The 43,801-nt window shown below is 44.0% G+C and carries 62 protein-coding genes; 45 read left to right on the top strand and 17 right to left on the bottom strand.

Annotation, left to right across the window (positions count from 1 at the left end; translation table 11 throughout):
- Window positions 1-28: 28 nt before the first annotated feature.
- Both Q0C19_RS00685 and Q0C19_RS00680 read right to left on the bottom strand, forming a co-directional pair.
- Window positions 29-1,474 carry a hypothetical protein gene (locus tag Q0C19_RS00685; RefSeq protein ID WP_295051721.1) on the bottom strand — a complete coding sequence of 482 codons (1,446 nt, stop codon included), beginning with the start codon at window positions 1,472-1,474 and terminating at the stop codon, window positions 29-31.
- Window positions 1,474-1,866 (bottom strand): hypothetical protein, encoded by a 393-nt coding sequence (locus Q0C19_RS00680; RefSeq protein ID WP_295051719.1) that lies wholly within the window; start codon window positions 1,864-1,866, stop codon window positions 1,474-1,476. Before Q0C19_RS00680 ends, Q0C19_RS00685 begins: the two co-directional genes overlap by 1 nt.
- 163 nt (window positions 1,867-2,029) lie before the next feature.
- On the opposite strand from Q0C19_RS00680, the gene Q0C19_RS00675 reads away from it, so the two are divergent.
- From Q0C19_RS00675 to Q0C19_RS00655, 5 genes are all read left to right on the top strand, one after another.
- A complete protein-coding gene (locus tag Q0C19_RS00675; protein WP_295051717.1) occupies window positions 2,030-2,575 on the top strand; it encodes a DUF882 domain-containing protein in 546 nt (181 codons plus the stop codon).
- A 171-nt stretch (window positions 2,576-2,746) separates the two neighbouring features.
- Window positions 2,747-4,969, top strand: a complete 2,223-nt coding sequence (gene topA, locus Q0C19_RS00670; RefSeq protein WP_295051714.1) for a type I DNA topoisomerase — start codon at window positions 2,747-2,749, stop codon at window positions 4,967-4,969.
- The gene (locus tag Q0C19_RS00665; RefSeq protein ID WP_295051712.1) at window positions 4,966-5,481 is read left to right on the top strand and encodes a metallophosphoesterase; all 516 of its coding nucleotides are present in this window, start codon (window positions 4,966-4,968) and stop codon (window positions 5,479-5,481) included. The genes topA and Q0C19_RS00665 overlap by 4 nt, the downstream gene beginning before the upstream one ends.
- A 3-nt stretch (window positions 5,482-5,484) precedes the next feature.
- Complete coding sequence (locus Q0C19_RS00660; RefSeq protein WP_295051710.1) at window positions 5,485-6,333, top strand: biotin synthase; 849 nt, start codon at window positions 5,485-5,487, stop codon at window positions 6,331-6,333.
- 41 nt (window positions 6,334-6,374) lie between these two features.
- Complete coding sequence (locus tag Q0C19_RS00655) at window positions 6,375-6,728, top strand: AMMECR1 domain-containing protein (protein WP_295051708.1); 354 nt, start codon at window positions 6,375-6,377, stop codon at window positions 6,726-6,728.
- Between the two features lies 1 nt (window position 6,729).
- Here Q0C19_RS00655 and Q0C19_RS00650 read toward each other — a convergent pair whose 3' ends face one another.
- A complete protein-coding gene (locus tag Q0C19_RS00650) occupies window positions 6,730-7,677 on the bottom strand; it encodes an NAD(P)-binding domain-containing protein (RefSeq protein ID WP_295051705.1) in 948 nt (315 codons plus the stop codon).
- Window positions 7,678-7,749: 72 nt separating this feature from the next.
- Between Q0C19_RS00650 and Q0C19_RS00645 the strand changes: the two genes are divergently transcribed.
- Both Q0C19_RS00645 and Q0C19_RS00640 read left to right on the top strand, forming a co-directional pair.
- Window positions 7,750-8,082 (top strand): hypothetical protein, encoded by a 333-nt coding sequence (locus tag Q0C19_RS00645; protein WP_295051703.1) that lies wholly within the window; start codon window positions 7,750-7,752, stop codon window positions 8,080-8,082.
- A 75-nt stretch (window positions 8,083-8,157) separates the two neighbouring features.
- Window positions 8,158-9,258: an OmpA family protein gene (locus Q0C19_RS00640; RefSeq protein WP_295051700.1), complete on the top strand. Its 1,101-nt coding sequence runs from the start codon at window positions 8,158-8,160 to the stop codon at window positions 9,256-9,258.
- A 27-nt stretch (window positions 9,259-9,285) separates the two neighbouring features.
- Here the strand turns inward: Q0C19_RS00640 and Q0C19_RS00635 are convergent, their stop codons facing one another.
- From Q0C19_RS00635 to Q0C19_RS00625, 3 genes are read right to left on the bottom strand one after another with little or no spacing between them, the layout of a single operon-like run.
- Complete coding sequence (locus Q0C19_RS00635) at window positions 9,286-9,516, bottom strand: hypothetical protein (RefSeq protein WP_295051697.1); 231 nt, start codon at window positions 9,514-9,516, stop codon at window positions 9,286-9,288.
- A 37-nt stretch (window positions 9,517-9,553) separates the two neighbouring features.
- On the bottom strand, window positions 9,554-10,102 hold the full coding sequence (locus Q0C19_RS00630; RefSeq protein WP_295051694.1) for a ribonuclease HII: 549 nt from the start codon (window positions 10,100-10,102) through the stop codon (window positions 9,554-9,556).
- Window positions 10,103-10,110: 8 nt separating this feature from the next.
- On the bottom strand, window positions 10,111-11,175 hold the full coding sequence (locus tag Q0C19_RS00625) for an ATP-binding protein (RefSeq protein WP_295051691.1): 1,065 nt from the start codon (window positions 11,173-11,175) through the stop codon (window positions 10,111-10,113).
- 174 nt (window positions 11,176-11,349) lie between these two features.
- Here Q0C19_RS00625 and rpsJ point away from each other — a divergent pair, with 174 nt between their 5' ends.
- Genes rpsJ through Q0C19_RS00505 form a run of 24 tightly spaced genes read left to right on the top strand, consistent with a single transcriptional unit; the run spans window position 11,350 to window position 22,642 of the window.
- On the top strand, window positions 11,350-11,661 hold the full coding sequence (gene rpsJ, locus Q0C19_RS00620; protein WP_013459053.1) for a 30S ribosomal protein S10: 312 nt from the start codon (window positions 11,350-11,352) through the stop codon (window positions 11,659-11,661).
- Window positions 11,662-11,671: 10 nt separating this feature from the next.
- Window positions 11,672-12,250, top strand: a complete 579-nt coding sequence (rplC, locus tag Q0C19_RS00615) for a 50S ribosomal protein L3 (RefSeq protein ID WP_295051688.1) — start codon at window positions 11,672-11,674, stop codon at window positions 12,248-12,250.
- On the top strand, window positions 12,247-12,858 hold the full coding sequence (rplD, locus tag Q0C19_RS00610) for a 50S ribosomal protein L4 (protein WP_295051685.1): 612 nt from the start codon (window positions 12,247-12,249) through the stop codon (window positions 12,856-12,858). The genes rplC and rplD overlap by 4 nt, the downstream gene beginning before the upstream one ends.
- A gap of 1 nt (window position 12,859) precedes the next feature.
- Entirely contained in the window at window positions 12,860-13,141 is a 282-nt protein-coding gene (locus Q0C19_RS00605; protein WP_015652595.1) for a 50S ribosomal protein L23, read from the top strand.
- Window position 13,142: 1 nt separating this feature from the next.
- Entirely contained in the window at window positions 13,143-13,982 is an 840-nt protein-coding gene (gene rplB / locus Q0C19_RS00600) for a 50S ribosomal protein L2 (RefSeq protein ID WP_294896898.1), read from the top strand.
- A gap of 3 nt (window positions 13,983-13,985) precedes the next feature.
- A complete protein-coding gene (gene rpsS, locus Q0C19_RS00595) occupies window positions 13,986-14,267 on the top strand; it encodes a 30S ribosomal protein S19 (RefSeq protein ID WP_015652597.1) in 282 nt (93 codons plus the stop codon).
- Between the two features lie 9 nt (window positions 14,268-14,276).
- Window positions 14,277-14,594 (top strand): 50S ribosomal protein L22, encoded by a 318-nt coding sequence (gene rplV, locus Q0C19_RS00590; RefSeq protein WP_013459059.1) that lies wholly within the window; start codon window positions 14,277-14,279, stop codon window positions 14,592-14,594.
- Window positions 14,595-14,596: 2 nt separating this feature from the next.
- Entirely contained in the window at window positions 14,597-15,307 is a 711-nt protein-coding gene (gene rpsC / locus Q0C19_RS00585; RefSeq protein WP_294896900.1) for a 30S ribosomal protein S3, read from the top strand.
- A 2-nt stretch (window positions 15,308-15,309) separates the two neighbouring features.
- The gene (gene rplP, locus Q0C19_RS00580; RefSeq protein ID WP_015652600.1) at window positions 15,310-15,735 is read left to right on the top strand and encodes a 50S ribosomal protein L16; all 426 of its coding nucleotides are present in this window, start codon (window positions 15,310-15,312) and stop codon (window positions 15,733-15,735) included.
- Complete coding sequence (rpmC, locus tag Q0C19_RS00575; RefSeq protein WP_015652601.1) at window positions 15,722-15,907, top strand: 50S ribosomal protein L29; 186 nt, start codon at window positions 15,722-15,724, stop codon at window positions 15,905-15,907. The genes rplP and rpmC overlap by 14 nt, the downstream gene beginning before the upstream one ends.
- Before the next feature lie 10 nt (window positions 15,908-15,917).
- A complete protein-coding gene (rpsQ, locus tag Q0C19_RS00570; protein WP_013459063.1) occupies window positions 15,918-16,169 on the top strand; it encodes a 30S ribosomal protein S17 in 252 nt (83 codons plus the stop codon).
- Window positions 16,166-16,534, top strand: a complete 369-nt coding sequence (gene rplN, locus Q0C19_RS00565) for a 50S ribosomal protein L14 (protein WP_015652602.1) — start codon at window positions 16,166-16,168, stop codon at window positions 16,532-16,534. The genes rpsQ and rplN overlap by 4 nt, the downstream gene beginning before the upstream one ends.
- The gene (rplX, locus tag Q0C19_RS00560) at window positions 16,534-16,764 is read left to right on the top strand and encodes a 50S ribosomal protein L24 (protein WP_294870753.1); all 231 of its coding nucleotides are present in this window, start codon (window positions 16,534-16,536) and stop codon (window positions 16,762-16,764) included. The genes rplN and rplX overlap by 1 nt, the downstream gene beginning before the upstream one ends.
- Before the next feature lie 2 nt (window positions 16,765-16,766).
- Window positions 16,767-17,312: a 50S ribosomal protein L5 gene (gene rplE, locus Q0C19_RS00555; protein ID WP_294897314.1), complete on the top strand. Its 546-nt coding sequence runs from the start codon at window positions 16,767-16,769 to the stop codon at window positions 17,310-17,312.
- Window positions 17,312-17,497 carry a type Z 30S ribosomal protein S14 gene (locus tag Q0C19_RS00550; RefSeq protein ID WP_294897312.1) on the top strand — a complete coding sequence of 62 codons (186 nt, stop codon included), beginning with the start codon at window positions 17,312-17,314 and terminating at the stop codon, window positions 17,495-17,497. Before rplE ends, Q0C19_RS00550 begins: the two co-directional genes overlap by 1 nt.
- Window positions 17,498-17,539: 42 nt before the next feature.
- Window positions 17,540-17,935, top strand: a complete 396-nt coding sequence (gene rpsH / locus Q0C19_RS00545; protein WP_295051682.1) for a 30S ribosomal protein S8 — start codon at window positions 17,540-17,542, stop codon at window positions 17,933-17,935.
- Between the two features lie 9 nt (window positions 17,936-17,944).
- Complete coding sequence (rplF, locus tag Q0C19_RS00540; protein ID WP_295051679.1) at window positions 17,945-18,481, top strand: 50S ribosomal protein L6; 537 nt, start codon at window positions 17,945-17,947, stop codon at window positions 18,479-18,481.
- Window positions 18,482-18,492: 11 nt separating this feature from the next.
- Complete coding sequence (gene rplR / locus Q0C19_RS00535; protein ID WP_295051676.1) at window positions 18,493-18,849, top strand: 50S ribosomal protein L18; 357 nt, start codon at window positions 18,493-18,495, stop codon at window positions 18,847-18,849.
- Between the two features lie 9 nt (window positions 18,850-18,858).
- The gene (gene rpsE, locus Q0C19_RS00530) at window positions 18,859-19,302 is read left to right on the top strand and encodes a 30S ribosomal protein S5 (RefSeq protein WP_295051673.1); all 444 of its coding nucleotides are present in this window, start codon (window positions 18,859-18,861) and stop codon (window positions 19,300-19,302) included.
- 3 nt (window positions 19,303-19,305) lie between these two features.
- On the top strand, window positions 19,306-19,704 hold the full coding sequence (gene rplO / locus Q0C19_RS00525; RefSeq protein WP_295051670.1) for a 50S ribosomal protein L15: 399 nt from the start codon (window positions 19,306-19,308) through the stop codon (window positions 19,702-19,704).
- Window positions 19,704-20,966, top strand: coding sequence for a preprotein translocase subunit SecY (gene secY / locus Q0C19_RS00520; protein ID WP_295051667.1), 1,263 nt, complete (start codon window positions 19,704-19,706; stop codon window positions 20,964-20,966). Before rplO ends, secY begins: the two co-directional genes overlap by 1 nt.
- A 2-nt stretch (window positions 20,967-20,968) precedes the next feature.
- Complete coding sequence (map, locus tag Q0C19_RS00515; protein ID WP_295051664.1) at window positions 20,969-21,727, top strand: type I methionyl aminopeptidase; 759 nt, start codon at window positions 20,969-20,971, stop codon at window positions 21,725-21,727.
- A 9-nt stretch (window positions 21,728-21,736) separates the two neighbouring features.
- Window positions 21,737-21,955, top strand: coding sequence for a translation initiation factor IF-1 (gene infA / locus Q0C19_RS00510; RefSeq protein ID WP_294894879.1), 219 nt, complete (start codon window positions 21,737-21,739; stop codon window positions 21,953-21,955).
- 54 nt (window positions 21,956-22,009) lie between these two features.
- Complete coding sequence (locus tag Q0C19_RS00505) at window positions 22,010-22,642, top strand: tetratricopeptide repeat protein (protein ID WP_295051662.1); 633 nt, start codon at window positions 22,010-22,012, stop codon at window positions 22,640-22,642.
- A 7-nt stretch (window positions 22,643-22,649) separates the two neighbouring features.
- On the opposite strand, the gene Q0C19_RS00500 is transcribed toward Q0C19_RS00505, so the two are convergent.
- The 3 genes from Q0C19_RS00500 to Q0C19_RS00490 are packed head-to-tail and all read right to left on the bottom strand — an operon-like array spanning window position 22,650 to window position 24,037.
- On the bottom strand, window positions 22,650-22,964 hold the full coding sequence (locus Q0C19_RS00500) for a pyrimidine/purine nucleoside phosphorylase (RefSeq protein WP_295051659.1): 315 nt from the start codon (window positions 22,962-22,964) through the stop codon (window positions 22,650-22,652).
- Window positions 22,965-22,992: 28 nt separating this feature from the next.
- Window positions 22,993-23,208 carry a hypothetical protein gene (locus Q0C19_RS00495; RefSeq protein ID WP_295051656.1) on the bottom strand — a complete coding sequence of 72 codons (216 nt, stop codon included), beginning with the start codon at window positions 23,206-23,208 and terminating at the stop codon, window positions 22,993-22,995.
- Entirely contained in the window at window positions 23,198-24,037 is an 840-nt protein-coding gene (locus tag Q0C19_RS00490) for a S1-like domain-containing RNA-binding protein (protein WP_295051653.1), read from the bottom strand. The genes Q0C19_RS00495 and Q0C19_RS00490 overlap by 11 nt, the downstream gene beginning before the upstream one ends.
- Window positions 24,038-24,078: 41 nt before the next feature.
- Here Q0C19_RS00490 and Q0C19_RS00485 point away from each other — a divergent pair, with 41 nt between their 5' ends.
- The 8 genes from Q0C19_RS00485 to Q0C19_RS00450 all read left to right on the top strand — a co-directional run bounded on the left by Q0C19_RS00485 (window position 24,079) and on the right by Q0C19_RS00450 (window position 31,999).
- Window positions 24,079-24,831: an SDR family NAD(P)-dependent oxidoreductase gene (locus tag Q0C19_RS00485; protein WP_295051650.1), complete on the top strand. Its 753-nt coding sequence runs from the start codon at window positions 24,079-24,081 to the stop codon at window positions 24,829-24,831.
- Between the two features lie 25 nt (window positions 24,832-24,856).
- The gene (locus tag Q0C19_RS00480; protein ID WP_295051647.1) at window positions 24,857-26,932 is read left to right on the top strand and encodes a molybdopterin-dependent oxidoreductase; all 2,076 of its coding nucleotides are present in this window, start codon (window positions 24,857-24,859) and stop codon (window positions 26,930-26,932) included.
- Between the two features lie 5 nt (window positions 26,933-26,937).
- On the top strand, window positions 26,938-27,270 hold the full coding sequence (locus tag Q0C19_RS00475; RefSeq protein ID WP_295051644.1) for a YraN family protein: 333 nt from the start codon (window positions 26,938-26,940) through the stop codon (window positions 27,268-27,270).
- 103 nt (window positions 27,271-27,373) lie between these two features.
- Window positions 27,374-27,691: a thioredoxin gene (gene trxA / locus Q0C19_RS00470; protein WP_295051641.1), complete on the top strand. Its 318-nt coding sequence runs from the start codon at window positions 27,374-27,376 to the stop codon at window positions 27,689-27,691.
- A gap of 177 nt (window positions 27,692-27,868) precedes the next feature.
- A complete protein-coding gene (locus tag Q0C19_RS00465; RefSeq protein ID WP_295051638.1) occupies window positions 27,869-28,810 on the top strand; it encodes an FAD-dependent oxidoreductase in 942 nt (313 codons plus the stop codon).
- 86 nt (window positions 28,811-28,896) lie between these two features.
- Window positions 28,897-29,667, top strand: coding sequence for a 4-hydroxy-tetrahydrodipicolinate reductase (gene dapB / locus Q0C19_RS00460; RefSeq protein WP_295051635.1), 771 nt, complete (start codon window positions 28,897-28,899; stop codon window positions 29,665-29,667).
- 10 nt (window positions 29,668-29,677) lie between these two features.
- A complete protein-coding gene (gene purF, locus Q0C19_RS00455; RefSeq protein WP_295051632.1) occupies window positions 29,678-31,027 on the top strand; it encodes an amidophosphoribosyltransferase in 1,350 nt (449 codons plus the stop codon).
- Window positions 31,028-31,036: 9 nt separating this feature from the next.
- Window positions 31,037-31,999, top strand: coding sequence for a TIGR01212 family radical SAM protein (locus Q0C19_RS00450; protein ID WP_295051629.1), 963 nt, complete (start codon window positions 31,037-31,039; stop codon window positions 31,997-31,999).
- A gap of 5 nt (window positions 32,000-32,004) precedes the next feature.
- Here the strand turns inward: Q0C19_RS00450 and Q0C19_RS00445 are convergent, their stop codons facing one another.
- From Q0C19_RS00445 to Q0C19_RS00420, 6 genes are all read right to left on the bottom strand, one after another.
- Window positions 32,005-32,535 (bottom strand): DUF2393 family protein, encoded by a 531-nt coding sequence (locus tag Q0C19_RS00445; protein ID WP_295051626.1) that lies wholly within the window; start codon window positions 32,533-32,535, stop codon window positions 32,005-32,007.
- Window positions 32,532-33,047 carry a DUF2393 family protein gene (locus tag Q0C19_RS00440; protein WP_295051623.1) on the bottom strand — a complete coding sequence of 172 codons (516 nt, stop codon included), beginning with the start codon at window positions 33,045-33,047 and terminating at the stop codon, window positions 32,532-32,534. The genes Q0C19_RS00445 and Q0C19_RS00440 overlap by 4 nt, the downstream gene beginning before the upstream one ends.
- Window positions 33,044-33,718, bottom strand: a complete 675-nt coding sequence (hisIE, locus tag Q0C19_RS00435; RefSeq protein ID WP_295051620.1) for a bifunctional phosphoribosyl-AMP cyclohydrolase/phosphoribosyl-ATP diphosphatase HisIE — start codon at window positions 33,716-33,718, stop codon at window positions 33,044-33,046. Before hisIE ends, Q0C19_RS00440 begins: the two co-directional genes overlap by 4 nt.
- Before the next feature lie 3 nt (window positions 33,719-33,721).
- Window positions 33,722-34,765 carry a prohibitin family protein gene (locus Q0C19_RS00430; RefSeq protein ID WP_295051617.1) on the bottom strand — a complete coding sequence of 348 codons (1,044 nt, stop codon included), beginning with the start codon at window positions 34,763-34,765 and terminating at the stop codon, window positions 33,722-33,724.
- 9 nt (window positions 34,766-34,774) lie between these two features.
- Window positions 34,775-35,695 (bottom strand): branched-chain amino acid transaminase, encoded by a 921-nt coding sequence (locus Q0C19_RS00425; RefSeq protein ID WP_295051615.1) that lies wholly within the window; start codon window positions 35,693-35,695, stop codon window positions 34,775-34,777.
- A 92-nt stretch (window positions 35,696-35,787) separates the two neighbouring features.
- Window positions 35,788-36,237, bottom strand: coding sequence for a globin (locus Q0C19_RS00420; RefSeq protein ID WP_295051612.1), 450 nt, complete (start codon window positions 36,235-36,237; stop codon window positions 35,788-35,790).
- A gap of 133 nt (window positions 36,238-36,370) precedes the next feature.
- On the opposite strand from Q0C19_RS00420, the gene Q0C19_RS00415 reads away from it, so the two are divergent.
- Both Q0C19_RS00415 and bcp read left to right on the top strand, forming a co-directional pair.
- The gene (locus Q0C19_RS00415) at window positions 36,371-37,786 is read left to right on the top strand and encodes an aldehyde dehydrogenase family protein (protein WP_295051609.1); all 1,416 of its coding nucleotides are present in this window, start codon (window positions 36,371-36,373) and stop codon (window positions 37,784-37,786) included.
- Between the two features lie 91 nt (window positions 37,787-37,877).
- Window positions 37,878-38,345 carry a thioredoxin-dependent thiol peroxidase gene (gene bcp / locus Q0C19_RS00410; protein ID WP_295051607.1) on the top strand — a complete coding sequence of 156 codons (468 nt, stop codon included), beginning with the start codon at window positions 37,878-37,880 and terminating at the stop codon, window positions 38,343-38,345.
- 27 nt (window positions 38,346-38,372) lie between these two features.
- Here bcp and Q0C19_RS00405 read toward each other — a convergent pair whose 3' ends face one another.
- Complete coding sequence (locus Q0C19_RS00405) at window positions 38,373-39,902, bottom strand: DUF3373 family protein (RefSeq protein WP_295051604.1); 1,530 nt, start codon at window positions 39,900-39,902, stop codon at window positions 38,373-38,375.
- A gap of 302 nt (window positions 39,903-40,204) precedes the next feature.
- Here Q0C19_RS00405 and rpsB point away from each other — a divergent pair, with 302 nt between their 5' ends.
- From rpsB to fliR, 4 genes are all read left to right on the top strand, one after another.
- A complete protein-coding gene (gene rpsB, locus Q0C19_RS00400) occupies window positions 40,205-40,984 on the top strand; it encodes a 30S ribosomal protein S2 (RefSeq protein ID WP_295051601.1) in 780 nt (259 codons plus the stop codon).
- A gap of 2 nt (window positions 40,985-40,986) precedes the next feature.
- Window positions 40,987-42,054: a translation elongation factor Ts gene (gene tsf / locus Q0C19_RS00395; protein WP_295051598.1), complete on the top strand. Its 1,068-nt coding sequence runs from the start codon at window positions 40,987-40,989 to the stop codon at window positions 42,052-42,054.
- A 93-nt stretch (window positions 42,055-42,147) separates the two neighbouring features.
- The gene (locus Q0C19_RS00390) at window positions 42,148-42,789 is read left to right on the top strand and encodes an ABC transporter ATP-binding protein (protein ID WP_295051595.1); all 642 of its coding nucleotides are present in this window, start codon (window positions 42,148-42,150) and stop codon (window positions 42,787-42,789) included.
- A gap of 3 nt (window positions 42,790-42,792) precedes the next feature.
- Window positions 42,793-43,557, top strand: coding sequence for a flagellar biosynthetic protein FliR (gene fliR / locus Q0C19_RS00385; protein WP_295051592.1), 765 nt, complete (start codon window positions 42,793-42,795; stop codon window positions 43,555-43,557).
- Here the strand turns inward: fliR and Q0C19_RS00380 are convergent.
- Window positions 43,549-43,801: hypothetical protein (locus tag Q0C19_RS00380; protein WP_295051590.1), on the bottom strand; the 253-nt coding region annotated here is incomplete at its 5' end. The two genes, fliR and Q0C19_RS00380, sit on opposite strands and share 9 nt — an antisense overlap.

Below are 43,801 nucleotides of genomic sequence, written 5' to 3'. Positions count from 1 at the left end.
AGAGATCCTGCCGTAAAAATTGCCATGGTTATTTCATCACATACTTGATTACGCGAGGGGTAACGACAATTACCATCTCGCTTTTTGTGCCGGACGCGTGACGCGCTCCTCCTACAACACCTGCTGCGCTGTCTCCAAGACCCGGAAGCCCGCTCCATCCTTTATCGCTTTTATTGCGGAAAAGTCCTGAGATAACGATCGGAACACCCGGTTGAACGCGCATGGTATTGGTGATCGCTTTGGTGACCGTTTGCGGTTGAGAGAATTTATTGCCGTTGACTTCAAATGAGGTATAACCTACGATATCGTTGATTTTGAGGCCGATGTCTGTGATAACGGTACCATCAAGCATATTTGACTTAAGATTGATCTCTAAGCCGCTGAGTGCCGTTGCACTGGTGGTGGAGACTTGAGATGTTCCGTTGCCGACCGAAGTATTTTGTATCCCGCTGATGTAAGGGGCTTCAATACCGTCGGTAAGTTTGACGTTGGTACCAGCCAATCCCAAAAGTTTCGGTCGCTGAACACTTTCTACTTTTCCGAAATTCTCTAAGGCATTGACAAGAGCTTTTCCGTTATATGTATCATTTTTCATGATCATTCCGAACGTAAGCGGGACGGCTGATGCACCGGCTGAACCTAATCCTCCTGCTGCGGAAGCGACAAAACTGAGCCCATCTTTGGCAAGGGTCGGGACAAGACTCCAGTCAATTCCGAGAGCATAATTATCTTTGAGCTCAACATCGTAGATGGAGATTTCATACTCGATGACATAGAGGTTGTTTCGGAGTATCTCAAGATATCTCATAATATCGCCGTACTCTTTTTCCCGTGCCGAGAAACTAACCGAAGAGGTAATGGCATCTGTAGAGACATTACTGGCACCCATAGACGCAATACTTGATTTGAGTATTTCGGGAAGACCGTTAACCGACGGAATTTTCAGCGTTACGGTTCGCATATTTCCTAAATAAAAGGTGTCATCACTATAGAGAATACTGAGCTTATCCCCAACAGTTTTTTGAAGCATTTTTCCAAAAGGGATATTGGATGCGGAAAGATTAATATTGGTTTCTGAAAGCAGATAATCGTTCTTGCCGGTGTATTCATTATTATTGCTTCCGGTAGATGTTAGCGCGGTATTATATTTATTGGAGTTGACCGATTCAGCCTGAAGCTGGAATACAACGTTTTCATTGGTAGCTTCGGTCAGCAAAGCAATAACATCACTTAACTCCGCCCCCATAATTTTAGCCCGTTTAATTATCTCTTTATCGGGAATGATTTGAGGCTCAATATGGAAATTATCAGCATTGACTTCAACAATTTGCATCGCTGGATTAGAGCGTTGAATCTGCGTGACGTTGTTGTCCAACTCTTTGAGATGCATTTCAGGAGTCAGAGTCTCTTGTTTAGTGGCGACACTGCAACCGGTTAACCCCAAAAGTACGGCAGCAAGTATAATCGAACGCATTATTTTGCTCCTGTCGTGAAATAGATGGTTTGTATTCGTCCTGCATCATCTACGGTAATGTAGTTGCTGGTGATATTTCGTACAAAATATTTGGCGTTATTCGCATAAAAGGGATCACCCTCTTTCAGAACAACGGTGTTTGTCCCTATTTTAAGGAGGATGAATTTCCCTTTATCTGTTTCTAAAAAACAGTTATAGGTTAATTGCGAAAGATCAAAAACCGGCTTTATGGCGGGTAATGAAGGTGGAGCTAATAATGGCGGCAGAGGCATGGGACGTACATCTGACGTTGCTGCCGGAGCTTTCTTCGGCTTTACAGGCTCACGAAAAAACGGGTTATAGGCCGCATTTAGCGATAGTGCAAGAAAAAGAAATGACCAAAAATAGTTCATATCGCCACTTTCTTAGGGATTATTTGACGATAAAAAGCAAGAAGTGTGCCAATTTTGTAAAGTTTGTTTTTGGTATATGTTTACAAATTCGTGAGAAGATGGACTGTAAATTGCTTATCTTATCAGTGTATATAATAATAAAAGTTGAGAAAATATTTTGTTTATGCAAACTAAAATCATAGAATCTTCTCTGTTGAATCCTGCGCGGAGAACATTTATAAAAAGTGCCATTGCATTAGCAGCATCAACATCCCTTTATGCCGGTTATAAAGGAGAAGATAAAATTCTTAATGTCATTCGCAACGGTACATCCTATAAAATTCCGTTTCTCCGCGATGGCAAAGTAGAAGAAAACGGCTATAACGATTTATGCCGCGTTTTTGCAGATGTCCGTGCCGGAGTAGCCGTACAAATGGATCCAAATTTGTTTGTGGTTTTAGCCAAAGCTCAGCAATGGTTATCCAGTAATCAAATTAACCGCCCCATTATCCTTACGTCAGGCTATCGTACTCAACATACCAATAACAATATCGAAGGGGCTGCTTTTAATTCGATGCATTTGTACGGCAAAGCGGCTGACATAAAAATAGAGGGTATCCCTGCCGATTATTTAGCAAGGTTACTTCGTATGTGCGGCGGAGCCGGAATCGGTATATATCCAAGTTTTGTCCATGTGGATACATGGAAAGAGCGGGCATGGAGAGGTTAGTCGCATTACTTGAAAAATATAGCTTTATTTTGACCTTTTTTTGTTACACTTTCGCCAATATATTAATTATAGTATGCCAAAGCGGGCAAAGGACTATTGGTTCCGCTTGCTGCTCGGGCTGCTAAAGCTTGCCTCTTGCGAGGCAGAAAATAAACGTTTAGGATTTCCTTTTTGAAACTCATCATTGTCGAGTCTCCGGCCAAAGCCAAGACCATCAAAAACTTTCTCTCTAAAGACTATGAGGTCATTGCCTCTAAAGGGCATATCCGCGATCTCCCTAAAAACCGCTTCGGTATCAAAATTGATGATGAGAAAATCATTGCCGAGTATCGTATCAGTGAAGACAGTACTGCTACCGTCAAACAGATTCAAGAGTTGGCAAAAAAAAGCGATACCATCTATATAGCGACCGACGAAGACCGTGAGGGAGAAGCGATCGGTTGGCACATCGCTCATGCGATTGATAAAGATCCTGAATCACTGCCGCGTATCGTGTTTCATGAGATTACCAAAAATGCGATTATTCATGCTCTCGAAACACCTCGAACTATCGATATGGATCGGGTCAATGCACAGCAGGCTCGCCGTTTGCTGGACCGTATCGTAGGGTATAAACTCTCTCCTCTTTTGGCCTCTAAAATCCAAAAAGGGTTATCTGCCGGACGGGTTCAATCCTCAACCCTTAAAATCGTTATCGACCGGGAACGTGAGATCCGTGCGTTTATTCCTGAAGAATACTGGACAATCGATACTCTTTTCAAAAAAGATATCGAAGCCACCCTTGTCAGTTTTGAGAATGAGAAAATCGACAAACTCACCATTAAAACCGGAGATGAAGCTAAACGGATTGTGGATACTTTAAAAGGTGAACATTTTAAAGTCGGTGAGATTGAAACCAAAGAGCGAAAATCTTCTACGCCGCCGCCGTTTATGACTTCGACCTTACAGCAAACTGCCAGCTCGCAGCTCGGGTTTTCTCCGAAAAAGACGATGATGGTTGCCCAGGCGCTGTATGAGGGGGTTAAAACTCCAGAGGGAACCAGCGGGGTTATTACCTATATGCGTACCGATTCCCTGAACCTTGCAACAGAAGCGGTTGAAGCAGCACGTGAAGCGATCTTGAGTCGTTACGGAAAAGCGTATCTTCCTGAAAATGCTAAAGTCTATACAAAAAAATCCAAAGGGGCGCAAGAGGCGCATGAAGCGATTCGTCCGACAATGCTTGCGTTCACCCCTGAAGTGGCAGCGACTTTTCTCAAGCCCGATGAGATTAAACTTTATCGTTTGATCTATAACCGCTTTTTAGCATGCCAAATGAATGATGCCCGCTTTGAACAGCAAAGTATCACTTTTGAATCTTCCAACGCACAGTTTCGTGCGACCGGGCGCAAACTCTTATTTGACGGATTTTACCGAGTTACGGGGAGTGATGACAAAGACAAGCTCCTGCCATCACTCACGACCGGCGATGCGATTGAAATTCAAACCATTGTTCCTGAGCAGCACTTTACCGAGCCTCCGGCACGATATTCCGAAGCAAGTCTTATCAAAAAACTCGAATCCGAGGGGATCGGTCGTCCATCGACCTACGCACCGACGATCAGTACCCTCCAAGCGCGCAATTACATTGAGATTGAAAAGCGTGCTATCCTCCCAACGGAGATAGCATTTACCGTCACTGAGATGCTGGAAACCCATTTTGAAGAGATCGTTGATGCTTCATTCACCGCCACAATGGAAGAGACACTTGATGAGATTAGTGAGAGCGGAAAATCGTGGCATAAAATTTTGCTTGATTTCTATTATCCGTTTATCGAAAAAATTGATGCGGGCAAAAGTAATATTGTCAGTCTCAAAATGGCAAAACCTCTCGGACGAAACTGTCCGCAATGCGGAAGCGAGTTGTTGCTTCGCTCGGGACGTTTCGGTGAGTTCATCGCGTGCAGCGGTTTTCCTAAGTGTAAATACACCGAACAGACTGAAGAGAATCAAAAAGAGAACCCTGCTTCCCCTGATGAAGTGAGCGAAGAGATATGTGATAAATGCGGTAGCGCCATGGTAGTCAAAAACGGCCGTAACGGGAAATTTTTGGCATGCAGCGGCTACCCGAAATGTAAAAATACCAAAACACTCAATCAAGAAACAAAATACTCAGAAGTGCCGTGTCCTGAATGCGGCGGAAAACTACTGTGGCGTCAATCACGACGCGGGGCGTTTTGGGGATGTGAACATTACCCGAAATGTAGATTCATCTCTAAATTTGAGCCTTCGGATAAGAAGTGTGAAATTGAAGGGTGCGGGGGCGCATTAGCACCGCGAACATACCGCAACAAAGAAGTGTATGAGTGTGTCAAATGTAAAGACCGTACACCGCGCGAGGAAAGTGGTGAATGAAAATCGGATTGCTTTCCGACACCCATTCGAAAAAAGGGCGCTCGCAAAAGGTAATTGATCACCTTGTCGCACAGGGGGCGGAGTTTTTGATTCATGCAGGAGATATAGTCAAACCTGAGATTCTCGAGCAACTCAAAAAGAGTGGATTGCGTTATGTTGCCGTGTATGGAAACAACGATGCCAATCTGATCGACTATCATGAGCGCTATACTCTTGTTCAGGAACCCCATTATTTCAAACTCGGCGGTATCAATTTCAAACTGATGCACCTCCCTTTTTATATGAATGCCGATGCGGAAGTGATTATTTTCGGACACACTCACGTATTTGAATGTGATTTTAAAAACCGTACCCTTTTTCTCAATCCGGGTGAAGCCTGTGCGAGAGACAAACCTTTTTCAAGCTGTGCTATGCTGGAAACAACGGACACCGAACTGAAAGTAACTCATTATTCACGTCCAGTGGGGAGTGAACACTTTGAAGAACGCCACTATACTTTTGAAAGACCCTAATTTATGAAAAAGATTTTTCTTTGCTCTATCTGTAATATCAACAGCGGAACCTGCAATGAAGATTGTAAGTTCTGCAGCCAAAGTGTCAAATACAAAGCGGATATCGAGCGGTATAAACAAAAACCGATAGAGCAAATACTGGAAGAAGCCCGCCGTCTTGAGGGTTTGGGTGCATTGGGCTTTTGCCTTGTCACGGCTCAAAAAGGGCTTGATGATAAAACTCTCGATTTTGTTTGCAATGTCGCCTCTACTCTCAAACGGGAAGTTCCGCGTCTTCGTCTGATTGCCTGTAACGGCACTGCGTCGCTTGAACAATTAAAGGAACTTAAACGCTCCGGTGTGAGCGCCTATAATCATAATCTCGAAACGAGCCGGGATTTTTATCCGCAAGTGTGTACAACTCACCCTTGGGATGAACGCTACGAGACTTGTGAAAATGTGAACGCTTCCGGCCTCAAGTTAATCAGCGGAGGAATCTTCGGTATGGGTGAAACACCTGAAGATCGCCTCAGTATGCTGAATTCTCTTAAAGAGCTAAATCCTATCTCCGTACCGCTTAACTTTTACCACCATAATCCGGCATTGCCGTTAAATCCTAATCCTCTGAGTGTTGATGAAGCATTGGAACTCATAAGACTTTCCCGTAAAGTACTCGATAAGGCGGATCGCATTATGATTGCCGGAGGTCGTGAAATTACATTTAAAGAGCGTCAGAGTGAGATCTTTGAAGCAGGAGCAAACAGTATCGTCATTGGAAATTATCTTACGACCGCCGGACGGGAAGCAGACGTCGATTTAAAGATGCTTCAAGAGCTTGGATTTGAAATTGCTACGACACCTGAGGATAAGTAAGTTATAATAACACCAGCAAGATAGTTAAAAGGGGTTAATATATGTCGCAATCCGTATTATTAACCATTGCACGAGCTTCTATTGAAGAGGTATTACAAGGGCAAAATTCTATCAATCGAATCGAGCTCATCGAACAATACCCACTGCTCTCTGAGCCGATAGCGACACAAATAACCCTTTATCTGGGAAATAAAGTGAGAGGAATCTCAAAAAGCAAAAGAGCGGAACGCTCACTGCTTGAAGACATTATCTATAATGCTAAAGCGGCAGCTTTTCAAGATGAAAACTTTGATCCTCTTGTCACTTCCGAATATCTCCATGCAACGATACACCTCACCGTTTATAGCTTGGAAGGGGAATTAAGCCACCAGAGCGAGCCGATACTGAAAGAGTAATTTACAGCGATTTGATGTAATGCGCAATCGCAAAGCCATGGTTCAGACCAAGCGCAATTGAACCGCCCGATTCTTGGGTGATATCTCCCGCAACGAAAAGTCCTGGAACATTGGTTTGATATTTTTCATCATGTACCGGTTTGCCGTCTTCTTCACGGATACCGCTGCTTTGTAAAAATCCGCTCGGTGTTGTACCGCCGATAGCATAAACGAGACGATCAAACAGTTCGGTTGATTCATCCGCAAACAACACTTTAACTTTTCCGCTTTCGCTCTCTAACTCAACAATTTCGGTATTTAGAAGAGCTCTGACCGATCCGCTTGAAACGGCTTTATCGATATCCGATTGATTGGTAGGATTGGCTCGGCGGAATGTCCCGCGACGATAGCAGATGCTCACCTCATTTTTGGTACATAGTTCCACTGCATACTCAATTGCCGAGTCACCGCCCCCGACGACCATAATTTTTTCACCTACTCCGCATCCGTCAAGGGTAAAATGGATTTGATTTTTAATTGAGGGTGGAATTTTGTAGTCAGGCTTATTGGGTTTTCCCATTCGTCCGATCGTTACGACTACGTATTTGGCACGGATACTTCCCCCGGCAATAAAGACTTCAAATCCCTCGTCTATTTTTACAATTTTTTGTACTTCAGTGTGGGTTCTCAGTTCTAGGGATTCATGATCGAGCAGTTGATCGAAAAAATCGAGAGTAGATTCTTTGGTGCCATCCATAAAATAGATGGTACCGTCAAGTTCAACTTTTTGACCTTTCCAATCCTTATCAACCCGTTTATTATCTTTGTAAAACTTCCGAATGGTTGCATTATGGTTTTCATCTTTTTCAAGTAAGATAATGTCACGCATCCCTACGGCATAACTTTCGATCGCCGTCGCTATCCCCGCAGGACCTGCCCCTATAATGGCTAATTCGTATAAATGTTCCATGTATGTCCCTTTTAATCATCCAATACTTTATCACAAAGAGCGATAAAATTCAATTTATGTTATAATTTTCAAATGTACTATGTTATTCAACGACACCATGGCGATCCAAAAAAACATTATCTCGCGTACACTGTACCGCGATATATTAGTTCTGAGAACTCTCAGAATATTATTTTTGAATTTCGCCATAATGACAGTGTTAAACGTAAATGGGCTCCCAAGGAGGAGATCGTTCTGCTCACCGATGATGAACAACTTTTCCAAACAACACTGCAGAAACTCGAACATCTAAAGCGTAACCATCTTGAACGGATAGATGCGGCCGAAGCACAGCTCAATCAAGAAGTCTTTGCAATGCTTAATACGATGCAGACCGAATTTGAAACCATTAAAAAAAACAATTAAATACTTTTAGAAATATTTAGCGTAAATTTTTAAGTTATACTTTTTATACTACATGGTCTAAAGGAGATTTATCAAATGAAAAAATTACTATTTTCCGGCGTGTTCGCGGCAGCACTGCTCGGTGCAAGTGACTTCAATTATGAAGTGACTCCGGTCGCGGGTTATCTGTGGAACAGTACGGCCAACGAGACGACACAAACAAATCTCGGTGCTATGGGCGGTGTAGAAAATCATGCCGTTTATGGTCTTGAGATGCAGATGAACAATGTTAGTGATCTCATTAAACCGGAGTTTTCAGTCCTCTACGGTCGTGATAAAGTGGCTGGAGAAAGCGGTAAAACCGGTATTTTGACTACAATGCTCAACGGCGTCTATGAAATACCGACCGATACAGCCGTTACACCGTTTGCAAAAGCAGGTGTTGGATATGAATGGTATACGAATACCCATCCGAATGATTTTGACGGATTGCTTTTGGATGCAGGGCTTGGATTAAAAGCAGACATAACGAAACGGATTGCCCTTAAACTTGAGGGTCTGTATCTGTACAAAATGAATCGTAACGGTTCTGCTGAGGGAAGTAATGGGGAAGTTCATAACGTAGCGGCCCTTGCGGGGTTGACATTCAGCTTTGATGAAAAAGCTGCGCCGATTGTTGCCGTTCCGGCTGTCGCTGAAACAGTTGCTCCTGAGCCAAAGCCTGAACCAAAACCGGTTGTAGTCCCTGCTTCGGTTTCCAAAGTTGCTCCGATCGACAGTGACGGAGATGGTGTAATCGATTCTCTGGATAAATGTCCGGGTACACCAAAAGGGTTTAAAGTAGACGTTGAGGGGTGTCCGTTAAAAGCGACACTTCATTTGAATTTTGCAACGAACTCGGATAAAGTGGATGCTGAGGGGACGGCAAAAGTAGCCGCATTTGCAGATTTCTTGAAAGAAAGTTCTGCGTATAAAGCAAATATTGTCGGTCATACGGACAGTACCGCATCAGACGTATATAATCAAAAACTTTCTGAAAAACGGGCGGGAAAAGTTAAATCGATGCTCGTTGAACAAGGTGTTGATTCTTCTCGTTTGACTTCAGAGGGAATGGGTGAAAAAATGCCGATCGCATCGAACAAAACAAAAGCGGGACGTGCAGAAAACCGTCGCATTGAAGTAGAGCTTTGTAAATAAGCCAATCCCTCTTCAGAGGGGGAGCAACTAATCTTCTTTTCTATAATTTCCCGCTTTGCATCCGTTTGGAGCGCTTGGCGGATTATCCCGTAAATAACATAGATCTTCATGCGCCTGTTTTAGTACTTTGCTTTCACGTAAGAGGGGGAGCATCTTCTCATCTTTTTCGCTCAAAGATAAGGATTGGTCATACAATAAAGCTTTGACTTCAGCATCAATAGCGGCTAAGGCTGTCTCAATATGGGTAAGTGAAATCATAAAGTCTCTTTTTAAAAGTCATTATAGCGATGAGGTTCTAAAACAAACTTGGTTGAAGCGATTTAAGTTTAAAAGTTTTACGATGGATTTCGCAATGTCCGTATTGGCGGATCGCTTCGATATGGGCTGCACTCCCATACCCTTTGTGCCCTTCAAACCCATACTGCGGATAGAGCGAGGCGAGTTCAATCATTTCACGATCTCTCGTCACTTTTGCCAAAATCGAGGCAGCACTAACTTCTGGGATTATGGCATCGGCTTTGACCATTGTTCGAATTCCACTTACCCCGAATTTTGAGTTTCCGTCATAAAGATAGTCCGCTTCCCCCAATGCACTCATGATCTCGCGCAACCCTGTTGCCAAACAGACCGATAGCCCGAGTTCGTCAATCTGATCTGCACTGAAACGGCAAATATGATAAGCAGAGTTTTGAGTGATGACTTCAAAGAGTGCTTCGCGTTTTTTCTCGGTAAGTTTTTTAGAATCGTTCAATCCGTCAATCGGCACGTGTAAAATAACCCCTGCAATGGTGAGAGGTCCGGCCAAAGGGCCGCGTCCCGCTTCATCGATTCCGCATAGTTTCATATATTCTCCTATTCATCTGATAATGCCCATCTCTCAAACGGGATCATCTCAATCCGTGAGATTGGATGAGAGAGGGTACTTTCTATATTCATAGTGACGGCGATAACTTCACGTACACGATTAGAGACAATAAATCCCTCCAAGGCTTCTACTTTTTTAAAAAGGGCATGTTCATTCGCAAACGGCGATGCCATTATGATTTGACCCCGCTGGGGAAGATAAAAGTCAATCCCCTCATCATAATAACATTCGACATGATGTTTATCCAATTCGGAAAAAATAAGATTTTCAAAAATCCGCCCGAAATGCTTTTGAATTACGAGTGCATGTTTGATAGCAATATCGCAAAGATAGAGTTTTTTGACGGCACTGGGATGATTGAACTTGCCCAGCTGCTTGAGATAACCCCGATCAAGCATCGATTGAAGATGAAGGTAGAGTTTGTCTTTGGAAATTTTGCGTTCTCCCTTGAGCCGCTCGTAGAGGTTAAATGCGGAAACTTTTTGGGTTACCATTTTGGAAGCTTGTGCGAGTATAGAAAATTCAATCGGCTCCAATGCACGATTCAAGATACCTTGCAGATATAAAACACGATCCTCACTCGCAATACGGTGCATTGCCGGAAATCCGCCGAGTTGAAAAAAGTGGTTTAAGGCGGTTCCGTCAAATTTACTTTCAAAGGCTAAAAACTCTTCATAGTCGAGAAGTTCGAGGTGCATCATGTGGTATGGGAGTTCCAATTCGGTTTCGCTTGTGAGAAGGAGCTGATCGAGATCAAAGAGTTGAATATCCTCGTTGTAGTTATCAAGTGCGAGAATTGAAATTTTATGCTCCTTGCAAAATTCAGGGAGCATTTTATTGAGTTCATTGATATCGATACGGCTGTCACGGCAATCGAGATAGAGGTAGGTTGATTTCTTATGGCTCAGGAGATAGCTTTTTATCAGCGAAGTTTTCCCTGATTGTGCTATTCCGTAAATCAGGGTGGTTTTTTCGTCAATTGAGTGCTTGCGCTCAATAAACCCGGGATTGTGCAAATCGTATCGATAGTACTCATCTAATAAAGTATTCATACCTAAAATCATACCCTAAAAAATAGTGCATCCTTATTAAAAGGAAGTAAATTTAACTAGTGATGCAATTTTTACCCCTAAAATCCTTGACCCTGAGGGGGTATGTCGATATAATTTCGCTGCCTTATATAGTCAGACAAGATCTGACGAGTTCTTTTATCTAAGGAAAACATTATGGAAAAAATTCGTTTAAAACTTAGAGCGTACGATCATCGTGTACTTGATCGTTCAGTTGCCTCTATCGTTGAAGCTGTAAAGCGAACGGGTGCGGAAATCCGCGGCCCAATCCCTTTGCCAACCAAGATTCGTAAATATACGGTTCTTAAATCTCCGCACGTCAATAAAGACTCACGCGAGCAATTTGAGATTCGTATGCACGCACGTTTGATCGACATCGTGTCGGCTACGCCAGATACAGTTGATTCGTTGATGAAGCTTGACTTGGCTCCGGAAGTGGACGTAGAAGTTCGCTCTATGGACAAGTAAGGAGTAGGGTGTGGAATACATTGTAGAAAAGATCGGCATGAGCCGAACAATTGGCGTACCAAGTAAAGCGGTAACTCTTTTAAAAGTAAAAGAAGTGAAAGTTTGCGAAGTAGTAGATGGCACAGCTCTCGTAGCATATAGCCAAGGAAAAGCACACAATAAGCCGATTGAGGGTCAGCAAAAGAAATATAATCTTTCTGCTGAATTCAATAAATTCGCTACGTTGGAAGTTGCTAACACTGAAGCCGGTGATTTGGATATGACACCTTTAGCGGATGCTAAAAAAGTTAAAAGTGCATTCAAAACTAAAGGTCGCGGTTTTACCGGCGTTATGAAACGTTGGAATTTTGCCGGCGGACCTGGCGCACACGGTCACCGTTTTCACCGTACAGGTGGATCTATCGGTAACCGCGAATGGCCTGGTAAAGTCCAAAAAGGACGTAAAATGTCAGGTCAATACGGTAACGAATTAGTTACTGTAAAAAATGAAGTAATGTCATACGACGCAGAAAACGGTGTATTAGTTGTAGTGGGCGCTGTCCCAGGTGCAAACGGTGCATTAGGTCGAGTAAAGGTAGTGAAACAATGAGCGCGATTGTACTGAACGAAAAATTCGAAAAAGCCTCTGAATTGGCATTGCCTGAGAGCTTCAGCGGTATCAATACCCATAACCTCTATTTGTACGTTAAATCGTACCAAGCGAGTATCCGTTCTAATACGGCATCTGCAAAAACTCGTTCTGAGATGCGCGGTGGTGGGAAAAAACCATGGGCTCAAAAAGGTAAAGGTGGCGCACGTGCCGGTTCACGTCGTTCACCGATCTTTGTTGGCGGTGCTGTTGCACATGGACCAAACACAGGTCGTAACTACGATCAAAAGATCAATAAAAAGCAAAAGAAACTAGCGCTTAAATGTGCGTTGGATGCTTTGGCAACAGCTGGAAAATTGTTCATCGTTGATTCGATTGAAGTTCCAACTGGTAAAACAAAAGACGCATTGGCGTTGTTCAATGCATTGAATGTTCGTGATGCGTTGTTGGTGAAAAAGATTCTCGATGAGAATACCTATCTTGCATTCCGTAACATTGCTTCTACCTACGTGGTAGAAGAGAATGAACTCAACGCCTTTTTGGCTGCGACATACCGTTCGGTGGTTATCGAAAAAGCGGTATGGGAAAATCTGACTAAAGAGAGCTAAGATGGCAGATATTACTGATATCAAATCAATCCTGTATACAGAGAAGACCCTTGGTCTTCAAGAAGAGGGTGTAATCGTTGTTCAAACGTCTCCACGTATGACAAAGAACGCTCTTAAAGAGGTGTTTAGAGAGTATTTCGGAATCGTTCCGGCTCGCGTAAACTCACTAAACCAAAGCGGAAAAGTTAAACGTTTCCGTGGTCTTGCTGGCAAACAAAATGACTTTAAAAAGTTTTATGTGAAATTGCCAGAAGGCGCACAAATCGATAGTTTGGCGGTGTAATATGGCGATCAAAACGTATAAACCAACAACCCCGAGCCGACGTTTTTATACAAACGTTGACAACTCGGATATCACGGCAAAAGCGTCTGTTCGTTCTTTGTTGATTAAAATCCCTGCTGCTGCGGGACGTAACAACAACGGCCGTATCACATCACGTCATAAAGAAGCGGGAGCTAAAAAGCTTTACCGTATTATCGATTTCAAACGTAACAAATTCGGTGTTCCGGGTACTGTTGCTGCAATCGAATACGATCCGTACCGTAACTGTCGTATCGCTCTTATCAATTATGTAGACGGTGACAAACGTTACATCCTCCAGCCAAAAGGTTTGGTAGTCGGTGATGTTGTTGCTGCTGCTGAGAGCGGTTTGGACATTAAAGCGGGTAACGCGATGAAATTGATGAATATCCCTGTGGGGACAACGATTCATAACATCGAACTTAAACCGGGTAAAGGTGGACAAATCGTCCGTTCAGCCGGAACATCTGCGCAAATCATGGGTCGTGAGGGGAAATATGTTTCTCTTCGTCTTCCATCAAGTGAAATGCGTTATGTATTGGGTGAATGTATGGCGACTGTCGGTACTGTCGGTAACGAAGAGTACATTAACATCGTTCTTGGTAAAGCAGGTCGTACTCGTCATATGGGTATCCGTCCTCAAACACGTGGTTCTGCTATGAATCCTATCGATCACCCGCATGGTGGTGGTGAAGGTAAAACAAACTCAGGACGTCACCCGGTTACTCCATGGGGTAAACCGACTAAAGGTGCTAAAACACGTAAGAAGAAAGCAAGTGATAGACTTATTATTACTCGCCGTAAATCAAATCCGAAGAGGTAGATAATGGCTAGATCAGTAAAAAAAGGACCGTTTGTTGACGGACACCTAATGAAAAAAGTGATTGCTGCCAAAGAGACGAAAAGCAACAAGCCTATCAAAACTTGGTCACGCCGTAGTGTGATCTTGCCAGATATGATCGGTTTAACGTTTACCGTCCACAATGGCCGTCAGTTTGTACCGGTTTTCGTAACGGAAAACCACGTTGGTTACAAACTTGGTGAATTTTCACCAACACGTACGTTTAAGGGCCATAAAGGTTCTGTACAAAAGAAAATCGGGAAATAAGGAAGAGATATGGCAAGAGCACTATTAAAATTCGTTCGCGTATCTCCGACTAAATCTCGTTTGATCGCTCGCGAAGTTCAAGGAATGAATGCAGAGCAAGCAATGGCTGCATTGGAGTTTACTCCAAATAAAGCTGCAAAAATCATCGCTAAAGTGGTTGCGTCAGCAGTAGCTAACAGCGGTATCGATGCGCAAGATTGTGTTATTAAATCATGCCGTGTTGATAACGGTCCGGTACTTAAACGTTTCACTCAACGTGCACGTGGTACCGCTTCTGGTATCCGTAAGCCGACAGCACACATTTTGGTAGAAGTAGAGGGTAAATAATTATGGGTCATAAAGTTAATCCTATCGGACTTCGTCTCGGTATCAACCGCAACTGGGAATCTCGTTGGTTCCCTAACTTTAAAACAGCTGCGGTTTCTTTGGGCGAAGACCATAAAATCCGTACCTATTTGAAAAAAGAACTCTACTATGCAGGTGTGAGTAACATCGTGATCGAGCGTACTGCGAAACGTCTTCGCGTTACGATCATCGCGGCTCGTCCTGGTATCATCATCGGTAAGAAAGGTTCTGACATTGAAAAAATCAAAGAATCTCTTCAAACCCTTATTGGTAAACCGGTAGCCGTTAACATCAAAGAAGAGAAAAAAGCACAAGCATCTGCACAACTCGTTGCAGAAAATGTTGCTACTCAACTTGAAAAACGTGTTGCTTTCCGCCGTGCGATGAAAAAAGTTATGCAAAATGCACAACGTGCAGGGGCAAAAGGTATTAAAGTTTCAGTTGCAGGTCGTCTTGGCGGTGCTGAGATCGCTCGTACTGAGTGGTACCTTGAAGGTCGTGTACCGTTGCATACGCTTCGTGCAAAAATCGATTACGGTTTTGCTGAAGCGCACACCACTTACGGTGTAATCGGTATCAAAGTTTGGATTTTCAAAGGTGAGGTTCTCACTAAAGGAATTCAACCAGAAGCTAAAGAATCTAAAGAAGAGCGTGGTGACGATCAACAACGTCGTCCACGACGAAAGGCTAACTAATCATGTTGATGCCTAAACGTACGAAATATCGTAAAATGATGAAAGGGCGTAACCGAGGTTACGCCACAAATGCTAACAAACTTGATTTCGGTTCTATCGGATTCAAAGCAACGGAAGCGGGACGTATTAACTCTCGTCAAATCGAAGCGGCTCGTATTGCAGCAAACCGTCATATCAAACGTCAAGGTAAAATCTGGATCCGTGTGTTCCCGGCTAAACCATTGACTGCCAAACCACTTGAAGTGCGTATGGGTAAAGGTAAAGGTTCTGTTGACCAATGGGTAATGAACATCAAACCAGGCCGTATCATTTTTGAAATGGGTGGTGTTGAAGAGACTCTTGCACGTGAAGCATTAGCGCTTGCGATGCAAAAACTTCCGTTCAAAACTAAAATTGTAACTGCGGAGATGAGCAATGAAATATACTGATTTGAACGACAAAACAGCTGCTGAACTTCAAGGTATGCTCAAAGAGAAAAAAATTGAGCTTTTCACTTTGAAAATTAAGCAAAAAATGATGCAATTGACTAACACGAGCGAACTTCGCACGGCGAAAAAAGACATTGCACGCATTAACACTGCTATGAACGCAGTGAAGTAAGGGCAGAGCTATGACACATAAACGTGAAATTCAAGGTATCGTAGTTACAAAAGCCGGCGAAAAAACAGCAACTATCGTTGTTGAGCGCCGTGTAATGCACCCACGTTACCACAAAACGGTAAAACGTTTCAAAAAATACATGATTCATGATGAGAACAACCAACTTAACATTGGTGATGAAGTGATCGCGATCGAGTGTCGTCCACTTTCAAAAAGCAAATCGTTCCGTCTTAAAACTCTGGTTAAAGGAGTGAATGCATGATTCAAAGTTTTACTCGTCTAGCAGTAGCCGATAACACAGGGGCTAAAGAGATCATGTGTATCAAGGTTCTTGGCGGTTCAAAACGTCGTTATGCAACAGTAGGTGATGTTATCATCGCTTCTGTTAAAAAAGCGGCTCCAACCGGTAAAGTAAAAAAAGGTCAAGTTGTTACTGCAGTTGTTGTACGTACGAAAAAAGAGGTTCACCGTGAAAACGGTTCACTTATCCGTTTCGACGAAAATGCAGCCGTAATCCTTGATAAAAAACGTGAGCCGATCGGTACACGTATTTTCGGACCTGTAAGCCGTGAAGTTCGTTACGCAGGTTTCATGAAAATCGTATCACTTGCTCCAGAGGTTGTATGATGGCAAAATTTAATTTCAAAAAAGGCGACATCGTTGAAGTGATCGCCGGTGACGATAAAGGGACTAAAGCAGAATTGCTTCAAGTTATGCCTAAGAAAAACAAAGTAATCGTTAAGGGTGTTCGCGTTGCTAAAAAAGCGATCAAACCTAGCGAGCAAAATCCACAAGGCGGATTCTTGAATAAAGAAATGCCTGTTGATGCATCAAATGTCCGTAAAGTTGAGGCGTAATCATGGCACGACTAAAAGATAAATACTTGGCGCTCAAACCTGAGCTCCAAACCGCTCTTGGAATTGCAAACGTAATGCAAGTTCCAGCTCTAGAAAAAGTGATCATCTCTGTCGGTTGTGGTTTTGCCATGAAAGACAACAAATTGATCCAAAGTATCCAAGATACAATCAGCAACATCGCTGGTCAACGTGCATCCGTTGTTGTTGCTCGTAAATCGGTTGCAGGTTTTAAAGTACGTGAAGGGATGCCGGTTGGTGTTAAAGTTACACTACGCGGTGCTCAAATGTACGATTTCATGGATAAATTGATCTCTGTATCTCTTCCACGTGTTAAAGACTTCCGTGGTATTCCACGTAACGGTTTTGACGGTCGCGGAAACTACAACTTCGGTTTGACCGAGCAGTTGATTTTCCCGGAAGTTGATTACGATTCAATTATGCAAATCCACGGGATGAACATCACCGTGGTAACAAGCGCTACAGCCGATAAAGATGCATTTAAACTTCTTGAAATGATCGGTATGCCGTTTGCTAAAGGGAGAGAATAATGGCTAAAAAGTCAATGATCGCTAAGCAACAACGAACTCCAAAGTTTGCTGTTCGCGCGTATACTCGTTGTCAGATCTGCGGACGTCCGCACTCTGTCATCAGTGATTTTGGAATTTGTCGCGTTTGCTTCCGTAAAATGGCAAACGAAGGGTTAATCCCAGGCGTTAGAAAGTCAAGCTGGTAATTCCGGCTCGATACTGCTTACGACTAAGATAAGGAAATATAAATGATTAATGATTTGATCGCGGATTCGTTGACTCGTATCCGTAATGCGGCTATGCGTCGTTTAGATTCTACAACATTGGTTCACTCCAAAGTTGTCGAAGCTGTAGTTGCTATTTTGGCAGACAAAGGCTACATCGAGAGCTTTAATGTTGTTGAAGACGGCGTTAAAAAAACCATCAACGTAGTGTTGAAATACGACGAAAAAGGTCGTACGGTTATCAATGAAGTAAAACGTATCTCTAAACCGGGACGTCGTGTTTACAAAGGTAAAGATGAACTTAAACGTTTCAAAAACGGTTACGGTACCATCATTGTCAGCAGTTCAAAAGGGGTTCTTCCTAACGATAAAGCATTCGAGCTTGGCGTTGGCGGTGAAGTCCTTTGTACAATTTGGTAAGGAGATAAGATGTCACGTATTGGAAAACTTCCTATTTCTATCCCAGCTGAAATTAAAGCGACACTTGATGGAACGGTATTAACGTTTTCGAAAGGTGCAACAACACAAACCTTGGATACCCTCGGTAACTGTGGCGTGGTACTTGAAGATAACACGTTAACGTTTAGTACAAACTCTGATAACCGTGCTGATCGCGCATTCTGGGGTACATACCGTGCACTGGCAGCAAACATCATTACAGGTTTGACTACAGGTTTTGAGAAAAAATTAGAGATCAACGGTGTTGGTTATCGTGCAGCGGTACAAGGTAGCGTATTGAATCTTCAACTCGGTTTCAGCCACGATATCAATTTTGATATCCCTGCCGGCGTTGATATTTCAGTAGAGAAAAACGTTATCACCATCAAAGGTGTCGATAAACAACAAATTGGACAAATTGCAGCTGTAATCCGTTCATTCCGTCCACCTGAGCCGTATAAAGGCAAAGGTGTTAAATACTCTGATGAGACTATCCTGCGTAAAGCCGGTAAGACATCTAAGAAATAAGGAGCGATGATATGACAGGTAAAACACTTAAAAATAAATCGGCAAAACGCCTTCAGCGTAAACGCCGTATTCGCTCTAAAATTTCAGGATGCGCGTCATTGCCACGTGTCTCTATTTTCCGTTCAAACCGTTACATCAGCGCGCAAGCGATTAATGATGAAGCGGCAGTAACGTTAGCAGCAGTACACTCAAAAACTTTGGGTCTTAAAGCGAATAAAGCGGACGCTGAAAAAGCGGCGGCAGTATTTGCAAAAACCCTCAAAGATGCCGGTATCAATGAAGTTACGTTCGATCGTAACGGATTTTTGTATCACGGTGTTGTAAAAGCGTTTGCCGAAGCACTTCGTGCAAATGAAATCAAGTTTTAAGGCACGATGATGAATCCAATTAACAGAGAAGAATTTTCAGAAGCGATTGTAAACATCGGTCGTGTAACCAAAGTTGTAAAGGGTGGTAGACGTTTTCGTTTTACCGCTCTCGTAGTTGTAGGAAATAAAAAAGGAACCGTAGGTTACGGAGTCGGTAAAGCCAAAGAGGTTCCCGATGCTATCCGTAAAGCGGTTGACGAAGCGTTCAAAAACTTGACAGAAGTGAAGATCAAAGGTACTACCATCGCTCACGATATCGAAGTTAAATACAACGCAAGTCGTATCTTGCTAAAACCTGCATCTGAAGGTACAGGGGTTATCGCCGGTGGCGCTACCCGTCCGGTACTTGAGCTTGCGGGAATCCAAGACATCTTGACGAAGTCTTTGGGTTCTAACAATCCAAACACTGTGGTACGTGCAACAATTGATGCACTATCACGTATCAAAGGATAAGTTATGGCATTAGAAAACCTTACTCCTGCTGAGGGTTCAACCCACAGCAAAAAACGTCTTGGCCGTGGCCAAGCAAGCGGAACTGGTAAAACAGCCGGTAAAGGTCACAAAGGTCAAAAAGCGCGTAAAGGTTACAATGAAAAACGTAACTTTGAGGGTGGACAACAACCTCTTGCTCGCCGTTTGCCAAAAATCGGATTTACGTCACGTGTCGTAAAACCGACGATTATCAATGTCGAAAAAACAAAAGTAATTGCTGAACTTTCAGAAATTACAATGGAAACAATCCGCAGCGTTCACCGTTTGAATAAATCGGTCACTCACGTAAAACTCGTTGGTGCAAGCGCTAAAGATTTAGCATCTAAAATCAAAGATGAAAACGTTACAACAACTGGTAACTAATGAACCAACAACTTGTAAACAAGATCTTAATTACGATCGGTTTTCTCTTTATCTACCGTCTACTGGCATACGTGCCGGTACCGGGTGTTGACACAGCCGTCATCGCTTCATTTTTTAACTCTCATCAAGCTGACGCGTTAGGTCTGTTTAATATGTTTAGCGGTAAAGCCGTCGAACGATTTTCCATTATCTCTCTCGGTATTATGCCTTACATCACCGCATCCATCATTATGGAACTATTAGCAGCCACTTTCCCTAACTTAGCGCAAATGAAAAAAGAGCGTGACGGTATGGTTAAATACATGCAAATTATCCGTTATGCAACCATTGCGATTACCATTGTACAAGCGGTCGGAGTCAGTGTCGGACTGCAAAGTATGACGGGTAAAGACGGAGCAAGCGCTATTTTGGTCGATCACAGTACGTTTGTGACGTTGGCGGTTGTTTCGATGCTTGCGGGGACGATGTTGTTGATGTGGATCGGTGAGCAGATTACCCAAAGCGGTATCGGTAACGGTGTCTCTTTGATTATTTTCGCCGGTATCGTTTCAGCGATTCCGAGTGCTATTTCTCATGCAATAACGATGGTGAATACCGGAGCGATGGGATTCTTGTCCCTGCTGGGAATTATTGCCCTTGTGGTTGCGACGATTTTGGTCATCATCTATGTTGAGCTGGGTGAACGCCGAATTCCGGTTACCTATGCGAAAAAGACGATGATGCAAAATCAAAACAAACGGGTTATGAACTATATCCCGGTCAAAGTAAATCTATCGGGGGTAATTCCGGTTATTTTTGCTTCGGCTATTTTGATGTTTCCGATGACCGTAATGTCATCAAGCACCAATCCGACGGTTCAAGCAATAGCGGATGTTTTGAATCCGAATCACTATTTCTTTAACGTTTTGCAATTCACGTTTGTTGTATTCTTTGCATTCTTTTACGCGTCTATCGTATTTAATGCCAAAGATATTGCCGACAATCTAAAACGTCAAGGCGGGTTTATTCCGGGTGTTCGCCCAGGAGAATCAACCAAAGAGTTTTTGAACGATACGGCAGGGCGTTTGACCATTACAGGGGCAATTTATCTTGGATTGATTGCAACACTGCCGTGGGTTATCGTCAAAGCGATGGGTGTGCCGTTCTTCTTTGGAGGGACAGCCGTTTTAATCGTGGTTCAAGTAGCCTTGGATACGATGCGCCGTATTGAAGCACAGGTTTATATGTCTAAATATCAAACCCTTAGCGCGGTTGGCCTGTAACAATGGCGATTGCGCTACGCAAAAACAGTGAAATAGAACTTCTTCGTTCCGCCAATAAAATTGTGGCAGGGACATTGAACCTTTTGGCAGAACACACCAAACCTGGAATTACCTTGAAAGAGCTTGACGCATTGGGCGAGGAGTATATCCGATCTCAAGGTGCCATCCCCTCTTTTAAAGGGCTTTACGGATTTCCGAATGCCGTTTGTACCTCTCTCAACGACGTGATTATTCACGGGATACCGAGTGATTACCCTTTGCAAGAAGGGGACATCATCGGATTTGATGTTGGTACAAAAAAAGGGGGCTATTTCGGGGATGCGGCAATCTCTGTCGGTGTCGGTAAAATTTCTCCTGAAGACGAGGCATTGATCGCATGTGCGAAAGATGCTCTCTACTTCGCCATTGATATTATTCAAGACGGGATGCGCTTTAAAGAGTTATCCTATGAGATTGAACAGTTTATCAAAGGTCGTGGATTCGTCCCATTAAGAGGATTTTGCGGTCACGGCATCGGTAAAAAGCCGCATGAAGAGCCTGAAATTCCAAATTATTTGGACGGGAACAATACCAAAGCGGGCCCTAAGATTAAAAACGGAATGGTTTTTTGTCTGGAACCGATGATTTGCCAAAAAGAGGGAACATCCAAAATTTTGGCAAACGGTTGGGATGTAGTGAGCACGGATGGGCTGAGAGGCTCTCATTACGAGCATACGGTTGCAATTATCAACGGTAGAGCTGAAATATTATCAATCGCGTAAAGGAATAATATGGCAAAAGATGATGTCATTGAAGTAGACGGAAAGATTATTGAGGCACTACCCAATGCAACGTTTCGTGTTGAGTTGCCGAATGGTCATGTTATTTTGTGTCATATCGCAGGAAAAATGCGTATGCACTACATTAAAATTCTCCCCGGTGATACAGTAAAACTCGAACTTACTCCATACAGTCTGGATAAAGGGCGAATTACTTATCGCTATAAATAAATCTTCCCCTTTTCGGGAAGCCTATAACTATTTTTTGATAAGGGAATTTCATTTATGAAAAAATACTTATATCTCCTCTTGTTTCTTTTTTCTCCACTCTTTTCCTCGGAAGTACAACAATCATTCTGGGAAACCTATACGGCTGCCCTAAGGGGCGATAAAGAGGCTCAGTTTCAAGTCGGCGTTATATATGAGCGCGGTATAGGGATAGACGAGAATCAGACGCAAGCCGCACAATGGTTTGAAAAATCGGCACATCAGGGGCATGTAGATGCCCAATACAACATTGCGATTATGTACGCTACAGGACGAGGTGTAGCGGCGGATGAAGGGCTTGCTATGATGTGGCTAGCGCGTGCGGCTAAACAAAAAGATCGTGAAGCCCGAAAGTTGTTATTGAAAATAATTGACGGTGAACTTGATGGCGGTCAACAACAAAAGAATATTCAAGAGGCTGATACATCGAATGTTGTAGATATAGCTCCTACGACACTGATTACGAAAGCGGGATCGATGCTGTGTGATGAAAAAGGCAAATGTATTGAGTATAAAGCAAACAGTGCACTAACATCAACGAGCAAGAGAGGGCAGTATTACAAAATAAGCGGAACGGTGAGTAAAAAAGGGTGGCAATCTTACCCAAAAGAGGGTTGGATTGACGAAAGCAGCGTCGAGATTCGACGCTAATATAAAATTATTTTACGAAGCTGCAGCAGTAATCGCTGATCGTTTTGACTTTTAAATGAAATGCACTGCTGGCAGGGACATCGAAACTCTGAGGTCCTGTAATAGAAATCCATGCTTCTGAACCCGGAAGTTGAACCTCCATCTCACCGCTCATGATTTCCATGATCTCAGCATCGCCCGTATTAAACGTATATTCGCCCGGCAACATGATTCCAAGAGTTTTGATACTACCGTCAGCGAAATGAAGGGTACGGCTGGTAACTTTTCCGTCAAAATAGATATTGGCTTTTTTATCAGCCGTGACATTTGCAAATTGTGACATTCGAATCCTTTGAAAAATAATGGCCGCATTATAGCGGATTGAGTTCCTGCTTGATCTTTTTAGGGAGGTGGGCAAACGGAAAATCGGTGACGATCTTCGTCTCTTTACCATCATTAATATGAACTTCCAAGAGCATAGTATCGCGATTAAAACTGATGAGGGTATAGGTATGATCGTCTTCACTGTAAACGAGATTACGCGCTTTTAGGTGACTAAAAGGGCTCTTTTTTGGTCTATATCCCATATATTCCGTTCTCCTGAACTGTTATTTTTTTACTATCGACGAGTTGTGTCAAGGCACTTTTAAAATTCTTTTTACTGAGTCCAAATGTTTTTTGAATCAAATCAGGGTCGCTTTTGTAGTTGTACGGCAACATCCCGCCGTTGCTTTTAATCATCGAGAAGATTTTATCGGCGGCACTGGAAGCTTTCGCTTTTCCGACCATTTGGAGGGATAAATCAAGTTTACCATCAGCTCTGAGTATTTTCACAAAGCCGTTTTTGATTTGCCCGACACGGACATCTTCAAAAATCTCATTCGCATAGATCATCCCCTCATATTTATGATCGACGATAACTTTGTAACCCATAGGGGTTTTGGCGATAATCATAAATTTAACGGGAGTGTTCGGATAAAAACTCTTCGGCGGAGTTTCTAACGCTCCGCTGATTTTTTCGGTTCCCACAAGTCGGTTGGTTTGCTCATCGAGTATGACTCGAACGAGCCGTTTTTCTCCAACGGCAAATGGCCGTTTTTGAAGTGCTCTGGGGACGAATAGATCTTTCGGCAATCCCCAGTCCACAAACGCACCGATGCTACTGGTATCGAGGACTTCAACGAAGGCAATTTCATTGACCATCGCTTTGGGCATTACTGTGGTTGCGACGGGACGGTATTCGCTGTCGGTATAGACAAATACATCAAGAGTGTCGCCGATATGCATCGACTCCGTAACGTATTGATTCGGTAGCAAAATATCGCTCTCATCCAATGCGCGTAAAAAAAGTCCGGGTGTCGTATCCCGATCGATAACGAGGATATTAATCTCCCCGATTTTTAGTGTTTCATTCATGGGTATAATTATATCGACTATTTGCTTGCGGGAGAAAAAGGATGAGGATTATAATCACAGGTGCAAGCAGCGGTTTAGGTGAAGCGTTGGCTCTCTATTATGCATCGAATAAAAATCAGCTTGTATTGATTGCCAGAAGAGAAGATCGATTGACCGATGTAGCAGCACGATGCCAAAAGAAGGGTGCTAGCGTTGAAACGATCATCGCGGATGTCAATGATTTTGAGGGGATGAGAAAGATCGGAGAGTACTTGAGCGAACAACCGATTGATCGGATCATCCTCAACGCGGGAGTATCGGTCGGTCACGGTGGGGGAATTACCCCGTTTGAGGATTTTGAACGGCTCTTTAAAACCAATTTTTTGAGCGTTCACGCCCTATTGGAACCCATTATCCCCAAATTGATCGAACAAAAATTCGGTGAGATCGTCTGTATCTCTTCGCTCGCGTCACTTTTTACAATGCCCACTTCGATAGCATACAGCAGCTCCAAACGGGCACTCAATGCGTATGCGGAGGGGTTGCATTATCAGCTTAAACCGCATGGAATAACGGTGATGACGATTATGCCGGGATTTATCGATTCGGAGATGACGCAAAAAAACCGGTTCAAAATGCCGTTTTTAATGAGTACAGAAGAGGGGGTTATGCGGATTACCCATGCGATTCGACAAAAAAGAATCCGCTACGCTTTTCCTTTTAGATTTTACTTAATAATTCGAATTGTCTTGCTGCTTCCGCAGTCCTTAAGAGACAAAATTGTAAACTTCACTAATTTTAAAAAAGGGCAATAGAGCCTTTCTTCCAAGGAAATAATGGATGACTATCGACAGCGTTTGTACCTATTGCGGTGTGGGATGCGATATTTCCGCTGAAGTAGAGGATAATAAAATCCAAAAAATCTTTGCAAAAGAAGAGGGGACCGTTTCGCAGGGACGGTTATGTATCAAAGGAAAGCAGGGCTGGGATTTTCTGACTCACCCTAAACGGCTTCGAAATGCTCGTGTTCGAAAATCATTTTTAGCCAAAAATGCCGCATTGTTTACCGATTTGGATATGGACTACCTCGAACCGGTCGATCATGATTTCTATGAGATCAGCTATGAGAGTGCCTATGAACTGGTTGCCCGTAAACTTCGTTCAATTACCGATGAATATGGTTCGCACAGCTTTGCGGCGATCGGCGGTGCTCGTACCAGCTGCGAAGGGTCTTATCTTTTCCAGCACTTTACCCGTCATGTCGTAGGTTCTCCGCACGTTGATAATTGCGCCCGTGTCTGCCACTCCCCTTCGCTTAAAGGGACGCGAACGACAATCGGCGAGGGGGCGATGACCAACCCGTTCGATGATATTTACGAAACAGAGTACATGGTGGTGATGGGATCCAACACGACCGAGGGACATCCTATCGTCGCTAACCGAATGCTCGATGTAATCAAGCAAAAAGAGATCGAACTTGCCGTATTGGATGTCCGTCGTATACAGCTCTCCAAGTCGGCTACGAACCACCTGAGTATACCGTACGAAGCGAATTTGATGATTCTCAATATGATGGCGTTTGTTATCCTTTCTGAGAATTTGGTTAACAGTGAATTTGTCGATGGCCGTACTAAAGGGTATGAGGAATATAAAAATTCTATTCTCAACGATCCGTATGCCAACCCCGAGTTTCTTCTTCAAATCCCGGGGTATGAATCATTGGCGGAGGAAGTTCGAACGGTTGCCCGTAAATACGCTACACGTAAAAGCCTATTTTTCTGGGGTCTTGGGATCACGGAACATTTAGACGGTTCGTATGCCGTAATGGCCATCACCCATTTGGCGATGTTGACCGGAAATATCGGTAAACGGGGTGCGGGATTGATGCCTCTGCGGGGTCAGAATAACGTGCAGGGAACCTGTGATGTCGGAATGTTGCCGTATTACGCTCCCGATTATCAGCCGCCCAAAGAGGTTGGGATGATGACTCCCGATCTGATTAATGCTATGGTTGAGGGCAAAATTAAAGCACTCTATAATATCAGTGAAGATATTGCCCATATCCATCCGAACCAAAATAAAATACACGCAGCCCTGAGTAATCTTGATCTGATTGTTGTGAATGAACTTTTTGATAACGAGATTACCAAATTTGCCGACATTATCTTTGGGGTGAAAAGTGCGTATGAGAAAACAGGCGTTTATGTCAATGCAGAGCGTCGTCTGCATCTCTCTCAGCCGCTGATTAACGTTATGATGCCCGATGACTGGGAAGTAATTGCGGAAATATCCAAACGCTACGGAACCGATTTAGGATTTAAATCTCCCCGTGATGTGTGGGAGGCGGTTCAGATTGATGCTCCAATCCGTTTCGGCGGAGCAAGTTATGAAAAACTTGAAACCAACCGTCTGCGCGGATTGCAGTGGCCGGTACAGGAAGAAGATCTGCCGGTATTGCACATTGGTACGTTCCGAACCAAAGACGGATTGGGTTCATTTCATTACCATCAATATGTTCCTCGCGGTCAGGTTGCAGAGCTTCTAAAAGAGCAAAAGCATGAGGGGTATTACCTTACAACCGGACGTATTTTGGTTCATTATAATAACAGTGCCCAAACGAATGCCTGTGACAAACTCAGCCGCAGCCATAGTGAAGATACCTTGCTGGTGAGTGTCGAAGATGAGGAGTTTTTTGAGTACAAAGATTTTGTCGTTCTCAAAAGCCAATATGGACAGAGTGCCCCGTTGCGGGTCAAAGTGAGCTCTACCGTCAAAAAAGGGACTCTCTTTACGACCTTTCATCATGCTGCCAGCAATATCAATTTTCTCTTCGGAGATGAGTGTGATGAACTGATTAAAACCGCCCGGTTTAAATCAATAAAGGTCGAGGTAATCAAGCCCGACTATTTGGACTGACCTTCGTGCATACGCGAGCTCGGGGCAACATAGCCGAAGAGCGCGGGTGTGAGTATCTCCGCCAAAGCGGATTTAGAATCATTGATCGAAATGTCTACAACCGTTTCGGAGAGATCGATATTATCGCATTGCGTGATGGTGTGATCCATTTCGTTGAAGTCAAAAGTGCCGTGAGCTATGAGCAGGCAATACACAATATTACCCGCTCAAAACTTCAAAAACTAAACCGCGCTATCCAAGCCTATCTCCAGCAAAAACAGCTCAATCTTGATTATTGCATCGATGCTTTAATTGTTCATGATGAGACTCTGGAACTGATAGAAAATATCACTCTCTGAATACCTTCTCCCTGAGAAAAAATGTGAGAGTTATGTAATAAGTCATTTTAAAGATTGTGGCGTTATAATGACCCAATATAAACATTGAACGCAAGGAAGTCGCATGGCTAAATACACAGAATTGACAGTATCTAATTTTGACGAAATTACCAAAGAGGGTGTCTCATTGGTCGATTTTTGGGCTCCATGGTGTGGACCTTGCCGTATGATCGCTCCGGTTATTGAAGAGTTGGCGGCAGAATTTGAAGGAAAAGCAAATATCTGTAAAGTAAATACGGATGAAGAGCAAGATATCGCCGTTAAATACGGTATCCGTTCTATCCCGACAATCCTTTTCTTCAAAAACGGAGAAGTGGTTGAACAAATGGTCGGTGCCGCTTCTAAACAAGCATTCGCCGATAAACTAAACGCTTTACTGTAAATGATTACATTGTAGTCTTTGCCCATTTTGGGCATGGGCTATACTCCAAAATTCCTCTTATATACCTCTTCTTTTGATTATCTAAAAGTTTTCTAAAACGATTTTTCTCGTAACTCTGTTGTGGTACACTTCAACTACATAGGTGTATTATATGCAAAATAAAAGCGGAGGCTTTGGATGCTGGATTGTGCGATTATCGGAGGCGGACCTGCGGGACTTACTGCAGGATTGTATACCACACGAGGTGGCTTGGACAGTGTCACGATGTTTGAAAAAGGTCTTCCCGGCGGTCAGATCACGATGAGTTCAGAGATTGAAAATTATCCCGGAGCTACTGCTCATAATTTAAGTGGGATAGATTTTATGTCCCCATGGCCGGAACAGTGCCAACGTTTCGGACTCAAGCATGAAATGTCCGAAGTGACCCGTATATCGCGACGCGAAGACGGTATTTTTACGATCCGAAAATCTGACGGAACAGTAGATGAGGCTAAAAGTGTTATAGTTTGTACCGGATCAGCTCCTAAGCGTGCCGGATTTATCGGCGAAGATGTTTTTTTCGGTCGAGGTGTGAGTACGTGTGCCACGTGTGACGGTTTCTTTTATAAGAATAAAGAGGTAGCGGTTATCGGAGGGGGAGATACGGCTTTGGAAGAGGCGCTGTATCTCGCGAAAATCTGTACCAAAGTTTATTTGATCCATCGACGTGATTCTTTCCGCGCTGCTCCCAATACCATAGCACGCGTTAAAGCTGCAGAAAATATTGAGCTGGTTTTAAACGCTGTACCGGAAGAGGTTTTCGGAGACACGACGGGTGTAAACGGAATCCGCGTGAAAGCTGAAGATAGTTCATTGCGTCAGATTGATGTTCCCGGAGTATTCGTATTTGTCGGTAACAATGTCAATAATCAAGTACTGATCCAAGAAGACGGTTCCTTTTTATGTGAGATGACTCCATGGGGTGAAGTTAAAGTTGATTTGAGTATGAAAACTTCGCTTCCTGGGCTGTTTGCAGCGGGAGATATGCGCGAATCGGCATCGAAACAGGTTGTTTGCGCTGCAGGCGACGGTGCGGTAGCGGCGCTACAGGCAATTGCGTATGTGGATGGTCATCATTAACGTTCTTTTAGCTGTTTGTTTACGCCTTTTTAAACACTATGACGCTAAAATGTCATCAGAATAATGCAGTATAGGGATTGTACAAAATGATTAGAGCAGGTGTATTTGGTGCTGGCGGGCGTGTCGGGAAGCTTTTGATCGAAGATTTGCATCATGAAAGTGACATTTCATTAGGGGCGGTCTATGTCCGTAATGAACTCAATTTTTCCATCGATCCTTCCGTCTTGGTCACCAACGATATGGCAACGTTATTGAATGGAAGCGATGTCATTATCGACTTTTCATTGCCGGAAGCGACACAACTTTTGTTGGAACAAGCGATTTCCCATCCAAAGCCGTTAGTTATCGGCACAACAGGGATGGACGCCCATCAGATGAATCTTCTGAAGACGGCAAGCGAATCCATGCCGATTTTGTATGCAACCAATATGTCACTTGGTGTTGCTCTTTTAAACCAGCTTGTTCATATGGCGGCTAAAACGCTGGACGGATTTGATATCGAGATCGTTGAACAGCATCATCGGCATAAAAAAGATGCACCGAGCGGTACGGCGCTTACTCTTGCCCATTCGGCAGCAGCAGGGCGAAATCTTGATCTTGATGCGGTACGTGTCAGCGGACGTAACGGCAATATCGGCGAACGCTCCAAAGATGAGATTGCCGTAATGGCATTGCGCGGCGGAGATATCGTCGGTCGCCATACGGTCGGATTTTACAATGACGGAGAGTTTGTGGAATTGCATCACACGGCCACAAGCCGCAATACCTTCTCAAAAGGTGCCATTCGAGCGGCAAAATGGCTGGTTGGAAAACCAAACGGTCTGTACAGTATTCAAGACTGTTTAGAACTTGCATAAGGAAAAAGAAGTGCGTAGCTTAAATGAAAAATGTGCGGTAGTCGGTATTTTCGATCATCCTGAGGCCTCAAAATTGGCTTATTTCTCACTTCATGCCCTTCAGCATCGGGGTCAGGAAGCTGCCGGAATCAGTACCAGTGACGGAGAAAAGCTCTACACGATCAAAGACCGCGGTTTGGTCACGCAGGTATTCGACACTCAAAAATTGAATACCCTCAAAGGGCACATGGCGATCGGTCATACCCGCTATTCGACGGCAGGAGATGATTCAATCCTTGATGCTCAGCCGGTTTTTGCCCGCTACGATTTGGGAGAGATGTCGATTGTTCACAACGGAAATCTGACCAATGCCAAAGAGGTGCGGGAGGCTCTGATTAAAAAAGGGGCAATTTTCCAAACGTTTATGGATACTGAAAATCTGATCCATCTGATCGCTAAAAGTGACCAGCATCATTTGACCGACCGTATTATCGATGCGGTTAAAAAAATTGAAGGGGCCTATTCCCTCGTATTTTTGAGCCGTTCTAAAATGTTCGCAATGCGTGACCCTCACGGATTCCGTCCTTTGAGCCTCGGACGTGTCGGTGATGGTTACGTCGTTGCCTCGGAAACATGTGCATTCGATTTGATCGGGGCAGAATATATCCGTGATGTTGAACCGGGCGAACTCCTCATTTTTGAAAAAGACAAAGCACCGAAATCGATTAAAGTGTTCGAGCCGACACCGAAACACTGTATTTTTGAATATGTCTATTTTGCCCGTCCGGATTCAAACGTCTATACCCAAAACGTCTATGAAATGCGAAAAGCGATGGGAAAAGCACTGGCGAGCGAACAGCCGATAGAAGCTGATATGGTTGTTCCTGTTCCTGATGGCGGTGTTCCCGCAGCAATCGGATATTCTCAACAAAGCGGAATCCCTTTTGAGATGGCGATTATGCGGAATCACTATATCGGACGTACGTTTATTGAGCCGACCCAAGAGATGCGCGATTTGAAAGTCAAGATGAAACTTTCTCCGATTGAGCGTTTGATCAAAGGAAAACGCCTTATCGTTGTCGATGACTCTATTGTACGGGGAACCACAAGCCGTCAGATCGTAAGAATGCTGAAAGCGGCAGGGGCGGCAGAGGTACATATGCGTATTTCCAGCCCTCCGACGACCGATCCGTGTTATTATGGAGTCGATACTCCCGACAAAGAGAAACTGATCGCGGCGAATATGACCAATGAAGAGATTTGTGCTTTTATCGAAGCAGACTCTTTGGGTTATCTGAGTAACGAAGCATTGCTCAGCAGTGTCAACGGCAAAGAAGAGAATTACTGTACTGCCTGCTTTACCGGCAAATACATTATTTAAGAGAGCTTTATGCGGGAGCAGATTTTCACGTACGGACAATATCTGCGCCGTAAATTCGGGGCTAAAATCTCGAAAGTTCCCGTTTCAATCTCCGGATTCACCTGTCCGAATATCGACGGTACGGTCGCTAAAGGGGGATGTACTTTTTGCGAAAACGATTCATTTAGCCCAAGTTTGGATCGTGCCCGCGAATTGAAAGGTTTTTTCCTCAATCTCCAATCACTCTCCAACCCCCATTTGGAAAAACAGCTCCAGCAATTAGAGTGGCAGTTTAATGCACTCTCTTCACGCTTACGCGATGAAAACACTGCTGAGAAGTTTATGGTCTATTTTCAAAGCTTTACCAATACCTATGCACCGTTTGAGACTCTTAAAGCGCTGTACACCAAAGCTCTTAGTTTTAATAATGTTATCGGAATCAGTATCGGAACCCGATCCGACAGCATTACGGATGAGACGTTAGAATATTTAGCATTGCTTTCACGTCATACGGAAGTATGGATTGAGTTTGGTATACAATCGGTCTACGATACGACATTAGAGCGTATAAATCGCGGACATGACAGTGCGAGTGTCAAAGAGACGATTCTCAAAGCGAAATCGTATGGATTGAATGTCTGCGGGCATCTGATCTTCGGTCTTCCGGGAGAAACAAAAACAATGATGCTGGAGACGGCAAAAGAGGCGTACGCTTTAGGAATCGATTCGGTGAAATACCATCCCCTGTATGTGGTTAAACGGACTGCATTGGCAAACGAATACGCAAGGGGGGAATTTGAGCCGATTACCCAAGAGCTCTATTTGGAAGTACTGAAAGAGGCGCTTCTTCTTAAACCTCACCATGTGAGCGTCCAACGCATCAGTGCCGGAATCGATGATGAAAGTTTGGTCGCACCGCTATGGTGCAAAGATAAAAACAGACAGATCCGATCAATCAATAAAGCCTTAGAAACTGTGGGACTAAAATATTAACCGACTTAGTTGGCCTTTGCCGTAACGTCAAAGGTAGCATGCTGAAAGTATGGGGGATAATCCATCATTATGATAAATGTTTTAGACTTTCCGGGACTTAAATAATCGGCAATAACCTGCTCTTTTGCTATTGTTTGGCGTTTAAAATTTGGATTATCCCCTTCGTAGATCTCGGCAAATGCGGATGGCTGAGTAAAGATGGATTGTTTTCCGGTGACGCCGCCGTGGGAATTAATCAGTTTCACGGTTGCAACAACATTTGCGACCGGATAGTTTCCTACGTTACGGACGGTTCCTTTTAAGAGAATCTGCTCAGATTGGTAATAGCGCTCTTGATCGAGTTGTGAAACTTCAAGAACATAAACCTTCTCATTGATGGATATCCAACTAAAAAAGCCTATTAAAACAAGGATAAGCGATATCGTAGTAAAAATAGAAAACTTTGAATTTGTCCGCAGTGAGACAAGAATTCCAATTAGAAACAGAAGTCCCAGTACGACTAATAAAAGATAATGCCATATCGTTAACGGGCTCATCGGCATTCCGCCTTTATAGTGATATTGAAGTCTTTAGTATAGCTGAACGGTTCAACAAAAAGTTTAAAGGGTTTTGATTTGCCCGGAGGTATACTCTCGATCACTTTCAGAGAACTTTTTTTAAACGGAACATAGGGATAGAGACGATCTAAATAACGGTTGTGAGTGACTTTGTAGACACCTGTAGAAACGGTACATTCCTGAAAAGAGCGTTTCGAAGTGTTGCTGATATCCCCTTTTATTAAAAGCGCCTCGGTAAATTGGAGTGCTTTAACTTCATGGAGAATAATTTTGTTTTTAAACAGGTAGTGATGCAGCTGAAGGTATCCGACAATCGGTCCAGCTGTCAATACGCCAAATGCCAAAACGACAAAAGCAATTGCCAAAGCCATTTTATGTCGCAGAGCAATTGCCAATACCAATAACAAGAGAAAAAGGACAAAAATTCCTCCGAAAAGGAAGTAATCGTAGATAATCAGATGATGGATGAACTCGATTATTTTTGCTTTCATTTTTCCCTAGCGTTTTTCTCCGCAATCCCGCTCATCCCGAATCGTCGGGCAAGCTCTTGTTTGATACGATCGGGAGAGATATTTTTGTGTCCCAGTGCGACCAAGACGTGATACACTAAATCGGCACATTCGTAAATAATTTCATCTTCATTGCCGTCTTTGATTGCAAAACTGAATTCACCTGCCTCTTCGACTACTTTTTTGAGGATCGCATTATCCCCTTTACTTAAAAGTTTGGCGGTCCAAGAGGTTTCAGGATCAGCGTTTTTACGATTGAGGATCGTATGGTAAAGTTCATCGATAATGCCGTAAGTCGTTGTTGTATCGATTTGGGGCTCGCTGATGGATTCACCGGTTTCGATGTCGGTAAAGAAACAGGATTTACGTCCGGTATGGCACGCTACCCCTTCTTGACGGACGATAATGAGGAGCGTGTCATTATCGCAATCGAGGAGAAATTTTTCGATCTGCTGCAGATGACCGCTCGATTCCCCTTTTTTCCAAAGACGCTGTTTGGAACGGGAGAAGTAGTGGGCTATTCGCGTCGAAAGGGAGAGCTCCAATGCTTCACGATTCATATACGCCATCATCAATACTTCCAAAGATGTGGAGTCTTGGACGATAACGGGGAGAAGCTCTGATTTTGCCCAGTCGATTTGATCTAGATTCATCGTTTACTTCCCTGCTGAGCTTATTTTTTGACTGTCGCCGCTTTTGGTATCGAGCCAAATGTTTGGAGTAGAGCCTCCCGGAGTGAGAAAAATTTTGGCGTCTTTGTTCTCTTTAAGTGCCTCATTAAATTTACCCTGCACTTGAATTTGTTCAAGTTTTAACAATCCCGGTGTGAGTGAAGCCCCGATGAGGTGGTTGGCTTTGGCTTGTGCTTGTGCTTGGATAGTGATAGCATTTGCACTACCTTGGGCTTCCGTCTCTTTTTTGAATGCTTCTTGTTTTGCCCGCTCGACATCTTGTTGTGCACGCTCTACTTCTTGTTTTGCGACTTGAACCCGCTCAATTTGGTCTTTTACTTTTTCAGGAAGACCGATTTCGCGGAGTTGAATCGATTCAAGTTGCGCAGGAGCATTTTTCTGCCCTTCTACGGTTTTGCGGATACCGGCTTCGATTTGAGTCGCGATAGCATTACGCATAATCGGGAGGTTTTCGGCTTCATATTGACCGATTACATTTCGGACAACATCGCGGGCAACCGGGTCAATAATTTTATCTTCCCAGCTGAATCCCCAATTTGAGATAGTTTTAGCCGCAAGCTGTGCATTCAGACGGTATTGAACGGTAATATCGATGGAAACAGGCAGTCCCCGTTTATCCAAAACGGCAATCGCCGGTTTGAGGACAATACCGTCTCCGGCAGTGGACGCACGGTCAATTTTATCGGCATAGTTGATAATTCGTACTTTGGTATCAACGATGTAAACTTTTTGGATCAAAGGGATCAGAAAGTGGAGCCCCGGCATTAACGCTTGCTCTTCGTATTTACCGTTGGTTGAGAGGATACCGCGTTCCCCTTCGGTGATAATAATGAACGGTTTGGCTAAAATGAGGAGTAAAACTATTCCGCCGATGATCCATAACATTCCCGCTTTTTGGCCGTTCATATTAAAATCAAATTTTGGCGGCTTGGGAGCATTAAATCCGCCCCCTTTGTTTGCCTCTTCTTTTTTCTTTTTATTAAAGTAGTCGTTCATATCACTTGCCATGCAGGATCCTTAATTGATATAGGTTAAATAGTGGTCGTAATCAGGATTGCGCCCGCATACTATGTCGAAATAAGCCGCTTGAATTTTCTCCGTCAACGGCCCGCGTCCGCCCGCACCGAGTACCCGTGCGTCTACTTCGCGAATCGGGGTGATTTCTGCCGCCGTTCCGGTGAGGAATGCTTCATCGGCCACGTAAATCTCTTCACGGGTGATTTTTCTTCGGGTTACTTTGATCCCCATGTTTTCCGCCATCTCGATAACGGTTTTTTGGGTGATCGATACGAGTGAGTTGTCATTCGGAGGGGTAATAAGTTCACCCTCTTTGATAAGAAAGAACGATGCTCCGCTTGCTTCGGCAACGTATCCCTCATCATCGAGGAGCAACGCTTCATCGTATCCTGCTTCTACCGCTTCAAATTTTGCCATTTGAGAGTTGAGGTAGTTACCGACCGCTTTGGCTTTACCCATGTTCGATTTGTTATTTGGACGGCTGAAGGATGAAATTTTCAAACGGATTCCACGCTTCATCCCCTCTTCTCCGAGGTATGCGCCCCATTCCCATGCTGCAACGGAAACCTCTACCGGTGCTTCTTTGTGGTAGACACCCATAACACCGTAACCGAGGTAAACGATCGGGCGGAGATAGACGTTTTCTCCGGTAAATTCGTTTGCTTTCAAAAGCTCAATTTGTGCTTTGTTAAGTTCTTCAACGGTGTAAGGAACAGTAATAAGGGTCATTTTGGCCGATTCGATCAGACGTTTTGTATGGTCGTTCAGACGAAAAATTGCGTACCCTTTAGGGGTTTTATACGCTTTAGTTCCCTCGATAGCACCGTTACCGTAGTGCAGTGTGTGGGAAAGGACGTGAATTTTTGCTTCACTCCACGGGAGCAGTTTGCCGTTCATCCAAATGTATTTGGCTTCATTCATAGGGAAGATCTCCAAAAGAAAAATTGGGAGATTTTAGCGCAGATGTGATTTAAGGTTTATTAAGAGAAGATCCCCGCCAAGCGGGAAGCCGTTTAATGTGAGGGTGTATTGATCATCCAAATGGAAAATACATCGAGATAGTCCCAAAATGATTGGATATATTCGGGATTTATCCCCTCATCTTCGAGCTTAGGGAGCAATGCGGCGTAAAATTCCAGCCATCGGCGTCGTCCGTGTTCATCGATACGAAACGGTGCATGGCGTCCGACCATACGAGGTTCTCCGCGTGTTTGAGCAAAATAGTCCGGTCCGCCGCAGATTTGGATGAGAAAGTCCGCCGCGTGTTTTTTGGCATTGGCGAAATCTTCATCATCATTGACCGGAAATAAAAATGCAATATCGCTGTTTCGGATCATCTCATAATGATCATCGACGAGGCGGCGAAAACGCTCTTCCCCTACTTGGAAGAAAAACCCGGGATGGGGTTTGGTGACGGGAGGGCGTACCCCTAAAACACCGTCGGTAATTTTAAGTTCAAGCATAATGATCCTCTGCGTATTTTTGAGACATATTCTAAGAGGTTCTTAAAAAGAAAGAGCTTAAATATTTTCTTTCCCCCTTGTTTTAGGTGATGATTTGTATAATTGAAACATAATTTAGGACGGAGACGATTTTATGGACGCACACGTTTGGATGGGATCATGTCAGGTGATTGCACAAAGTTACAATGAGCGTCTCAGTCCGTTCGACGGACGTGTCGTTTCACGCGTTGCTGAGTGCAGTGCCGATGATGCACGTGAAGCTCTCGTAATAGCTAAAAATGCTTCTAAAGTTGCAAAAAAAATCCCGTTGTATCAGCGGTGCGCATGGCTGTTGGACGTCGCATCAAAGCTCAAAGAGCAACGCGAAATATTTGCAAAAATATTGTGTGATGAAGTGGGCAAACCGATCACCTATGCGCGGATTGAAGTGGATCGGTGCATCGAGACGATCACTCTCTCTGCTGAAACGATGCGTACATTGCACGGCGAGACGATTAATACCGATGCAATGGGCAGCGGGCGGAGTGCGCATGCGTATTGGCGCAGAGAAGCGGTCGGAGTCGTTGTTGCGATTACCCCTTTTAACTTTCCGCTGAATCTTGTAGCCCACAAATTAGCACCCGCATTGGTTGCAGGAAATGCCGTTGTTCTTAAACCGACTCCCGAAGCGCCGTTATGCGCATACAAGTTGGCACAGCTTTTTATCGAAAGCCCCTATGCAACGCCCAATGCTCTCAGTGTCGTTTATGGGGATGCGGAAGTGGGAAGTGCATTGGTCGGCAGCGACATTCCTCGCATCATTAGTTTTACCGGATCGGTGGGGGTAGGTAATATCATCACAAGAAGTGCGGGGATCAAAAAAATATCTCTCGAACTGGGAGGGAATGCGGCAACGTATATCGATACGAGTGCCGATCTCGATTATGCCGCATCACGGTGTGCGATAGGGGCATTTGTGAATTCCGGACAAGTGTGTATATCGCTTCAGAGAATTTACGTTGAGAGTACCGTTTATGATGCGTTTGCCGCTAAAATGACCGAGGCTACCTCCAAGCTTGTGGTCGGTTCTCCCTACGAAGAAGATACGTTTTTAGGACCGCTGATCAATGATGAAGCGGCACAGAGGGCTATGAGCTGGGTAGAGAGTGCGATCGAAGAGGGGGCACGTCCTCTGAGCGCTCCGCATCGAGAGGGACGAATTTTTTATCCGTGCGTCATGGCCGATGTGACCGAGTCGATGAAAATCGTCTGCGAAGAGGTATTTGCCCCTATCGTCAGTTTGGTACGTGTGGATGGAATTGATGATGCAATAGTGCGTATGAACGATTCACCGTACGGTTTGCAGTTTTCGGTTTTTACCAACAATCTTGCCCATGCGACTAAGGCTATTGATCAGCTCGATGCCGGTGGTGTAGTGATCAACGATATGCCGACGCTCCGTTTTGATATTCAACCCTACGGCGGTGTTAAACTCAGCGGTGTCGGACGCGAAGGTCCCCGTTTTGCAATAGAAGAATTTACCGAAATCAAATCAATAGTCATTCTTTGAATTTGGGCTTACTGCCGAAGTAAACCTAGTGTTAACGTAGCCAATCGGGATCTATTCCGATGGCGTTAAAATAATAAAAAAGGTATTAAAAATGTTAGAAGTAGGAAGTACTGCCCCCGATTTTTGTTTGAGTAACCAAGACGATGTAGAGATCTGTTCCCGCGATCTGCGCGGAAAATGGATCGTTTTGTATTTTTATCCCAAAGACTCCACTCCGGGGTGCACGACCGAAGCGTGTGAATTTAGCCAGGCGATGGATGAGTATGATGATCTGGGAGCGATTATTCTTGGGGTAAGTGCCGACAGTACTAAATCCCACCGCAATTTTATTGAGAAAAAATCACTTGAAATCACCCTTCTTAGCGATCCGACGACGCAAATGATGCAAAATTACGGCGTATGGGCAATGAAAAAAAATTACGGTAAAGAGTACATGGGGATCGTCCGATCAACCTATATTATCGATCCAAAAGGGATCGTAAAGGCGGCATGGACAAATGTGAAAGTGAAAGATCATGTAGCAAAGGTAAAAGAGGAATTGGCAAAAGTACAAGGGTAGTTCCCGCAGGGGCGGAAACATGAAAGATTAGAATTTATATCGTAGATAAGCGCGGATATCCTGTGCTTTATCGACGATACTACCGCCGTAACCGGCACCGATGGCTTGATCCATGCTCATGGGTGTTCCCGTGACACTTCCAAAAAAGCCGTTGCTTCCGCTGTAATCGTAGTCAATATAGGTATAGCGAAGCTGGAAAGTCAGAATGTTATCGACTAAAGGCTCGGTGACGTAGAGCTCATACGCATCTCCGCGAGCGGCGATTTTCGAACCGATCAAAGTGTCTTCACCATAGGTGATCGGGCGCCAGTAGTTTGAACCGTGATTAAATTCAGCCCCCCATCGACCCTCATCACTGATAAGAGAGGGAAATTGTGTTCCGATCCAGTAACTGTATCCTGTTTCGCTATCAAATGAGCCTAACATACCTTGTTTCCCTGTCCCTTTATAGGGGTCAGTTTTAGACATTGCTCCGCTGATAAAAACCATCGTATCATCCAAAAAGTCACTCCATCCTTCCCCGATACCGTTGACCATAGCAAAAGCAGTAGCGGTATGAAGTCCTCCGACACTCTCCATCGCGCCGCCCGGAGTAGATTGGTCTATTAAGTTATTGGCATAGGTATATTGAAAGCCGGTGCTGTATTGTTTATCGTCATAGGGAACAATGATAATGCCTCCCAGATCAATGTTATTGGTTGTGGTAGAGCCATCGCCGGTATAAGGAGTGGAAGAAAACCTCGGTTCCGCCTCACTCATTCCCCGACCTGCACACAGTTTAAAATACGATCCGCTAAGACCGGTCAACTCTTCCATCCCGAATTTGGCACTGGCACCGTCAAATTCGACATTGATCGCGTGGGCGAGGGGAGAGGAGGCTTTGACATCATCACGAAAATTGATGAGGTGACCTTCGGTAGAGGGACGGCGGCCGATACTGAAAGTCCATGGGATATCAACTCCCGCAAGTTCTTCATTAGTATAGAAAAAATAAGCGGATCGGACGCGGAGCGTATCATCATAGGCCGATTCGCCGCTGATCCAGTCAAAACCTTCCATCCCGGCGCTTGCCGTTGGGACTGCACGTTGACCGAAAATTTTGTTATACGCCAATTGTCCTACAAAACTGAGGTTTTTATTGGCGGCGTAACTCATATTGAGCCACAGCCGATTGGTGAAAAGGGCATCGTTTTCTTTCTTGCTGCCATCGGCCATTGTGTACTGAATGTTATCCAGACTGGTCCGAAAGTCGACACCGAATTTTAGATTGTTCCCGTTGGTCTTTTTATTCAAACCGTCGATTTGATCCTGAATCTCTTCGAGGGTCTCATTGACTTTGGTAGCGGAAGCAACTTCTTGTTTTGCATCTGCGGTGAGAGGTGCAGAGAGTTGAGTACTTAAACGGCTGTTTTCGGCTTTGATAGCGTTCAGTTCAGCTCGGAGTGCCGCCATCTCGCGCTCTAACTTTTCAAATCTCTGCATTAGTGCATCATCCGCCACTGCCGTTGTTGTCAGTACTACGGCAGTGATGGCTGAAATCAAAATCCGTTCTCTCATCATTTCCCCTTCTTCTCATGCCGTTTATTGCTGTAGTCGATGGTAACGAAAATTGTATAAAAGCAATTTTAAAAGGTTGCGATTTGTGTGATAAAAACGTGACGCAGACGCATTATTAAATACAGCTAAATTTAAGAGCCGTTTCAGTATAATCAGCCCGATTTTCTCTCCTCATTTTATGACGTAAGAAAAAAATCGCAAGCGAATCGTGCTGTTCTCGTGCATCCGATGTCTCATCGGCTCTGTTTGCGCTCGCCCAAGTAAACGAATGAACAAAAAATACATTAACACAGGAGCCACTTATGGTAACTATGAAAGACCTTTTGGAATGTGGTGTACACTTTGGTCACCAAACACGTCGTTGGAATCCGAAAATGAAAAAATACATTTTCGGTGTTCGTAAAAACATCTACATCATCGATCTTCAAAAAACATTGCGTTATTTCCGCAATGCGTATCAGCAAGTAGTTGATGCTGCGGCTGAGGGGAAAACCGTCCTTTTCGTAGGGACCAAAAAACAAGCTCGCGTAGCCATCCGTGATGCGGCTGTTGCATGTGGAATGCCATACGTTGACAACCGCTGGTTGGGTGGAATGTTGACAAACTTCCCGACGATCCAAAAATCAATCCGTAAACTTGACATCATCGAAGAGATGCAAGCAAACGGACAAATCAACCTTTTGACTAAAAAAGAAGCGTTGATGATGAATCGTCAAAAAGAAAAATTGATTGCATACCTCGGCGGTATCCGTCATATGAAAACTTTGCCTGATTTGATGTTCGTTATCGATGCGGTAAAAGAACACATTGCGGTTCAAGAAGCGCGTAACCTCGGAATCCAAGTTGTTGCTCCACTTGATACTAACTGTGATCCGGACGTTATCGACATTCCAATCCCTGGAAATGACGATGCGATCCGTTCAATTCAACTTTTCTGTAAAGAAATGGCTGAAGCGATCAACGAAGGTAAAGCACTTCGCAACGGCGGAAACGACGAAGCGGTAGCGGAAGAAGAAGTTGCATCTGAAGTAGCAGTTGAAGCGGCTGTCGAAGAAGTAGCAGTAGTAGCAGAGGAAGCGTAATCATGGCAGAAGTTACAGCAGCGATGGTAAAAGACCTCCGCGCGGCGACTGATGCGCCGATGATGGATTGTAAAAAAGCCCTCACTGAGTGTGATGGCGACATGGAAAAAGCAAAAGAATTTTTGCGCGACCGTGGTATGGCGCAAACCGCTAAAAAAGCGGATCGCGTAGCAGCTGAGGGACTTTTGGGTCTTAAAGTTTCCGATACCTTTACATCAGCGTCTTTGGTAGAAGTTAACTCTGAAACCGATTTCGTTGCGAAAAACGACGGTTTCATCAATCTTGTCGGCAACACAGCGGCACACGTATTTACTACAGGTGTCAGCAGTGTTGAAGAGTTGAACGAAACTGCATACGAAACGGCTACTTTTACAGAGTACTTTACCTCTCAAGTAGCGCGTATCGGTGAAAAAATCGTAGTACGTCGTTTTGCAACTCTCAATGCAGGTGCAAACGGATGTGTTAACGGTTACGTTCACTCAAACGGCCGCGTTGGTGTTCTCGTAGCGGCAACCTGTTCTGACGCAAAAGTAGCCGAAGCCCTTGCTCCGATGCTTAAAAACGTTGCAATGCACGCTGCGGCGATGAAACCGACGACATTGACCTCTAAAGATTTCGATCCTGCATTCGTAGAAGCGGAAACTATCGGTCGTATCGAAGCGATCAAGACAGAGAACGAAGAGTTAGCGCGTTTGAAAAAACCGTTGAAAAACGTTCCTCAGTACATCTCAGCATCACAATTAACTCCTGAAGTTATGGCTGCTGCTGAAGAAGCGATCAAAGCAAAATTACTTGCAGACGGTAAACCGGAAAAAATCTGGGCAAACATCATCCCTGGTCAATTGGCTCGTTTCGTAGCGGACAATACGACTTTGGATAAAGAGCTTGCACTTTTGGATCAAAACTACGTTATGGATGATTCTATGACGGTTGCCGAAGCGGTTACCAAAGAGGCTGCAAAGCATGGTGGTACTGCTGAAATCGTCGAGTTCGTTAAGTACGAAGTCGGAGAAGGTTTAGAGAAAAAAGTTGACAACTTCGCAGAAGAAGTCGCTGCTCAAATGGCGTAAAGAAACCTTTTGGTTTAATTTTCCTCATTCCCGCGAAAGCGGGAATCCTCTCTTTTTCCCCTTTATTAATCTAATTTCCTTTATAATTCCCCTATGATACTTTTAAATGCAACCTCTTTATCCCATGCTTTTGACTATCCCCTATTTGAGGATATTTCGCTCACCCTAAATGCGGGAGAGTCGATGGCGATTGTCGGTGTAAGCGGCAGCGGAAAATCAACCCTTTTGCATATTCTCTCCTCGTTGCTTCGTCCAAATTCCGGAAAAGTAGAATTGTTTGAAAATGATATTTATACGTTGAATGATTCGGCACTGGTACAGCTTCGACGCTCTGATCTTGGATTAATTTACCAAAGCCACTACCTCTTTAAAGGGTTTAGCGCGTATGAGAATCTTGAGGTTGCCTCAATTTTGGCACGTCAAAGTATAGATGAACATCTATTGAAGCGTTTGGGTATCGAGAACGTGATCCGTCAAAAAGTGACCGAACTCTCGGGCGGACAGCAGCAGCGGGTCTCAATTGCCCGTGTCCTCTCAAAAAAGCCCCGATTGATATTTGCGGATGAACCGACGGGAAATTTGGATCGCGTTACGGCATTGGAAGTAATGGATATTTTCGAAGATTATTTGAGAGAAAACCGTGCAGGGATGGTTCTCGTTACGCATGATGAATCGTTGGCATCACGATGCACGTATATTTATCGTATGCAAAACGGTACATTGAAGCGAGCATAAACTATGGAATGGGCAGAAATTTTTAGTGAAGGTCGAACCGTAGCTTTTATTTTGCTCTTTACCCGTTTTACGGCTCTTTTTATGGCAGTTCCCATATTTTCGCACATGAATATCCCCATCTCGATCAAAGCGGCGATGGCTTTTTTCTTTACCGTATTCTTTTTCGGTGCCGTCCCTCCTTTGAATATTCCGACCGATGCGCTTAGTTTGAGTGTAGCGGTTTTAGGAGAGATGCTCTTTGGTCTTGCCGTGGGGATTGTATTGCAATTGGCTTATCATGTTATCACCTTTGCGGGAGGGCAGATATCCTTTATGATGGGATTCTCACTCGCTTCGGCAATCGATCCGCAATCGGGAGTTTCGATGCCGATTATCAATCAATTTTTGTCATTATTGGCCCTGATGGTATTGCTTATTTTTGATTTGCACCACTGGATATTGCTTTACGCATCTGAGTCGATCAGTGCCGTTCCGTTGGGGGGATTCCTGATGACCCCTTCGTTGTTTCAATACATTATGCATGCCATGACGAATATGTTTGTCGTCGGATTTATGATTGCGTTTCCGATTACGGCGTTATCTATGTTGGCTGACTTGATTTTCGGGATGTTGATGAAAACTATGCCGCAATTTAACCTTCTCGTTATCGGAATGCCGATTAAAATAGCCGTCTCGTTTATAGTCCTAATGGTGACATTGGGGGCAACATTGATGATTGTTACGTCTCAAACTCAAAATGCCTATAATTTCCTCGAAAAATTATTCTAAGTACCGTTTAGCATGCTGTATCACCGGGTAAAGTGAGGCGCGAATTGCTCTGATTTTCTGTTGGTTATCACTGCATCGAATAGAGGAGCGTCCGGAACTGAAAAGTTCTTCATCAATCGCTTCATCAGCACTGCATACCAGTGATTCATCAATAAGGATGATGCTTTGCTTGATGGGTTGAGACGAGAGGTACAGATCTATATTTTTATATTGGATCAGTGAGAGCGGATCACCGCTGGGATCT

The organism is Sulfuricurvum sp. (assembly GCF_023250475.1).
Classification (GTDB): Bacteria; Campylobacterota; Campylobacteria; order Campylobacterales; family Sulfurimonadaceae; genus Sulfuricurvum.
Note: the sequence above shows the minus strand (reverse complement) of the source record. Positions and strands in the feature narration are given on the sequence as shown.

Bases quoted from the DNA above. Each gene is read 5' to 3' on its own strand.
- Q0C19_RS00605 (WP_015652595.1), top strand. From the start codon at position 12,860: ATGGCAGATATTACTGATATCAAATCAATCCTGTATACAGAGAAGACC.
- Q0C19_RS00650 (WP_295051705.1), bottom strand. From the start codon at position 7,677: ATGGAACATTTATACGAATTAGCCATTATAGGGGCAGGTCCTGCGGGG.
- Q0C19_RS00415 (WP_295051609.1), top strand. From the start codon at position 36,371: ATGGACGCACACGTTTGGATGGGATCATGTCAGGTGATTGCACAAAGT.
- rpsJ (WP_013459053.1), top strand. From the start codon at position 11,350: ATGGAAAAAATTCGTTTAAAACTTAGAGCGTACGATCATCGTGTACTT.
- rpsQ (WP_013459063.1), top strand. From the start codon at position 15,918: ATGACACATAAACGTGAAATTCAAGGTATCGTAGTTACAAAAGCCGGC.
- trxA (WP_295051641.1), top strand. From the start codon at position 27,374: ATGGCTAAATACACAGAATTGACAGTATCTAATTTTGACGAAATTACC.
- rplE (WP_294897314.1), top strand. From the start codon at position 16,767: ATGGCACGACTAAAAGATAAATACTTGGCGCTCAAACCTGAGCTCCAA.
- bcp (WP_295051607.1), top strand. From the start codon at position 37,878: ATGTTAGAAGTAGGAAGTACTGCCCCCGATTTTTGTTTGAGTAACCAA.
- Q0C19_RS00465 (WP_295051638.1), top strand. From the start codon at position 27,869: ATGCTGGATTGTGCGATTATCGGAGGCGGACCTGCGGGACTTACTGCA.
- secY (WP_295051667.1), top strand. From the start codon at position 19,704: ATGAACCAACAACTTGTAAACAAGATCTTAATTACGATCGGTTTTCTC.
- Q0C19_RS00485 (WP_295051650.1), top strand. From the start codon at position 24,079: ATGAGGATTATAATCACAGGTGCAAGCAGCGGTTTAGGTGAAGCGTTG.
- Q0C19_RS00500 (WP_295051659.1), bottom strand. From the start codon at position 22,964: ATGTCACAATTTGCAAATGTCACGGCTGATAAAAAAGCCAATATCTAT.
- rplV (WP_013459059.1), top strand. From the start codon at position 14,277: ATGGCAAGAGCACTATTAAAATTCGTTCGCGTATCTCCGACTAAATCT.
- Q0C19_RS00630 (WP_295051694.1), bottom strand. From the start codon at position 10,102: ATGAAACTATGCGGAATCGATGAAGCGGGACGCGGCCCTTTGGCCGGA.
- Q0C19_RS00660 (WP_295051710.1), top strand. From the start codon at position 5,485: ATGAAAAAGATTTTTCTTTGCTCTATCTGTAATATCAACAGCGGAACC.
- Q0C19_RS00480 (WP_295051647.1), top strand. From the start codon at position 24,857: ATGACTATCGACAGCGTTTGTACCTATTGCGGTGTGGGATGCGATATT.
- Q0C19_RS00685 (WP_295051721.1), bottom strand. From the start codon at position 1,474: ATGCGTTCGATTATACTTGCTGCCGTACTTTTGGGGTTAACCGGTTGC.
- rplO (WP_295051670.1), top strand. From the start codon at position 19,306: ATGGCATTAGAAAACCTTACTCCTGCTGAGGGTTCAACCCACAGCAAA.
- rplX (WP_294870753.1), top strand. From the start codon at position 16,534: ATGGCAAAATTTAATTTCAAAAAAGGCGACATCGTTGAAGTGATCGCC.
- Q0C19_RS00625 (WP_295051691.1), bottom strand. From the start codon at position 11,175: ATGAATACTTTATTAGATGAGTACTATCGATACGATTTGCACAATCCC.
- rplB (WP_294896898.1), top strand. From the start codon at position 13,143: ATGGCGATCAAAACGTATAAACCAACAACCCCGAGCCGACGTTTTTAT.
- Q0C19_RS00445 (WP_295051626.1), bottom strand. From the start codon at position 32,535: ATGAGCCCGTTAACGATATGGCATTATCTTTTATTAGTCGTACTGGGA.
- rplD (WP_295051685.1), top strand. From the start codon at position 12,247: ATGAGCGCGATTGTACTGAACGAAAAATTCGAAAAAGCCTCTGAATTG.
- Q0C19_RS00405 (WP_295051604.1), bottom strand. From the start codon at position 39,902: ATGAGAGAACGGATTTTGATTTCAGCCATCACTGCCGTAGTACTGACA.
- Q0C19_RS00635 (WP_295051697.1), bottom strand. From the start codon at position 9,516: ATGATTTCACTTACCCATATTGAGACAGCCTTAGCCGCTATTGATGCT.
- Q0C19_RS00505 (WP_295051662.1), top strand. From the start codon at position 22,010: ATGAAAAAATACTTATATCTCCTCTTGTTTCTTTTTTCTCCACTCTTT.
- rpsS (WP_015652597.1), top strand. From the start codon at position 13,986: ATGGCTAGATCAGTAAAAAAAGGACCGTTTGTTGACGGACACCTAATG.
- Q0C19_RS00390 (WP_295051595.1), top strand. From the start codon at position 42,148: ATGATACTTTTAAATGCAACCTCTTTATCCCATGCTTTTGACTATCCC.
- rplN (WP_015652602.1), top strand. From the start codon at position 16,166: ATGATTCAAAGTTTTACTCGTCTAGCAGTAGCCGATAACACAGGGGCT.
- Q0C19_RS00680 (WP_295051719.1), bottom strand. From the start codon at position 1,866: ATGAACTATTTTTGGTCATTTCTTTTTCTTGCACTATCGCTAAATGCG.
- rpmC (WP_015652601.1), top strand. From the start codon at position 15,722: ATGAAATATACTGATTTGAACGACAAAACAGCTGCTGAACTTCAAGGT.
- dapB (WP_295051635.1), top strand. From the start codon at position 28,897: ATGATTAGAGCAGGTGTATTTGGTGCTGGCGGGCGTGTCGGGAAGCTT.
- Q0C19_RS00665 (WP_295051712.1), top strand. From the start codon at position 4,966: ATGAAAATCGGATTGCTTTCCGACACCCATTCGAAAAAAGGGCGCTCG.
- rplP (WP_015652600.1), top strand. From the start codon at position 15,310: ATGTTGATGCCTAAACGTACGAAATATCGTAAAATGATGAAAGGGCGT.
- rpsB (WP_295051601.1), top strand. From the start codon at position 40,205: ATGGTAACTATGAAAGACCTTTTGGAATGTGGTGTACACTTTGGTCAC.
- rpsH (WP_295051682.1), top strand. From the start codon at position 17,540: ATGATTAATGATTTGATCGCGGATTCGTTGACTCGTATCCGTAATGCG.
- Q0C19_RS00645 (WP_295051703.1), top strand. From the start codon at position 7,750: ATGTACTATGTTATTCAACGACACCATGGCGATCCAAAAAAACATTAT.
- map (WP_295051664.1), top strand. From the start codon at position 20,969: ATGGCGATTGCGCTACGCAAAAACAGTGAAATAGAACTTCTTCGTTCC.
- fliR (WP_295051592.1), top strand. From the start codon at position 42,793: ATGGAATGGGCAGAAATTTTTAGTGAAGGTCGAACCGTAGCTTTTATT.
- Q0C19_RS00425 (WP_295051615.1), bottom strand. From the start codon at position 35,695: ATGAATGAAGCCAAATACATTTGGATGAACGGCAAACTGCTCCCGTGG.
- Q0C19_RS00550 (WP_294897312.1), top strand. From the start codon at position 17,312: ATGGCTAAAAAGTCAATGATCGCTAAGCAACAACGAACTCCAAAGTTT.
- infA (WP_294894879.1), top strand. From the start codon at position 21,737: ATGGCAAAAGATGATGTCATTGAAGTAGACGGAAAGATTATTGAGGCA.
- Q0C19_RS00430 (WP_295051617.1), bottom strand. From the start codon at position 34,765: ATGGCAAGTGATATGAACGACTACTTTAATAAAAAGAAAAAAGAAGAG.
- Q0C19_RS00450 (WP_295051629.1), top strand. From the start codon at position 31,037: ATGCGGGAGCAGATTTTCACGTACGGACAATATCTGCGCCGTAAATTC.
- Q0C19_RS00490 (WP_295051653.1), bottom strand. From the start codon at position 24,037: ATGAATGAAACACTAAAAATCGGGGAGATTAATATCCTCGTTATCGAT.
- hisIE (WP_295051620.1), bottom strand. From the start codon at position 33,718: ATGAATCTAGATCAAATCGACTGGGCAAAATCAGAGCTTCTCCCCGTT.
- Q0C19_RS00495 (WP_295051656.1), bottom strand. From the start codon at position 23,208: ATGGGATATAGACCAAAAAAGAGCCCTTTTAGTCACCTAAAAGCGCGT.
- rpsC (WP_294896900.1), top strand. From the start codon at position 14,597: ATGGGTCATAAAGTTAATCCTATCGGACTTCGTCTCGGTATCAACCGC.
- rplF (WP_295051679.1), top strand. From the start codon at position 17,945: ATGTCACGTATTGGAAAACTTCCTATTTCTATCCCAGCTGAAATTAAA.
- Q0C19_RS00675 (WP_295051717.1), top strand. From the start codon at position 2,030: ATGCAAACTAAAATCATAGAATCTTCTCTGTTGAATCCTGCGCGGAGA.
- Q0C19_RS00640 (WP_295051700.1), top strand. From the start codon at position 8,158: ATGAAAAAATTACTATTTTCCGGCGTGTTCGCGGCAGCACTGCTCGGT.
- rplR (WP_295051676.1), top strand. From the start codon at position 18,493: ATGACAGGTAAAACACTTAAAAATAAATCGGCAAAACGCCTTCAGCGT.
- rpsE (WP_295051673.1), top strand. From the start codon at position 18,859: ATGAATCCAATTAACAGAGAAGAATTTTCAGAAGCGATTGTAAACATC.
- Q0C19_RS00655 (WP_295051708.1), top strand. From the start codon at position 6,375: ATGTCGCAATCCGTATTATTAACCATTGCACGAGCTTCTATTGAAGAG.
- Q0C19_RS00420 (WP_295051612.1), bottom strand. From the start codon at position 36,237: ATGCTTGAACTTAAAATTACCGACGGTGTTTTAGGGGTACGCCCTCCC.
- Q0C19_RS00440 (WP_295051623.1), bottom strand. From the start codon at position 33,047: ATGAAAGCAAAAATAATCGAGTTCATCCATCATCTGATTATCTACGAT.
- tsf (WP_295051598.1), top strand. From the start codon at position 40,987: ATGGCAGAAGTTACAGCAGCGATGGTAAAAGACCTCCGCGCGGCGACT.